Genomic DNA, 57,010 nt, shown 5'->3' with positions numbered 1-57,010 from the left:
TTCCTGCGAACCCGCGAACGCCCATCCCCGTTTCCCCGTCGACACAAGCGTCATGACCTCCGCCGCCCCATTTGCCTGCGCCCCGCTGCTCAAGATCATCGCCCGAGGCGCCAAAGGCGCCCGTCCGCTCAGCGCGGACGAGACCCGCACGCTGTTCGACGCCATTCTCGCCGACCGTGTGTCGCCCGCCGAGCTGGGCGGCGTGCTGATCGCGTACCGCATCAAGGGTGAAACGCCCGTCGAGCTGGGGGCGATGCTCGATGCCGCGCACGCTACCTTCGCACCGCTCTCGGCCCCGGCCGACGCGCCGCCGCCGGTCCTGCTGCCGAGCTACAACGGCGCACGCAAGCAACCGAATCTCACGCCGTTGCTGGCCTTGCTGCTCGCCCGGGAGGGCATTCCGGCGCTGGTGCACGGACAGCATCACAGCGGGGCGAACCGCGTCGGCACGCAAGCCATCTTCAAGGCACTGGGGCATGACGCGTGCAGCTCGGCCGCGCAGGCCGAAGCGGCGCTGCGCACCCGGCGCGTCGCCTATCTGCCCATCGCGGCGCTTTCGCCGGCATTGGAGCGTCTGCTGGAGATGCGCTCACCGCTGGGTGTGCGCAATTCGGGGCATACCGTCGTCAAGCTGTTGCAGCCGTTCGCCGGGCCGGCGCTGCGCTTGGTGAACTACACCCATCCGGAGTACCGGGAGACGTTGAGCGAGATGTTTACCGACGCCGCCAACAGCGCCGCCCCGGGCGTACTGCTCGCTCGTGGAACGGAAGGCGAACCGGTTGCGGATGCGCGTCGTCAGACGGCTATCGAGGGCTTCGCGGACGGGGCATACCGCTTGTGGCAGGCGGCAGAGGAAGGCGCCTCCGGCACGCCGCCGGCGCTCCCTGCCGCCGATGCCGTGGCGACGGCGCAATGGACCGAAGCCGTGCTCGCGGGCGAGATACCCCTGCCCGAGCCGATTGCGCGTCAGGTGGAGGTGATTCGTCAGGCGCTCGAAATGTCAGGTGCGACGGGTTCGGGTGCCCGGTAGGGACGATACCGTCAGGGAGATGGGCGGCGAGGTCTCCGGCGGGGCAATAGAGGATGGAGGAGGATGGTGGAGGTCGATGGGGGTCCACGACGCGCCCACAACACGCCCGCAATACGCCCATAACGTCCCGCTACTCGCTCGATTCTCGGCCTAAATACGACCAAAACCAGGGAATCCCAATTTTCCGGAACATTTCATCCCGAAAGCGATCCAAACTTTCGTTTTGGAGAGGACGCCCGATCAGTCTCGAGCGGACGCCAGGTCGGCATCGCCAACAAAGGTATGCCCCGCACACGCACGGAACAACGCCAGCGGATTCAGTCCGTGGGCGCCGCCCGGGTCGCCTGCCAGGAAATCAGATGCCAGACCCCGGCTTCCAGCACATGCACGGCGGTGTAGACCATCTGAGAATTCAGCGAGCCGGTGGCGGTCTCGAGTTCGACGTCGAGCCTGCCGGTCACGACCACGGTATCGCCGAACTCGCGAAGTTCCTGAGCAGTCACATCGATAGCGGCGTATTTTCGGCGGCCCGAACTGAGGGCATTGAGAAACTCGCCTTTCGACTCGCGTTTGCCGTTCGAATGGACATAGGACAGACCGTCCGCGAGATGCTTTTCGAGCTCGTCGATATTGCCGTCGATCATCGCTTCGAAGCGCGCCGATTCGCGTCGCCGCACCTCGTCAATGTGCTTACCAGCCATGCTGATCCTCCCGTCTTCTCCATCACCAACCGCTCGCGGCTTGGGTTGCAATTTACACCATCCGAGTCACGTTTGCGCCAGTGACTTCTCCCGTTTGACGGAGGGTGCTGGAAAACCCCGAGAAGCCGGAAACTTCCCGCCCGGCAAGGGTTCTAACGTCTTTAGCACTCATTGAAAGAGAGTGCTAAAATGCTTTCCCAGAGGCTAACCAGGAGTCCACCACTTGAGTACTGCCGCCAACAAGCATCCGACGACGCCGGCCACCGGCACGGCGCCGAATTCGCGTGCCCTCGCTCTCGCCCCGTCGGCATTGATGCTGCCGGGCAGTCTGGGCAATATCGACAGCTACATTCAGGCTGTCCATCGCATTCCCATGCTTTCCGCCGAGGAAGAGCAGTCGCTCGCCAAGCGTCTGCGCGAAAACGACGACCTCGAAGCCGCCCGTCAACTGGTGCTCTCGCACCTGCGTCTGGTGGTCTCGATCGCGCGTAACTACCTCGGTTACGGTCTGCCGCACGCGGACCTGATTCAGGAAGGCAATATCGGCCTGATGAAGGCCGTCAAGCGCTTCGACCCGACCCAGGGTGTGCGGCTCGTGTCGTACGCCATGCACTGGATCAAGGCCGAGATTCACGAATACGTGCTGAAGAACTGGCGCACGGTCAAGGTCGCCACGACCAAGGCTCAGCGCAAGCTGTTCTTCAACCTGCGCAGTCAGAAGCAGGGGCTTCAGGCGTTCACGCCGGAAGAAATCGATCAGGTCGCGCGCGATCTGAACGTCAAGCGTGAAGACGTCATCGAGATGGAAACCCGGATGTCGGGCGGCGATATCGCCCTCGAAGGTCACAGCGACGACAGCGACAGCGCAAGCTTCGCCCCCATCGCCTATCTGGCCGACTCCCATCAGGAGCCGACCGCCGTGATCGCCGCACGCGAGCGCGACCATCTGCAAAGCGACGGTTTGCAAACGGCGCTCGGCCGTCTCGACCCGCGCAGCCGCCGCATCATCGAAGCGCGCTGGTTGTCGGTGGCCGACGACGGTAGCGGCGGCGCCACCCTGCACGAGCTGGCAGACGAGTTCGGTGTGTCGGCCGAGCGTATTCGCCAGATCGAAGTCGCGGCAATGAAAAAGATGAAAGGTGCGCTGCAAGCGTACGCCTGATGCAGACGTCACCCCGGATCGGAGCGTGACGACAACGCGGCGCAAGCATTAAGCGCTTGCCGGGCACTCGTCGAACGCTTGCCGACCAATGGCGGGCGAGCGCGACAAATTGCCACACGACACCCCCGATCGACGCCGGTGACATTCACCGGCAGCCAAGCCCCGTGAGACTCACGGGGCTTTTTTATTGCGCATCGAAAGTTCACACATCATCTGCGCCGGACTTGATGCATCGCAAGGTCGTCCGGAAGACCGCTCGATAGAATCGGCTCGTACGTGGCCATGCTACGTGCGAAGGACGGCCCGGGGGCCGTTCGCCGCGCCGGACCCTTGTCTCGAACCCGCTTCTCATCGGCCGTGCTCCACAGCGGCAGATCCGCATCGAACCAGCGTCATCTGCGTGTCATACGCCCCCGTGCGCTGCGGTTTGACATTTTCAAGCGATAAGGCAAAATGCGCCGAAAGTCGACGCGGTTTCCGACACACGACTTTCGACGCCAGGAGCCGTCACGGATGGACACCCACTCTCCTAGCAGTCCGAAGCCTCTCGCCACGACCGCAGCTGCTGCCGCGTCGTCGGGCAACGCGCCGGCCGGCGCGTCGGGCGCCACATCTGCCGCAAAACCCGGATCCGGCGCCCTGGCCTGGGTGCGCAGGCGCTGGCGCACCCGCCCGTCGCGCTTTGCCCTCGAAATCCTGATCGTTCTCGCGATCAAGGTAGTACTCCTGTTCATTCTGAAGCACGCGTTCTTCGACGCCCCGATGGCCAAGCACATGCAGTTGCCACCGGACGTCGTGGCCCGCGCCCTCCTCGGGCCGCAGGCCGTCGAAGCGCAGTCCCCCACCAAAAATCAAGGTGTCCGCCATGATCAGTAGCGAAGTCGTCGACCTCTCGCGCTTGCAGTTCGCCATAACGGCGCTGTATCACTTCCTGTTCGTTCCCCTCACATTGGGCTTGTCGTGGCTGCTCGTCATCATGGAGTCGGTCTATGTGATGACCGGCAAGCAGATCTACAAAGACATGACCCAGTTCTGGGGCAAGCTCTTCCTGATCAACTTCGCGATGGGCGTGACCACCGGTCTTACGCTCGAATTCCAGTTCGGCACGAACTGGGCGTACTACTCGCACTATGTCGGCGACATCTTCGGTGTGCCGCTCGCCATCGAGGGGCTGATGGCGTTCTTCCTCGAAGCGACGTTCGTCGGCCTGTTCTTCTTCGGATGGAACAAGCTCTCTCGCATCGGCCACCTGGCGACGACCTTCGCCGTGGCGCTGGGCTCGAACCTCTCGGCCCTGTGGATTCTCGTAGCGAACGGCTGGATGAACCATCCGATCGGCGCTCACTTCAACTACGAGACCATGCGCATGGAACTCACGAGCATCTGGGAGGTGATCTTCAACCCGGTGGCGCAAGTGAAGTTCGTGCACACGCTGTCGGCCGGTTACGTGACCGCCGCGATGTTCGTGCTCGGCGTCTCCGCGTGGTACCTGCTCAAGCGTCGCGACGTGCCGTTCGCGCTGCGCTCCTTTGCCGTCGCCGCAGGTTTCGGTCTGGCCTCGACCCTCTCCGTCATCGTACTGGGCGACGAATCGGGCTACACCACCGGTGAAGTGCAGAAGGTGAAGCTCGCCGCCATCGAAGCGGAATGGGAGACCGCCAAGCCGCCGGCATCGTTCACGCTGTTCGGCTTCCCGAACCAGAAGGAAGAGCGCACCGACTATGCGGTGAAGATTCCCTGGGCGATGGGTCTGATCGCCACGCGCTCGGTCGACACCCCGGTGGTCGGTCTCACGCAACTGCGCGACGAGCACAAGGACAACATCAAGCGCGGCATGCTGGCATTCGCCGCACTTGAAAAGCTGCGTGGCGGCGATACCTCGCCGGCCGTGCGCGCCGAATTCGACAAGTACAAGGACGATCTCGGCTACGGTCTGCTGCTCAAGAAGTACACGCCGAACGTCGTCGACGCCACGCCTGAACAGATCCACCTGGCGGCCAACGACACGATTCCGCCGGTCGCGCCCGTGTTCTGGTCGTTCCGCATCATGGTCGGCCTCGGCTTCCTGTTCCTGTTCACCTTCCTGTGGGCCTTCTGGCTGTGCGCACGACGTCGCCTGCTCAAACCGCGCTCGGCATGGTTCCTGCGCTGGTGCGTCTGGGCGATTCCGCTGCCGTGGCTCGCTGCGGAGTTCGGCTGGATCGTCGCCGAAGTGGGACGCCAGCCGTGGACCATCGCCGGTATTTTGCCGACGCATCTCTCGACGTCGTCGCTTTCGGCGAGCGACCTGTACATGAGCCTCGCGGGTTTCATCATCTTCTACACCGCGCTGCTCATCATCGAAATGTTCCTGATGGTGAAGTACGTCAAGCTCGGCCCGTCGTCGCTGCACACCGGCCGCTATCACTTCGAGACGGAAGGGTCCGGCGGGTCCGCTATCGTAAGCGACCGCCCGGCGACTTCGGTCTGATCGTCAGGGAGAAACCACATCATGATGATCGATTACACCGTACTCAAGCTGATCTGGTGGGTGCTTATCGGCGTGCTGCTGATCGGCTTCGCCTTCTTCGACGGTTTCGACATGGGCACCGGCACGCTGCTGCCCTTCCTCGGCAAGACGGACGCGGAGCGACGCGTCATCATCAACACCGTCGCCCCGACCTGGGAGGGCAATCAGGTCTGGTTCGTCACCGCCGGCGGCGCCATGTTCGCCGCATGGCCGCTCGTCTATGCGGCCGCGTTCTCCGGCCTGTACTGGGCGCTCCTGCTCGTACTGTTCGCGTTGTTCCTCCGACCGGTCGGTTTCGACTATCGCAACAAGTTGCCCAGCGCACGCTGGCGCACGTCATGGGACTGGGCACTGTTCGTTGGCAGCACGGTGCCGTCGCTGGTGTTCGGCGTCGCCTTCGGCAACTTGCTGCTCGGCCTGCCGTTCTCGTTCGACAACACGCTGCGCTCGACATACACCGGATCGTTCTGGGCGTTGCTCAATCCGTTCGCGCTGCTGTGCGGGCTGGTGAGTCTGCTGATGCTGCTCACGCACGGTGCGGCGCATCTGCGAATGAAAGCCGACCCGATCGTCGCCGCGCGGGCTGGACGCATCATGCGGTTCACCGCGCTCGGCACGCTGCTGCTGTTCCTCCTGGCAGGCGCACTGGTCGCCACCCATGTCGACGGCTTTGCCATCACGCGGATGGGCGCGACCGATTCGCCGGCCAACCCTCTGCTCAAGCAGGTCACGACGGGGCCGGGGCTGTGGCTCACGAACTATGAAACCTATCCCTGGATGATCGCGGCGCCGATCGTGGCCGGCGTGTGCGCGCTGCTCGCGGCGTGGCTCGCCACGAGCCGCGCCTATGTGTGGACGTTCGTCGTCACCGGCCTGATGATGGCCGGCATCATCCTGACCGCCGGCTTCTCGATGTTTCCCTTCGTCATGCCCTCGGCCACTGCGCCGGGCAGCAGTCTGACCGTGTGGGATGCCACGTCGAGCCAGCTTACGCTGCAAATCATGCTGATCGCGGTGATCGTCTTCCTGCCTATCGTCCTGCTCTACACCGGTTGGGTGTATCGCGTGATCCGTGGCCGCGTGACGATCGAGACGGTCAACGACAACCCGCACACGATGTACTGATCAAGGAGTCGCGACATGTGGTACTTCTCTTGGATTCTCGGCCTTGGCCTCGCGCTCGCGTTCGGCATCATCAATGTGATGTGGTTCGAGGCGCACGACGACCTCGAACGTCGCAGTCAGGAAGGCAACTGAGGCGACTGAAGCGACTGAACCGGCGCAGGGGATTCGGGTAGCCCGCAGGACTGCCCGACACCGCACCGGCGCAGACGCCAACGTGCCGCAGCAACGAAAATCGCGCCTCATGGGCGCGATTTTTTATGTCAACGGACAGTCGCTCGACGTCATCTAGACGCCATCCCGACGCCCTCCACGCTACCGGTCAAGCCCGGGCTGCGGCAGCCGGCCGATCAGACCGATCCGATCGAGGCGCTATCCCCCCGCCACTGCGGCAGGACGACGACAGTCTCAGCTCAACAACGTCTTCAGATCCTTCGCCATCGCATCGACCGGTTCGTCCGGACGCATGAACAAACGCAGCTGACCGTTCGGATCGAAGACGTAGATGCCGGCGGTGTGATCGATCGTGTAGTTGTTCGGCGTGGCGCCTTCGACCTTGTTCACGACCACGCGGAACGACTTGGCGACTGCCTTGAGCGCGTCATCGTCCGCCGGACGCAGCCCGACGAAAGCCGGGTTGAACGCCGGCACGTACTGCCCCATCAGCTCCGGCGTGTCGCGTTGCGGATCGACCGTCACGAACAGCACCTGCACGCGTTGTGCGTCATCCGCACCGAGCTTCTGCATGACCTGATTGAGTTCGGCCATCGTGGTCGGGCAAACGTCGGGGCAGTGCGTATAACCGAAGAACATCACAACGGCCTTGCCCTTGTAGTCGGCGAGCGTGCGCGTCTTGCCCTGCGGGTCCTGCAGCGAGAAATCCTGCGCAAACTCCTTGTTGCCGGTGATATCGAGACTCGTGAACGTCGGGCCGTCCTTGCCGCAAGCGGCGAGAAGCACAGCGAGCCCCATGAGCAACATCGCGCGGCGCAACCAGATGACAGCAAGATTCATGAACGAATGACCCCAGAACGTATGGAAAAGACGCCTTCCGAAAAACCAACAGGCGCGCCGGTCAGAAATCCCGTCACGCGCCTGTCGTCGTGATGCAGCCCGCGCGGCTCGCCAGCCGGAGCCCCTGCCGCCGCAAATGCTCAACCGAGCAGATAAATCTGCACGTAATGATCGACCAGCAGCGCGGCGAACAGCAGCGAGAGATAGACGATCGAGTAGCGGAACATGGAACGCGAGAGTTCGTCGGAATATCGACGCCACAGCTTGATCGCGTAGCCGAGGAAAATGCCCGAGAGCACGACCGCAGAGACGAGATACAGATAGCCGCTCATGCGATGCGCGAACGGCAGCAGCGATACGGCGAACAGGACCACGCTGTACAGCAGGATCTGCAACCGCGTGTATTTCTCGCCGTGCGTGATCGGCAACATCGGCAGCCCCGAATTCACGTAGTCCTGACGGCGATACAGTGCGAGCGCCCAGAAATGCGGCGGCGTCCAGACGAAGATGATGAGCACCAGAATCCACGCGTCGGCCGGCACGGCGCCGGTCACTGCGGCCCAGCCCAGCGCCGGCGGCATCGCGCCCGCAGCGCCGCCGATCACGATGTTCTGCGGCGTGGAAGGCTTGAGAATGATGGTGTAGATGAGCGCGTAGCCGACGAACGTGCCCAGGGTAAGCCACATCGTCAACGCATTGGTGAACGTGTAGAGCACCACCATGCCGGCAGCGCCCAAAATCGTCGAGAAGACGATGATCTGCCACGGGGCGATCTCGCCGCGCGCCGAGGGACGCCACGCCGTGCGGCGCATGAGCGCGTCCACGCGTTGCTCGATCAGGCAATTCACGGCAAAGGCGGAACCGGCGAGCAGCCAGATACCGATGGTGCCGCCGATCAGCACCTGCCACGGCACCATGCCGCGCGTGGACAGGAACATGCCGATCACGGCACAGAAGACGGCGAGCTGCGTCACGCGGGGCTTGGTGAGCGCCCAATACTGCGCGATACGGCTAGCCGGCGGATGGGGAAGGGTCGTGCTTTTCATACACTCTGAAGGCAATGCGCTACGCCGGGCCAGACGGCGCAGAAGGAGCGCCGAGCGGTGCGGCGGCCGGCTCCGCGCAGTGAGGCTTCTGGCGGGCCGGAAGGTCTGCCTGATTCATCAGGCCGGACGCAATAGGCGCCGCTTCGATATGGCGGGCGGCGCGAATGCGGTAGTTTAACATGACGAGCAACAGCAGCAGGACCGCCGCCCCGCCGTTATGCGCGATGGCGTTAAGCAACGGCCATTGGAAAACGATGTTCGACAGTCCCGTGGCGAATTGCACGAGCACCAGTATCAATACCAGAATCGAGAGCTTTCTGAGCGCGGCATGACGTCGCAGCACACTCGCCAGCCACGCCAGATACAGCACCACGACCACGGCAAACGTGCGGTGCGCCCAGTGAATCGCCACGAGCGCGTCCATCGGAATCACCTCGCCGCCCGCCGTCTTGCCCAGCTCCCGCCAAAGCTTAAAGCCGTTATGGAAGTCCATCGACGGTATCCACTGACCCTGACACGTTGGGAAGTCGGTACAGGCCAATACAGCGTAGTTGGTGCTCACCCATCCGCCAAGGGCAATCTGGAAGAAGAGCAACGCCAGGCCGATGAGCGCCGCCCACCGCCAGCGCAACGCGCCGGCGTCGGCTGCCACACTCGCCAGCGGCATCTGACGCGACGCCAGCCATGCCAGCGAACCCAGCAAAGTGAGCGCCAACATCAGGTGAATGGAGACGATGACCGGTTGCAGCTTCATCGTCACGGTCCACGCTCCGAACGCGCCTTGCACACACACCAGCACCAGCAGCCACGTCGCGAGCCAGGGCGACTGCTTCAGTTCGCGCCGCTTGACCCAGGCCATCACCATCAACGTGATGATGAGCACGCCGACGGCCATCGCGAAATAGCGATGGATCATCTCGATCCACGCCTTGACGAAGGTCACCGGGCCGGTGGGCAACAGCGTCTGCGCCGCATGGATGTCCGCATGCGCCGCGAACGGCGACGACGTGCCGTAGCACCCGGGCCAGTCGGGACATCCCAGCCCCGAATCCGTCAGGCGCGTGAAGCCGCCGAACATGATCAGGTCGAGTGTGAGAAAGGTCGTCACCCAGGCCAGTTTGCGGTACTTGTTGGCATCGCGGCGCAGCAGCACCCAGCCCAGCGGCAGCACCGCGATACACAGGCCGATGAAGCCCAGTTCCAGAAGGTAAAGCATCGGTATTACGTCAGTTCCGCATCAATTCGTCGTCGTATCCGGCGCGGCCCCGCGCGCGGACTGTCTTATGTCATGGCTCGCATCATCGCCACGATGGCAAGCGCTCACACCTGCCCATCAACCTGTCCCGGACCACTTCAGCAGTCGGGACAGATCGCTTTTGATCCTGCCCGGATCCGCGTGCTTCGGAAACGCCATCATCAGGTTGCCCAGCGGGTCGACCAGGTAGATGTGATCGCGCAGGCCGGTGCCTTCCTGCGTCGGCAGCCACGCAGCGAGGGCGACCGGATCGGCGCGCAGGCGTCGCGTGTCTTCATAGGCGTCGTCGATCTGCTTCGACACGGTTGCGCCGTCCGTTACGAGCCACAGCGTCTCCACCCGCGTACGCTCATTGCCCTGCAACACGCGGATCTGCCGCATGTAAAACAGTTTGCTCACGCAATTCTCGTCACAAGTGGCCGTATCAGCGCTGATCATGAGCCACTTGCCGCGCAGAGACGACAACGGAAGGTCTTCGCCCGTCTCGTCGTCATGCACGACCAGCGCAGGCAGCGGCCGCTGCGGTTCGATCAACTTGCCGTAGGCGGAAGTGCCCCCCTGCGGCTTGAAGACGTAATACATCAGATACGCCGCCACCGCCGGCGCCGCGCATACGGCGAACAGCAACACGAGCATGCGTCGCGCCCGGCGTCGCTGCACCGGGTCGACGGCGGGGGTGCCGGCGCGTCCGGCGCTTGCGTCAGTGCTCATGTCGGTACTCATGTCGGTCCTCGCGTCTGCACTCATCGTTGCCCTGTCTCCCCAAGCCGTCATGCCCGCTTGAAATCGTCGCCGCCACCGGCCAGCCGACGGCCACGCCGATACGCCAGACGCAGCCCCAGCAGCGCCAGCACAAGCGATATGCCGAACCACTGCGCCATATAACCATAGTTGCGATCCGCGCCGTTCGCCGGCGCGGGCCAGTCGCGCAACAGATGATCGCCGGTGTCGTTCGTCTGCATGACGACGAACGGTTGGAGCGGCAGCGACGTCTCGCGAGCGTAGTCCGCCACGTCGAGATTCTGACGAATCGACAGCCCTGCCGCCGATCCGCCATGTCCCAATTCGAAAGCGCGCGACGGATCGGGCGCGGCGATGCCTTCGATGGTGACGTCGCCGGCCGGCGTCGCGTAAGGCATGATCGCCGTGCGGTCGCGCAAATCGCGCGGCAACCAGCCACGATTGACGAGCACGACGTGTTCCGGCGAGACCTGCAGCGCCATCACCACGTAGAAACCGGGCAACTCGTTGCGCGGACGGTTATCCAGATACACCACACGGTTGCGCAAAAAACGCCCTGTCACACGCACGCGACGATGCGACACGTCTGCCAGCCCATACGTCTGCGCACCGAGCGCCACCACCGGCGCGCGCTCGGCATGCTCGATCTGGGCCTGTCGCGCGAGACGCATCTGCGCGCGCTGGTACTGCCACACGCCGAGCGCGGCGGTGAGCATCACGCCGAGCAATATCAGCAGCGCCGGTAGCGGCCGCATGCCGCGCAAGAGGGTTTTCAACACGTATGTTCCTTGTCCGGCTGTCGTTCGATGGCGTACCGCGCTCGCCCGCCACACTGCATTGCAGCGTGCCAGCGCGGGGGCGTTGTCCGATAATGTCGAATTACCGCCATCGGACAGATCATGCGCATCATCGTCGCCATCGCCTTCGTCCTGATTCTCGGCAGTCTGGCGTCCGCATTGTTTTTCATGATGCGGGACAAGGGCCGCTCGAACCGCACCGTGCAATCGCTCGCGGTACGCGTCGGCCTGTCGGTGACGCTGTTCCTGCTCATCCTGTTCGCCAACTGGATGGGCTGGATTCACAGCACGGGCATACGATACTGAGTCCCGCGCCGCGCTCCTGCGGCAAATCGCCGCACCCTGTCCCGGCCATCGTACTTCGCGTCGTCGCGCGTCGGTCGATGCGCCCGGCCGTCACACCATGCCGTAGCGCCCGGATCGTCGCGCGCCGTGCGACATAAGGCCGCATTGCATGGCGACCGCACCGATATCGCAACCCATCCCCTGACCGGCCTCTCCGGCAGACGCTGCCCGCCCATCCTGATCGCCACGCGCCGCAGCAGCCCGTCGTCGTGCAAATGGAAACGCCGCCGGAAACCGGCGGCGTCCCAGAGATCGGTCGGTATCGATCGACGTCAGAGCCAGTAGACCACGACGTACAGCCCGAGCCAGACCACGTCCACGAAGTGCCAGTACCAAGCGGCGCCTTCGAAACCGAAGTGATGGTCCGGCGTGAAATGGCCCTTCATCAGACGAATCAGCATCACGCAGAGCATGATCGCGCCCAACATCACGTGGAACCCGTGGAAGCCCGTGAGCAGGAAGAACGTCGAGCCGTACACACCCGAGGTCAGCTTCAGGTTCAGTTCGGAGTAGGCGTGGTGGTACTCGTACGCCTGGAAGCCGAGGAAGACGAAGCCGAGCACGACGGTCGCGAACAGCCAGAAGATCGCACTGCCGCGATGGTTGGCGCGCAGTGCGTGGTGCGAGATCGTGAGCGTGACGCCCGAGGTCAGCAGCAGCGCCGTGTTGAGCGTGGGGATCGGCCAGGGGCCCATCGTCTCGAACGCATCCACGACGCCTGCCGGGCCGGTATTCGGCCACACCGCGGTGAAGTCGGGCCACAGCAGCTTGTTATCGAGATCGCCGAGCCACGGCATGGCCAGCGTGCGTGCGTAAAACAACGCCCCGAAGAAGGCCGCGAAGAACATCACCTCGGAGAAGATGAACCAGCTCATGCCCCAACGGTAGGAGACGTCGATGCGTCGGCCGTACAGGCCGCTCTCCGACTCCGCGATGGAATCGCCGAACCAGGCGCGCAGCACCCACAGCACCCACAGCAGGCCGGCCAGCGACGTCCACGGCGCCCACGATTGTCCGTTGACCCACGCGGCGGCCGAACCGAGCACCACCAGCAGACCGACGCTGCAACTCACCGGATGGCGCGATGGCGCCGGCACGAAGTAGTAAGGCGCCGTTTGGTGTTGACCACTCATTCTTATCTCTCCAGGCTTGGTTCTCTTTGTCTATGCCACTCACGTCGCGAGCCGAATGGCGAGCTTCGCCAAAAACACCAGCGCCACGACAAACAGGATGCCTCCGATCAGTCCCGCGACGATCAGATGCACCGGGTTGAGCCGTGCCATGTCGCGATCGTGATCGCGCCCCTTGCGCACGCCGAAAAACGACCAGAACACCGCACCGATGGTCTGGACGAACGACAGCTTGCGCTGGGTCGCCTCCTTCAGGTCATCCATTGCCGCCCTTGCCTCCTCCTGCCGCTCCTGCGCTCACCTCGCCAACCTGCGAACCCGTCGGGGCGTCCGCGCGCTGATTGGCGTCGTTCTTGCCGAGATCGAAAAAAGTATAGGACAGCGTGATCGTATTCACATCCTTGGGCAGCTTCGTGTCCACCACGAATACCACCGGAAACGCCTTGGCCTCGCCGGCCCTGAGCGTTTGCTGCGTGAAGCAAAAACACTCGATCTTCTTGAAGTAGCTCGCCGCCTGGGCCGGGGCGTAGCTCGGAATCGCCTGCGCACGCACTTCATGCGGCTGTTGATTCGCCACTTCGTACTCGATGGTCGCGATCTGCCCGGGGTGCACTGTCAGACTGCTCTTCGCCGGCTTGAAGCGCAGCGGTCCCTGCGCGTTGGCGTCGAACTCGACCGTGATCGTGCGGCTCTCGTCGACCTGCGAATTGCGCGCGCTGATTTCGGTCGTGCGATCGCCCAGCTGGTTGATGCCCACCAGATCGCAGAACGCGCGGTAAAACGGCACCATCGCGTAGCCGAAGCCGAACATCACCGCGACCAGCAGCAGCAACTTGCTGAAGGTGCGCGCGTTGATGCGTCGCAGGCCGCCCATTCAGATACCGCCCAGAAGCTTGGTCTTGATCATCACACCGACGAAGAACACCAGCACCACCGAGCCGAGAATCAGCCCGGTGCGCAGGTTCCTCGCACGCTGTTCAGGACTGAGTGCCATGATCAATGCACCTTCGGCGGCGTCTCGAACGTGTGGAACGGCGCCGGGCTCGGCACGGTCCACTCAAGCCCTTCCGCCCCGTCCCATGGCTTGGCTTGCGCCGCCGTGCCGCCGCGCCACGCCGGCAGCGCCACCCAGAACAGGAAGTACACCTGCATCAGACCGAAACCGAACGCGCCGATGGTCGCCAACTGGTTGAAATCGGTGAACTGCGCCGGGTAGTCCGCATAGCGACGCGGCATGCCGGCCAGCCCCAGGAAGTGCATCGGGAAGAACGTCACGTTGAACGTGATGAGCGAGCCCCAGAAGTGGAATTTGCCGCGCCACTCGTTGTACATGTGGCCTGTCCACTTCGGTACCCAGTAATAGAACCCGGAGAACAACGCGAAGAGTGACCCGGCCACCAGCACGTAATGGAAGTGCGCTACCACGTAGTACGTGCCGTGCATCTGAATGTCGAGCGGCGCAAGCGAGAGCATCAGGCCCGTGAAGCCGCCCATCGTGAACACGAAGAGGAAGCCGACGGCGAAGAGCATCGGCGTCTCGAACGTGAGCGCCCCCTTCCACATCGTGGCGACCCAGTTGAAGACCTTCACGCCCGTGGGCACGGAGATCAGCATCGTCGCGTACATGAAGAACAGCTGGCCCGTAACCGGCATCCCAGTCACGAACATATGGTGCGCCCACACCATGAACGACAGAATCGCGATCGACGCCGTGGCGTACACCATCGAGCTATAGCCGAACAGCGGTTTGCGCGAGAACGCCGGGATCACCTGCGACACAATCCCGAACGCCGGCAGAATCATGATGTACACCTCCGGGTGTCCGAAGAACCAGAAGATGTGCTGGTACATGACCGGGTCGCCGCCGCCTGCGGCGTTGAAGAACGACGTACCGAAGTGACGATCGGTCAGCAGCATCGTGATCGCACCGGCGAGCACCGGCATCACGGCGATGAGCAGGTAGGCCGTGATCAGCCACGTCCACACGAACATCGGCATCTTCATGAGCGTCATGCCCGGCGCGCGCATGTTCAGAATCGTCACGATGATGTTGATCGCGCCCATGATCGACGATGCGCCGAGAATGTGCGCGCCGAAGATTGCCAGATCCTGGCCCGGGCCCATCTGCACCGAGAGCGGCGCGTACATCGTCCAGCCGGCTGCCGTGGCGCCGCCCGGCACGAGGAACGACGAGATCAGCAGCAGACCGCCGACCGGCAGCAGCCAGAAGCTTAAGTTGTTCATGCGCGCGAACGCCATGTCCGACGCGCCGATCTGCAACGGGATCATCCAGTTCGCGAAGCCCACGAACGCCGGCATGATCGCGCCGAAAATCATCACCAGCCCGTGCATCGTGGTGAGCTGATTGAAGAACTCCGGACGAATGAACTGCAAGCCCGGTTCGAACAATTCCGCACGGATCATCAGCGCCATCACACCGCCCGAGAGCAGCATGACGAACGAGAAGATCATGTACATCGTGCCGATGTCCTTGTGATTCGTCGCGAACAGCCAGCGACGCCATCCGTGCGGATGGTCGTGCGCGTGATCGTCGTGACCCGCCACGTGATCGTGAGCGATGGAACTCATACCCAATCTCCTTGCTTCGAACTGGTCGAACGACTTAACTGTTCTTCGCGGCGTCCGCCGCGGCGCCGGCCGCATTGGCCGATTTGTTGCCGCGCGCGTCACGCACCTGCGCCGGCTGCACCACGTCGCCGGTCTTGTTGCTCCACGAGTTGCGCTCGTAGGTGATGACGGCCGCAAGCTCCACATCGTTCAGATGCGACCAGTTCGGCATCGCATTCTTGCCGTGCAGCACGATACCGATGTGCTCTGCCACCGGGCCGGTCACGATCTTGCCGCCGTCGAGCGCCGGGAACGCGCCGCCGCCCTTGCCGTTCGGCTGATGGCATACCGCGCAATTCGAGGCATAGACCTTCTGGCCGCGCTCCATCAGTTCCTGCGCGGTGTACGTCTTGTTCGGATCGTCGGCCGACGCCGCCATGGCTTTCTTCTGCGTATCGACCCACTTGTTGTAGTCGTCTTCCGAAACCACCTTCACGACGACCGGCATGAACGCGTGTTCCTTGCCGCACAGCTCGGTACAGAAGCCGCGATATTCGCCGACCTTCTCGGCCTTGAACCATGTGTCGCGCACGAAGCCCGGAATGGCGTCCTGCTTGATACCGAACGCCGGCACGTAGAACGAGTGGATGACGTCGTTGGCCGTGGTGATCAGACGCACCTTCTTGTTGATCGGCACGACCATCGGGTTGTCGACTTCCTGAAGATACGTGTTGCTCTTCGGTTCCTTGCCGTCGATCTGGCTGCGCGGCGTGGTAAGCGTGGAGAGGAACTTGATCCCTTCGCCTTCACCCTTCAGATAGTCGTAGCCCCACTTCCACTGATAGCCGGTCACCTTGATGGTGATATCGGCGTTGGTCGTGTCTTTCATCGCGACGACGGTCTTTGTGGCGGGCAGCGCCATCAGAATCACGATGATGAACGGCACGACCGTCCAGATCACCTCGACCGTAGTGCTTTCGTGGAAATTCGCAGGCTGATGGCCTTTGGATTTGCGGTGCTTGATGATCGAGTAGAACATCACGCCGAACACCGCGATGAAGATCACCAGACAGATGATCAGCATCATGGTGTGAAGGCTGTGAAGCTCTTCCGCGAGTTTCGTGACCGGCGGCTGGAAGTTGAGTTCGTTGACGGCCGGTCCCCCCGGCATATCCGTGACCGCCGCCAGTGCCGGAGCGCCGGCGAGCAGTGAGGCGCCCGCAAGGAAAGCCGCCAAGGCGTGTTTCGTTTTTTTCATAGCTTCCTTACCCAAAATTACCATCCAAATCCTCCCTGGCGGTCGCCCGAGATCGTCTCCATCTCTCAGGCCTGTTGGGCAAGACAACGGCGCAGCTCGCGCGCAAACGTTTCGCGGCGATGCGGCGCAAGATAGGCACCGACGGTGACCGAGCGGCTACCCGAGCGCAAGACGATGCGCGTACGCGGCGGCTTCTCGATGTCGATGCGCACCCAGCGGGGATTGAACTCGAACTGCGTCAACCTCTGTGCTGAACGTTGCTCGACCACAAGGCTCACGGGCGACAACCGAATGACCTCGTAATCTGTGGCATGCCGGGCATGAATGACGAACGCAACGCCCACCACGAGCAAGTCCAGGCCTGTGAACGGCAAGACCAACCACCCACCGCGCCACGCCGCAATCAAGGCAACACCCAATGAAACGGCGGCCAACGACAGGTAGAACAGGACAAACTGGCGCGGCGATATCGCGCAGTTGCGCTTGTGCGTCCATTCCTTCGTCACCGATTCGGCATCGGAAGAAGAGGCTGCGAGCATCGCCGTCACCCGTGGGGCATTTTGGGTCTTTCATGTCCGACGGCCGGGAACTTGCTGCGTCCGGGCCGCGACAAACTGCCGCATTATAGAACGCGCATTCTCCAAGCGACAACATTGATACCGAGTATTTGGCGCGCCATAGCATCCTCCTGAACCCATTGATGCAAAAGGGAAATCCGGTAATTCCCCTAGCGAAAAATCCTAGCGGCCGGGCGACTACGGGATACTCCCTATGCGTCGCCGGTTTGACACATTGCAACACGACGGGACTCGTTGCGGTGTCCTGAATACCCTGATCGACAAGACGCGCGATCGATGCTTCGCATCGTTTCACGACACCGGATGCATGACACTTTGCACTGACTGCTTGCGATTCGCTTCGCTGCAATGCGGGATTCGTCCGATATCCATCAACAGTAGTCGGTGCAGCGAAATTCGCATGCGACGTTATGTCGCGCCCTGCCTCACGGCGTCACGACTACGCCGTGGTCACGCTGTCGTCGTTCTCAGACGACGCAAGACGATGCCTGACGCACCGCCACAGCAACAGGCGATGCGCGCAGCCATGAGACGCATGCTACAAGCGAAACATGTTCCCTACATCGTCATGCCATGCGAGCTACGCGTCGTTTTCCTCTCCGCTCGTTTGCCGACGGCCTGAGCGCATTGTCTTGCGCCACCGAATTCGACACGCTGCGCGCGCTGCTGTTGTCGCTGTGCGGCGCGCTGCGGCAGCGCTACTTCTGCTACCGCGGGCAATTCCCGTTGCCCGACGGCACGGTGGCGACGCCCCGTCTCGACAATCTGCCGCAGGCGTGGCAAGCGCGCTACGACGCGCAGGGATTCGAGGCAATCGATCCGACACTCGCGCTCGCCGCACGCCAACTCACGCCGGTGGAATGGAAAGCCGGCTTGTACACATCGCCCGACACCCGGCGGCTACTGGAAGAACAACGCAGGGCGGGACTGCGCTTCGGCGTGACATACCCGGTCTACACGCCCTCCGGCGCATCGGGCACGTTGAGCCTGTCGTCGCCCTGGCGACCGCCATCGCCGTGCCTTTCCCGAACACGTCATCCGCACGACACGGCGCATGCGTGTGCACATACATGGATGCAGCATGCGGGGGGCGTGCTGGCGACGCACGTGCACGAGGCCGTGTGGCGCATCGTGCAACGCGACGCGGCGCGTCGCCGTGCCCCGGTGCTCACGCCGCGCGAGCGCGAGTGCCTGAGGTGGGTGGCCCGGGGAAAAACCTCATGGGAGATCGGACGCATTCTCACCATCTCCGAACACGGCGTCGTCTTTCATCTGCGCAGCGTCATGCGCAAATTCGACGTATCGAGCCGGCATCGCGCGGCGAAACTGGCCAGCGACTACGGATTGCTCGACGACGTCACGTTGCTGGCACCCTCCCCGTCTACTTGCGTGCCGCCAGATCGGCAAGCGTCTTATAGCGTGTCAACGTGAACGTGTCACTCGCAGCGTTCACGAACATACCGCCGCCGAGGCGCCCGACCGGACTGAGCGCATGCAGGTCGACGTGACAGCTAACCGGGTCGAGCAAGGTGTCGTCGACATGCGCGGCGAGGACTGTGCCGAGGACGACCCATCCGCCGCCCGGCGCCGCACTGATCTCGATAATGTCGCGCACCCGGCATTCGTACGCGACGGCCGCCTCCTTCACGCGCGGCGGCCGCACACGCGACGAGGGCACCGGTGTCACACCGGTGAGGTCGAACTCCGATTCGCCCGCGGGCAATGGTGCGGCGGACAAGTTGACGGCGTCGATACACCCGCTGCCGGCCACGTTCACCACAAACTCCGGTACGGCTTCGATGTTATGCAGCGTATCCTTCTTGCGCTTCGGTGGTGGGGGCACGACAGGGCAGAAAAGCACCGTCATCGGTACGCAGCACACGCCCATGAAGTAGGCATACGGCGCGAGATTCGACCGCCCTTGCGCGTCCACGGTGCTCACCCATGCAATCGGACGCGGCAGGATCGTGCTCATCATGAAGTTGTAGATGCTTGCTTCGTCGAGCGTCGACGGATCCAGTTCCATCGGGTCTCCTTTTACGGTTGCGCGGCATCGCTGTCGATCGATCGTCGTGGGGCCCCGGCAGATGTGAGACCCGCCAGACGCACAATGTCGTTCGCACAGCCCCAGGACAGGGTGAAACCTCCCCCACCGTGGCCATAGTTGTGAAACAGTCGCGGGTGTTCGCTGTCGCGCGCCACACGAGGCGCACGACGCATGGGACGAAATCCGACACGCGCGTCGATCACCCGCAATGCCGCGACGCCTTCGCACAGTCGCGCGCAGCGACGCACGATATCGTCGATCTGATGCGCACCGATCACCGTCGAGGTCAGCGCCGGATCGGCCGTCCCCCCCAGCACGATGTCGTCGTCCCGCTCCACGATGTATGTGGGCGCGTGAGGGTCGGAGTCGTCGATGAAGCAGCCACGCACGGCATCGTCGCGGGCGGCGCGCAGCACGATGGCACGCGACAGCGACAAATGGTCGTCGCCGAATTGCCGGCTGCCGTAGCCGCAACAATTCACCACGATATCCGCCTTGTCGAGTAACGACGTCATCGAATCGACGCGACGCTGGACGTATTGCCCGCCGAGTTCGAGAAACATGTTCATCAAATATCGCAGGTAAGCCCCCGTGTCGGCGACAGGCACGTCCATCCGATAAGCGCAGGCAAAACGGGCCGGCACCTCGGTTTCCGGCAGACGCTTGAGACGACTCGCGCATTCGGCCCACCATGGCGCACCGGCATCGCGTCGAAAGTACTCGGTCAGCGACCGCATCAGCACACCAGATGTGGCATCGGTGGACAACCGACACATCGTTGCGTAGGTTTGCCGCGCCCGCGCCAGATAAACGAAGTCGGGCGCTTGATAAAACGGATGCCAGATCGCTGCCGCCAGCGCCGACGTCGTTTGCGAAGGTCCTTCGGCCGCGTGAATCGTGACGCGGCAACCGGCGAGGGACAATGCGACGGCCGTGGTCAAACCGCTGACGCCGGCGCCCACGACGATGACGTGCTCCCCCTGCGTCACGGGCATCGCGTGCCTCTTATGACGCATTGGACTCATTGGACTCATTTGACTCATGTGCGCCTCCCCACGTCGTTCGCTTTGCGAGCGTCGGGAGTTCGACGAGACGCGACCGTCGCGCCCCTGTCTACCGGTCGCGCGGCGACACCGACACCGTCGAAGCACTGCGGTGATTTCAGCCCACTGCCCGTGCCAAGCAGCACGACACGAGCCCCGGCCTCGATGCGGCCGGTCGCCTGGCACGCTTGCAACGCCGCATATCCTGCTGCCGTCGATGGCTCGAACCATAGGCCGAAGCGCTGCGCGAGCGTGCACGATGCCTCGACGATCTGCGCGTCGTCCAGCGCAACGCACACGCCTCTCGTTACCCGTAATGCGTGCAGCGCTGCGAAGTGGTCTCGCGGACGGCTGACCGAAAGGCTGTCCGCCAAGGTGTTCGGCGTGACGGCCGTCGGCGACTCCGGAAATGCGTGCGTCTCATCGTTCTCCCGCCAATCGCGCGAGATGCTGTTCGAACCCGTGGCTTGCGCGGCCAGCAATCGCGGAACCGCCGAGGTGATCCCCAACGCGAAAAGATCGATAAAACCCGCCGCAATGCCCGACAGGATATTGCCGTCCCCCGTCGGCACGACCACCCAATCCGGCACACGCCAGTCGAACGCTTCCGCAATCTCGAACGCGCACGTTTTCTTTCCCTCTCGCGTAAACGGATTGAATCCGGTGTTTCGGCAGCAGATGTGCGCGTCGTCCGCCATTCGCTCCGCAATGTCGAAGGCGTCATCGTAGGTCCCGTCGACCTCAACAAGCCTGGCGCCATAAGCGCGAATCTGCGCCAGTTTGACGTGCGGTGTCTCGACCGGCACGACCACCGTAGCGGGCATGCCCTGTGACGCTGCAACGCACGCGAGCGACGCCCCGGCATTGCCGGTGGACGCGGTCACCGCATGCGTACACCCGGCGCGCTTCGCCACCGCGAGCACCAGTTCGGTGGCGCGGTCCTTGAGCGATCCGCTCGGGTTGCGCGAGTCGTCCTTGACCCAGAGCCTCACGCCGCCGGCGCGACCCACCTCGCCGACATCACCGATCCTGCCGCAATCGATCATCGGGGTTCCGCCAACGTGCAGCGGGCTGGCCCACTTCGCCTCGACCGGCAAGAGGGGCGCGTATCGCCACATCCCGTGTATGCCGCTCCCCCGAAACGCATCGACGATGGCTGCGGCGGAAGGCGAGTCCGCATCCGCTTTGCGTTGGACACGCAAGTTCTGCCCACAGACTTCGCAGCGATAGCGAATCGTCCCCCAAGCCTGCGGCGTGGCGCACCGCACACAGGCATACCGGTAGGAAAATGTGGGCATCACGCCAGACACCCCGGATTGAGCAAGTGCGCCATCACGGCGTTTTGTGCATGGAGACGATTCGCGGCTTGCGCAAAGACCCACGACGACGGCCCCTCCACCACCGCATCGGAAACCTCCTGCCCGCGATCGACGGGCAAGCAATGGAGATACCCGGCATTCGGTACGGCAAGACGCATCAGGTCGGCATCGATACACCAGTCCCGATGCCGTTCGAACGCATCGCGCATTGCCGTTTCGTCGACCGTCTCCCCACGATGCCGGGGCAGATGATCGAGACTGCACCACGACTTGGCATAGACGGCGTGCGCATCGGCAACGCCGTCGCGCAAATCGTGCGTCACCCGAAGGCTCGCGCCTGTCTGTTCGGCAAACTGCGCCGCCGCCGACATCACCTGAGGGTCGAGTGCGAATGACGACGGGTGCGCGAGCGTCACATCCATCCCGGTTTTGACTGCGGCTAACAACAAGCTCTGCGGCACCGCCACCGGTTTATGCCAGCTTCCCGAATAGGCCCAACTGATGCATAGCCGCCGCCCTGTCAGCACGCCGAGTTGTTCGCGCAACGTCATCACGTCGGCCAGCGCCTGACATGGATGAAAGCGGTCGCACTCCATGTTGATGACCGGCACGCGACTCGATTCGGCGAAGGCTTCGAGATGCCGATGCGCCGCGCCGTATACCCATCCGGCCGGCTCGCCATACATGCGAATCGCCAGCGCATCGCCGTATGACGAGAGCACGCGCGCCACGTCGGCCACCCGTTCCGTCGTGTAGGGAATTTCCGCATCGGGCAGTGCCGGGGTGTAAATACCGGCATGCGGATCGAGCACGATGGCATTTCCGCCCAATCGGGCCAACCCCGTCTGGAAACTGCTGCGCGTGCGCAGCGACGCATTGTAAAAAATGAAGTAGATCGTCTTGTCCCGAAGCGCGCCTTCGGTGTGCAACGGATATCGACGCTTGAACGACAATGCGGCACCGAGTAACGCCCGATAGTCCGGCGCGCTCATCGTCAAATCGGGGGCCAGCCAGTGACTGATCACACATCCCTCCTGATCACGTTCATCGATAAGCGTGCGATGACGGCGAGTCTGCCGCATGGCGTCGCTTTCTGCGGTGCGTTATCGGTAGCGACTTCGAGCACTTCATTGGTCGCTTCGTCGGTCCGGCGCTCCTGCAATGACACACGAGCGTCGCGCGGGGTCGGCGACCGACATCGCCCGCGCTCAAGGGGGTCGCCAGCGCTCAAGGGGGTCGCCAGCGGCTCACACGTCGTGCAAAGCGCTCGGCACACGACAACCCCAGCCGTTCGAAAAGACGTCGGGGCACCAGCGCCGCCTCCATCATCTGCATCCCAACCGCCAACGGATCGACACTGTCCTGAAGCACGCGATCCGCGTCGCCCGCACTCAGGCCCACTGCGCACAAATGTGCATGCCATGACGGCAGTTCCGGCGAAAGAAAGGCTTCCATCAGTTCCGGGATCAGTTCGTCGAGAAACTCACGCTCCTGGCCCGACAGCGACGGTACCCACGCGCGTGCGAATCTGACAAAGGCCGCCTGATGACGCATTTCGTCCGCCCCGTGCTCGGCAAGCAGCGTACGCACCGGCGGATAGATGTCGTCACCCGCCCCCGCCTGGCGCAGCGTGCCGGTGATCAACGTCTCGGTTATCAATGCCGCCGCCACGATCGCGACGTCTCGATGTGCCGGCGGAACGGCTTCGCACAGCGCCAGCACGCGCCTCACGCTGGGCGACGCTCGCTGCGCCAGCGCGCATCCGGTCACACGGCGCATCTGCGCCCGGAAGCGTTCCATCATCCAGGTGTGAAAACCTTCGTCGGTGTAGATCGCCAACAAGTCGTCGCGACTGACGGAGGCGGCCCCCGGCAGATCCAGCATCCGTTCTATGGCCCGATTGACGATGTGCAACTCGACACGCTCCGTCTTGTTCAGGTAGTCCTCGAGTCGCATGGCGCTCAACTGCTGGCGCACGGACTGCCCCCGCTCGCACACCCGAGGATGCATCGCATACGGCATGAGCGACACGTTGAAGAGCAGATGTCCGGGCAGCAAGGCCGGGAACGGTGTCTCGGTCGCACACCGTGTCACGGCGGCCACCTCTCTCCACGGCCGCTGTGCATCGGCCATGCCGGCGCGGTCAGCGAAGTGCGGCAGACCGAGGGCGCTCGGCGACGTATCAGCCATGGGGCAATCCCGCCGCAACAAGCGCTGGCTGACGGTTCGCGAGCGAGACGAGGCTCGCGCGTTCCGGGCCGAGCCCGAGGCCCGCCAGGGGCGCGCCGATATGACGCTCGACGAAGTCGATGAAACCGTTCATGGCGGAATCCAGCGTGCCCGCACGTCCGAGGTCGACCGAATGCTCCGTTAGCCCCGGGTAGATCAGCACGTCCGGCATGACGTCTGCGGTGAGCGCCTCGCGATGCACACGCACCGGCACCCCCTGATAGGTCGAGCGCGTGTAATGCGTCAGACAATCCACCTTGTTGAGATAGACGCAATCGACGGCATGCGTTCTGATGACGTCTCTTAACTGCGCAAGATCCAGCATGCCGATGCGACGGGGCCGCCCGGTCCCCGTACCGTACTCGCCGGTGAGCATGCGCAATGCCGTTCCCACGTCGAACGGATCGCTCGATCGCAACAGCGTGTGCGGCGAGAAGCGTGACTGCTCTTCGCGCTCGCCGAGCTTCGACTGCGACGCCTCGTGGCAGTACTGCGCGGAACGCTCGCCCCCAAGCTCGGACGGAAACGGGCCACGTCCCACGCGCGACATGATGGCCTTGGCGACACCGATGGTTCGCCGGTGGTACTTCGGTGAGAGATCCCCGCCGACATACGCATAGGCTGGCACGGTATGACTCGACGTGACATACGGCTGACTGCCGTCGACGACATCGAGCAGCACCGACTGAGCGCCTTCGAACAGCACCTTCGCGCCAGCTTTTACGCGATGGGTCAGCCATCCGCGATCCGGCTCGAGGTAAGCACGCAGCATGCGCGCAATGTCCGGCAAGCCCAGCAACAGATCCGACATTTCCGCGACCCACGGCGAGGCGCCGCCTTCCGCGTTGATCATGCGCGTGAAGACCTCCCGCATCGAGGCCACCGTCTCCGCCTCATTGCCAAGCAGATCACCGAGCATCAGATTCACACGTGTATCGTTGCGCACGCGCAAGGCGCGATCCGCATAGCACGGCCCGATGCCATTTCCCGTCGTCCCGATCGTGTCGCTGCCACGCCTGTCCATCGCGATGTGGTGGGGCTGCACCAGCGCAGCACGCGCGCTGATACGCAGCCGTCCTTCGAGCGAGATGCCCATCTGCCGCAATTGCACGATCTCATCGGCGAGCTTCCACGGGTTGATGGCGCACCCCGATCCGATGTACAGCGCGGCATGTGGATGAAAGACTCCCGAAGGCAGTTGTTTGAGTGCGATGCGTCCCTGTGGCGTGTCGATGGTGTGTCCGGCATTCGCGCCACCGTTAAAGCGCGCGATCACGTCGTACCCGGGGGCGAGGGTGTCGATGATCTTCGCTTTGCCTTCGTCGCCGTATTGCAGTCCGACGAGTACGTCGGCAAAACCTTCGGCGGCGTTCGCAGTGGAATCGGGCGTTGCAGATGAGGGGCAGAAGGAAACTGTGGTCATGCGCGTTGCAAATCAAAGAAAAAACGAGGAACAGGTGCCTGCCGGTCGGCCAGACGTTCATAGACCCAGCGCCCGACGGCGATGTCGAGAATGCCGAGTCCAAAAGGGGAGAAGACGAGGGGCCGGTCACGTGCGGGCAGTTCGCCGCCGCAAAGCAGATGCGGCAGCGATGTCGTGACGAAGCGTCGATGGCCCGTCTCGACTTCGGTGAGATGAAGCGATGTCTTCGCCCGAAGACAATGTTCGATATCGTCGACGACGTTATAGGCCTCGAGCACGATCGAGGGTGCAAGGTCACGAAGCGACAAGTGCAGTACGACCGGGCAGTGCGAGAACCAGTCGGGATTGTCCAGATAGGGCGACGATGCCGTGGTCGCGAACACGATGACGTCCGATCGCCTGACGACGGATTCCAGCGATATGTCGGTACGCGCATCGATGCCGGTGTGTGCGGCGATTCGGTTTGCAAGCGAGTCGGCGTACCCGGGGTTCAGGTCGTGAACGACGACCTCCTCGACGGGCAACGCCGCGAGCGGCAGGCACTCGGCCACGTGACGCGCGATGACGCCTGCCCCGACGAATGCCACGCGGCGATGCCGACGCCTATCGTCACGCCTATCGCCACGCCTATCGCCACACGTGAGACGCCGCAGCGCACTGACCGCGCTGGCCGCCGTGCGGGCCGCACTGATGATGCTCGCCTCCATGCAAGCCATCGGATACCCCGTAGCGGCATCGTTCAGGATGAGCACGGCAGACGCCCGCGGCACACCACGCTCGATGTTCTCCGGGAAACTGGAAATCCACTTGATGCCCGTGATCCCTTCGCCTTCATCGCCCTGAATATGCGCGGGCAATGCGATGATGCGATTGCGTTGCGCATCCGGGAACCGCAGGAACTGGCTTTCCGGATTGACCGTGCGTCCGGCGTGATGTGCGCGATAAGCCGCTTCGACCGTGTCGAGAATGGCGCGTTGTCCGCCGCGAACGGCAGCAGCCACCTGCTCGCCGGTGAACACGCGAAATTGCGGAATGGGAAGTGCGTTCATGACAGCGTGGGGGAGACGGTTTCAACGACGTGGGCGGCTGCGCCGGGCAGCGGGGATGCGTCACGCTGTCCAGCAACGTATGCCGCGGCCCACTCGGGGTCGTAGATCGTGTCGAGGTACTTGTCGCCCATGTCCGGTGCGATGGCGACGACGGTGTCGCTCGCCGCGATGTCCGCCGACGACATCTGCACCGCGCGCAGCACGCTGCCCGTCGAACCGCCGCTCAGCAAGCCGCGTAGCGCCAGGGCGCGACACATTCGTACGGTGTCGGCCTCGGGGACATGGACGATGGCGTCAGGCAACTCGGCATCGGGCGGCTCGCATAACGGCGGCCGACAGCTGGCGCCGAGCCCGGGAATACGGCGCGGCCCGGGCGGTCCGCCGAACGTGACCGAACCTTCGGCATCGACGGCGATTACCCGCGTCGGCAAGCGATGCGCGCGGACATAATGCAGACAGCCCATCAATGTGCCGGTCGTGCCAGCCCCGACGAAGAGATGATCGACATCGGGATACGCTGAAAAAATCTCCGGCGCCGTCCATCGAAAATGCGCGCGCCAGTTGCTCGGATTGGCGTACTGGTTGACCCAGAGGCAGCGAGGATCTCGCGCCACCTGCTCACGAATCCACGCAATACGCGTCGCAAGATACCCCCCCTGCGCATCACGGCGCTCGACCCGCACGACCCGTGCGCCTGCGGCCTGCATGCTGCGCACCGCCTGACGCGAGGTGTTGGGATCGGTCACACAGGTAAAGCGGTACCCGCGATTGGCGCACACCATCGCGAGCGCCACCCCGAGATTTCCCGACGACGACTCGACGATCCGGGTGTCCGGGCGAATTCGATGCGTTGCCTCAAGGTCTTCGATCAATTGAATCGCCGTCTTGAGTTTGATCGAGCCCACTGCGTTCAACCCCTCCATCTTGAGGTTGATCGTTGCGGCGCACAGACCCTCGACAGCGGCGAAAACCGGCACCGTGGGACGGAGAAATTCGCCGTCGACACGCAACTTCAGTGCGTCGGCCGATCGATCGCGTCGCGCCGATTCGACCTGATGCGGCACCGCCAACGTTTCGTGCTGATAGCCCACTGCCCACCTCCCGAGAATTCGCCGAACGGCGACGTCATGGCGAGAAACAACGCAGACCTTGCGATGAGAACGTTCCCGAACATCTCGCATCGATGGGGCACAGGCCTCATCTTGATCCCGCATTCATGCACGCCGTGAAACCACATTTAAACGAAGCGGCAGAGCGCGGAACACCTGCAAGGTCATGTAGGACGCAGGCTGCGGGTGCGTGGGTGCCAGCCTCGACCCGACGTATCGGAACGGCATGCCGCGTGGGCCACGCAAGGGAAAACGACGAGGAGAGGGAGAGGAAAAAGAAATCGGCGGGAATCCACCGATGCCGTTGACGGCAACGATGACGAGGAACAGCAAAGGCGCCCGTCGCGGGCGCCTGCCCACCTTATCGACTTGTCGACTTGTCGATTTATCGACCTGGCGAATTAACGACTTAGCGGATTACGCACTTATCGAGGCCGTCCGCCCCGCCCGATGTCCTGAATACGAACGACGGCGTTACCGGCGGCGTCCGTCTTTTCGGGAATCTTCCACGCGTGACCGTAGACGAGTTCGAACGTGAGCGAGATCGTGCCGTCGCTGCCGCGTTGACGCGCCAGCGCCGCACGCAGCGCCGCAAGTCGCGCGCGCCCCGTCAGGCCACGACGACGCTCCGGCAGAGGGTTCACGCCCAGCAGACGCACGTCGCGCAACAAGGTGTCCGGCGATTCGAATGTGAGCGTAAGGCGCTCCATGTCGGTCACTGGCGTATCGAAGCCGCTCGCCACCATCATGTCACCCAGGTCGTGCATGTCCGTGGGCTCGAGCGCATGGGGAAGGTCGTCGACCTCCGCCCATGCCGCACGCAACTCACGCAGTGTGTCAGGACCGTATGCCGAAAACATCAGGAGACCGTCGGTACTCAACACGCGGTGCCATTCGGGAATCACGCGATGCGGCTCGCGATACCAATGCAGCGCCAGGTTCGACCAGACGAGGTTGAACGAGCGGGAGGCAAACGGCAAGGCCGAGAAATCGGCTTGCACGACGCCGTACGGCGGTGCGCTACGCAACAGGCGTCGCCAGCCCGTCGTCGCACCGGCCGCCGCTGCGGCTTTGGCCATGGCGAGCGAGGCGTCCAGCCCCACGCGGTAGGCATCGGGATAACGCGCGCCGAAGTTCAGCAGATCGCCGCCCGTGCCACAACCGACGTCAAGCACGCGTGCGGGCTTGAGTTTGATGTAATCGAGCCGGCTCGCGAGTCGTGACGCCACCTCCCGCATCAGGAAATCGGCGTCCTGCCAGTGCGGGGCGCGACGATCGAATGCGGTGCGCAAAAAGCGTGCGGAGAACGCAGAAGACGGGTTTTGGGGAGCGTCGGAAGGCTTCATGGGACAGGCGAAAAGACGAGTCGGCAGTATACTCGCTGCTGTCGGAACGCATCGGACACGGCCGAACGGTCTGCCGGCACGCCTCGACGGCAGGTCGAGCGCCTCACGGCATCGACGCCATCGGTCAGAAACCGACCGTACGGATCGCACCGGTCACGTCATCGGTCATCCCGCCGGTCATCTCCATGATTCCTCTTTTTTCCTCTTTTCTCTCTCACCGCCTTGCCCATGCCCACCTTCCCCTTCTGGACGCCGAGCCGGCTCGCGGGCGGATTGCTGCGCATTGCGCTGCCGGATCACTGCGCCGTTTGCCAGCGGCGAGCGAGGCGGCAGATCTGCGAGGACTGCGCATTCGCTTTCGATGCGTCGACATCCAACGCCCCGTCGCGCTGCCACCGATGCGCGATCGCGCTACCGCCAATGGCATTACGACCGGACGGGACAGCCCGGCCAGTCGGGTCGATCCCGGAAGGTGCGACAATTTGCCGCACCCACACACCCGTTCTCTGCGGACAATGCCTGCGGCGCCCGCCAGCGTTCGACGCGACGTTGACGCTCGCAGACTACGTGCCGCCGCTCGATACATTAATGATTCGTCTGAAATACCGCGGTGCCTTGCCGTTGGCGCGCGAATTCGGTGAACGCCTGGGCGACGCCCTAGCCGTCTGCGATCACGGCGATGAGTCGCCGTTGTTGGTGCCGGTACCCCTGGCGTCCTCACGGCTCGCATCGCGCGGATTCAATCAGGCATGGGAACTCGCGCGCGTGGCATCGCGTCGTGCTCGGCTGCCCGCAAGTGCTCACGTGCTGCGCCGGGAGCGGACCACCGCTGCCCAGCGACGACTTTCGCGCGACGCGCGACAGCGCAACCTGCGTGACGTTTTCGTCGCGGATGCACGCGTCAACGCACGCCGTATCGTCCTGATCGACGACGTGATGACCACCGGCGCGACGTGCGACGCCGCAGCCGCTGCCCTCAAGCGTGCAGGCGCCACGCATGTTCTCGCGGCCGTCGTGCTGCGCACGCCGCCCACTCCCTAACTTGTCCCCACACTCATGTTCAACGTCGTTCTCGTCTCGCCCGAAATTCCGCCGAACACCGGCAACGTGATTCGCCTGTGCGCCAACACGGGTGCACGTCTGCACCTGATCGAGCCGCTCGGTTTCCCGCTCGACGACGCGCGTATGCGCCGCGCCGGCCTCGACTATCACGAATACGCAGAGATGAAAGTGCATCGGGATTGGGACGCGTTTCTGGCATCGGAGTCACCTGATCCCGCCCGCATGTTCGCGCTCACGACGCGTGGTTCCCGTCCCTTCGGCGAGTTGGCTTTCGCACCCGGCGACTGGTTCGTGTTCGGATCGGAAACGCGCGGCCTCGACCCTGCGCTGCTCGACACGTTTGCAACAACACAACGCGTGCGACTGCCGATGCGTCCCGGCAATCGCAGCCTGAATCTCTCGAATACGGTGGCCGTCGTGGTCTTCGAGGCCTGGCGTCAGCAGGATTACGCGGGCGGGTCCTGACTCGCGAGCTCGCGTTGGTAGGCCGCGCACATGGCGGCATCGAAACACACGAACTCCACGTGCTCGATGCCCGGGAAATGCGGTAACGCATCGCGAACGGTGAAGACGACCAACGGCACGGCAAGCTCGGCAGGGCAGCCGTACACGCCGCAGCTAATGGCCGGAAACGCTACGCTGCGGCATCCGTGCGCGGCGGCAAGCCGCAAGCTTTCCCGGTAGCAACTCGCCAGCAATGCCGGTTCGTCGTTAGCGCCGCCATGCCAGACGGGGCCGACGGCATGAATCACGAATTTGGCCTTGAGACGGAATCCGGGGGTGATCTTTGCCTGCCCGGTCGAACAACCCCGGAGCTTCCGGCAGGCGTCGAGGAGTTCCGGCCCTGCGGCACGGTGGATCGCACGGTCGACGCCGCCACCGCCAAGCAGCGACGCATTCGCGGCATTGACGATCGCATCGACCGTGGCTTGGGTGATATCGCCTTGCGAGGCGTGAAGACGGACAACTTGCGACATGGGCACGACTCCCTTGTTGCGAGTGTCGACGGCGGGTCGCCGTCGTCGGAGACGGGACACACAGGCCAACCGTCGTCGAACGGTTCGCCGGCGGGTCACACGACGGAACGGATCGACGCGGGGCGAACCTGCGCCGACTCAGCCCTGATGCGGATCATCCTCGCGCTCGGCGCGGGCGTCGCGTCGCAGCAGTGCTTCGACGGCCGCACGTGCAGGCAGCCCTTCGAACAGCGTCGCGCAAACGGCATCGGTAATCGGCATCTCGACACCATGGGCGCGCGCCAGATCGCGTACCGCACGGGCACATCTTACGCCCTCTGCGACATGGCCCAGCGAAGCGAGCACTTCGTCGAGCGACTTCCCCGACGCAAGTTGCAGCCCGACGGTGCGGTTACGGGAGAGATCGCCGGTCGCGGTCAGAATCAGATCGCCCAGACCGGCCAGTCCCATGAACGTTTCGGGCTTGCCGCCCAACGCCACACCGAGGCGGGTCATTTCGGCCAGACCGCGCGTCACCAGCGCCGCGCGCGCATTCAGCCCGAGGCCGAGGCCATCGCTCACGCCCGTGGCGATCGCCAGCACGTTCTTCACGGCGCCACCGACTTCGACGCCGACGAGATCGTCGCTCGAATAGATACGCAACGCGCCGAAGTGGCACGCCGCAATCGTGAGATCGCACAGGGACGGCGCGGCGCTCGCGATCGTCAACGCGGCGGGCAGGCCTTGCGCCACTTCCCGCGCGAAACTGGGGCCGGACAGCGAACCGCCCGCCACCGCCGGGAAAACCTCGGCAACGATCTGATGCGGCAACAGGCCGGTATCGGCCTCGAAACCTTTGCAAAGCCAGATCAGATTCTGCGGCGCATTGGCCGCCTGCGCCATATGGCCTGCGAGCGCGCGCAAGCCGGCGACGGGCACGGCTGCTACACACAGTGCATGCTCACCCGAGCCGTGCGTCATTGCCGTCGCGAAATCGGATTCGAATCGCAGACGGGCCGACAACGGGGAACCGGGGAGATACGCGGAATTCTCGCGGGAGGCGGTCAGCGCCGTCACGAGCGCAGCGTCGCGCGCCCACAGAACGACGTCATGGCGTGCGGCCATGTGACTCGCCATTGCGGTGCCCCAGGCACCAGCACCGAATACGGCAATCTTCATGAAGGGGGCCTCGACGCCATGGCAAGCCCGAAGCCTGCCACGGCGTCGATGAAGCGCAAGCGCTTAGTGGGTCTGTGCGGACGAGCCGTCGGGCATCACGATGCCCGGGGCCGGCGTCTCGCCGTTGGCCGCTTGTTGCTCGGCCAGTTGCGCCAGACGTTGCTCGTACAGCGCCTGGAAGTTCACTTCCGCCAGATGAATCGGCTGGAATCCGGCACGGCTGATGGTGTCCGCCACGTTCGCACGCAGGTACGGGTAGACGATCGTCGGGCAGGCAATGCCGATGAGCGGATCGAGCTGCTCGACCGGCACGTTGCGGATCTCGAAGATACCGGCTTGCTTGCCTTCGACCAGGAACGCGACCTTGTCCTTGATCTTGGCCGTCACGGTAGCGATCACAGCGACCTCGAAAATTTCTTCGGCCAGACGCTCGGCTGCCACGTCCAACTGCACTTCAACGGTCGGCATCTCCTGCTCGAGGAAGATCGCGGGCGAATTCGGCTGCTCGAGCGACAGATCTTTCAGGTAAGCGCGCTGGATGCTGAAAAACGGCTGATTCTGGTCGGACATTTCGTTTCCTTGGATTGAGACAGCCGCGCAGTCACGCGGCTGGGCGACTATTTTGCAGGCGGTATCAGGCCGCTTGCAAGAGCGGCACGAGCCCACCGGCACGATCGAGTGCCGAAAGATCGTCGTAGCCGCCAATATGACGCTCGTCGATGTAAATTTGCGGTACGGTGCGACGGCCCGTTCGCTGCATCATCTCTTCGCGGCGACCCGGCTCCTTATCGACCAGGATCTTCTCGATTTCCTGAACGCCGCGCTGGCGCAGCAGACGCTCCGCCATCTGGCAATACGGGCACACTTGCGTGCTATACATCACGATCTTCGGCATGGCTTTGCAACTCCTCGATTACTTGACGACCGGCAGCCCGGCTTCCTGCCAGGCGGCGACGCCGCCCTGGAGGCTGAACGCCTCAGCATAACCAAGATTGCGAAGCAGCGTCTGAGCACGCGCCGAGCGCTGGCCGCTCTTGCACACGATCAGGACCGGAGCGGCCTTATTCTTGATGACGCCCGCGACTTTTTGCTCCACGTCGTCCAGCGGCACATTGCGCGCGGACGGCAGGTGGCCGGAGGCAAATTCCTCTGCCGTACGGACATCGAGCACCACGGCGCCCTTGCGGTTGATGAGCTGGGTCGCTTCCATGGTCGACAGACCGCGACCGCCGCGCTTGAATACCGGCCAGGCCAGCATGCCGCCCGAAACGAGGGCGATCGCGATCAGCGCGAGGTTGGTGTAATCGGCAAAGAACTTCACAAACCACCTGAAAATAATCAAAAGAATCCGATCATTATAAAATAATCCGTGATTGCGCCGACGGGTGTCGTTGCCAATCGTTGCGCCAGACGTCGGCAGCCCGCCTTTTGCGGGCGCCAGACGGCCCCGGAATGCCGCGCCAAACCCTTACCGGGCCTGGCTGTGCCCGGCGCAACGATCCACCCCCGCCTGCCGACTGCCCCCGCTTTCCTACTCTGACTGAAGTTTGCTCATGTACAAGCTCGTTCTTATCCGCCACGGCGAATCGACGTGGAACAAAGAAAATCGCTTTACCGGCTGGGTCGACGTCGACCTGACCGAAAAGGGCGTGGCCGAAGCCGGTCAGGCGGGCAGATTGCTCGCCGATGCCGGTTTCAAATTCGATCTCGCCTACACGTCGGTGCTCAAGCGCGCGATCCGCACGCTGTGGCATGTGCAGGACGCCATGGATCAGATGTGGATCCCGGTGGTGCATAGCTGGCGTCTCAACGAGCGTCACTACGGTGCGCTCGCCGGCCTGAACAAGGCGGAGACGGCTGCAAAGTACGGCGACGAGCAGGTCCACGTGTGGCGCCGCAGCTACGACACGCCGCCGCCGCCGCTGGCCGAGGACGACGAGCGCAGCTCGTTCAACGACCCGCGTTACGCCAAGCTCAAGCGCGAAGAAATCCCGCTCACCGAGTGCCTGAAGGACACCGTCGCCCGTGTGCTGCCGCTGTGGAACGAGTCGATCGCACCGGCGGTGCGTGCCGGCAAGCAAGTGCTGGTGGCCGCTCATGGCAACTCGCTGCGCGCCCTCATCAAGCATCTCGACAACATTTCGGACGACGACATCGCCGGCCTGAACATCCCGAACGGCACGCCGCTCGTGTATGAGCTGGATGCCGAACTGAAGCCGATTCGCCACTACTACCTCGGCGATCAGGAGAAGATCGCCGGCGCGCTCGCCGCCGTCGCCGCGCAGGGCAAATCGAAGTAATCGTGGCGTGACGTGCACGACGACACGGCGCATGGCGCGTCGTCATCGTCGTCATCGAATGGTCGGGCGTGCGGGATATCGCCGTACGCCCCCCGCCCGAACAGGCGCCACCGCCCCGCCCACTGCCCCGCGCCGCCTCCGGTACCGTCCGCATATCCGAAGCGTGTCCGAGGTGTCCCAGGCATCTCCGAGGCGTGTCCGTTGTTGGTCCGAGACGGATTCGCCGTACCGGAGCGCGACGTCATTTTCCCGCCATGCGCGCCCATCGCCTCGGGGAATCCCTAGGCGATGGCGCATCCGCCACGTGTGGCGTAATACGCCGTAACACGACGCCCGTCCGTCCTGTGGCTGTTGTGTGACCCTTTCCGGCATATCGCGAAGCGCGTCACGACGGCAAAAGCGGCGCACTATGGGGCGACGTTCGCCGAAATTCGCGTCACAACGTCGCATTGAATGGAACTTTTCGTAGAACCACTCCGGAAAACTCCCTGTCGAATGGGCAATGTCCCGCCTGCGGGCAAACGGTTATACTTCGCCAAAGTGCGCGCGCCCATTGGCGTGCGCCTCAAAATTCCGGGAAATTCCACGCCTATATGCGCCAAACCCTCAAACACATCGGCCTGATCGTGCTGGGCCTCGCGACCGGTGCGGCTGCCACCCTCGCGTTCTCTCAGGCATCCGCACAAAGCGCTACCACGCCGTTGCCGCTCGAACAGCTTCGTCTGCTGGCCGAAGTGTTCGGTCAGATCAAGCGCGAGTACGTGCAACCGGTCGACGACAAGAAGCTGCTGACCGCAGCCATCAAGGGCATGGTGTCGAGCCTGGATCCGCATTCCTCGTACCTCGACAAGGAAGAGTACAAGGAACTGCAAGAGCAGACGCGCGGCCGTTTCGCAGGTCTTGGCATCGAGATCTCGCAGGAAGACGGCCTCGTGAAGGTGATCTCGCCGATCGAGGACAGCCCGGCATTCAAGGCTGGCCTGAAGCCCGGCGACCTGATCACCCGCATCGACGACAAGCCCGTGCGCGGCATGACGCTCGATCAGGCGGTCAAGCGCATGCGCGGCTCCCCGGGTAGCAAGGTCACGCTGACGATCTTCCGCAAGGCGGAAGAACGCACGTTCCCGGTCTCCATCGTGCGAGCCGAGATTCGTGTGCAGAGCGTCAAGGGCAAGATGCTCGAGCCGGGCATCGGCTACGTGCGCATTACCAGCTTCCAGGAACGCACCGTGCCGGATCTCGCCAAGAAGCTTCAGGAACTGGCGAAGGACCAGCCGCTCAAGGGCCTGATCCTCGACCTGCGTAACAACGGCGGCGGCATTCTCCAGTCGGCTGTCGGTGTGTCGGCGGCCTTCCTGAAGGAAGGCGCCGTGGTCGTGTCGACCAACGGTCAGATCGAAGACGCCAAGCAAACGTACAAGGCCACCTTCGACAACTACCGTCTGTCGGCGAGCCCGGAAGATCCGCTCAAGGGTGAAGCCCCGTTCTGGAAGACGGTGCCGATGGTGGTGCTGGTGAACGCCTACTCGGCGTCGGCCTCGGAAATCGTGGCCGGTGCGCTGCAAGATTCGAAGCGCGCGACGATCATGGGCAAGACGACGTTCGGCAAGGGCTCGGTCCAGACCGTGCGCCAGCTGTCGCCGGATACCGCCCTGCGCCTGACCACGGCTTACTACTACACGCCGAGCGGCCGCTCGATCCAGTCCATCGGTATCAAGCCGGACGTGCCGGTCGACCAGAATCCGAAGGGCGATCCGGACGACGTGCTGGTTACGCGCGAAATCGATTACCAGAACCACCTGCACAACACGCAAACGCCTGACGAGCAGAAGGAAATCGACGCCCGCGAAGCCCGCCGTCTGGAAGAGCTGCGCCGCCTCGAAGAAGAGAACGCGAAGAAGACGCCGGAAGAGCGCAAGAAGGAACGTGAAGAACGCCTGCCGGATCTGGGCAGCGCCGACGACTTCATGCTCCAGCAGGCTGTCCATCAGATCAAGGGCGAGCCGGTCCAGCGCACGAAGTCGCGTCTGGAAGCCAATGCCGGCCCGCTGCCGAAGGACGCCGCCAAGGCCGCCGCGCCGGCGGCCGGCGCCAAGACGGATCCGAAGACGGACACCGTCGTGCCGGCCAAGCCGACGGACAAGAAGTAAGCATCGGCTTTACACTACAAACCGTGCCCGCGAAAGCCGGCACGGTTTTTTTATCCCTTTGCGCTTTGCGATGAACGACGACCAGTTGCTGCGTTACTCCCGCCATATCCTGCTCGACGAACTCGGTATCGAGGGACAGGAGCGCCTGCTCGCCGCCCACGCGGTCATCGTAGGCGCCGGCGGCCTGGGCTCGCCGGCCGCCCTTTATCTGGCGGCGTCCGGCGTCGGACGCATTACGCTGATCGATGACGACGTCGTCGATCTGACCAACCTGCAACGCCAGATCCTGCACGACACCCAAAGCGTGGGACAGCCCAAGGTGGAATCCGGCCGGGCGCGCATCGCGCAAATCAACCCCGGCGTGGTCGTCGACGTCATCGACGAGCGCGTGGACGAAGCCCGGCTCACGGTACTAGCGCGCGAAGCCACCGTCGTGCTCGACGGTTCGGACAACTTCGCCACGCGTCACGCCGTCAATCGGGCCTGCGTCGCGGCGGGCGTGCCGCTCGTGTCCGGCGCAGCGTTGCGCTTCGACGGACAGATCAGCGTCTTCGATGTACGCAACGACGCCTCGCCCTGCTACGAGTGCATCTTCCCCGCCGACGAGCCGTTCCCCGAGCAGGCCTGCGCCACGATGGGCGTACTGGCGCCGCTCGTCGGTATCATCGGCAGCATGCAGGCGGCCGAAGCGATCAAGCTGATCACGGGGGTCGGCACGCCGCTGGTGGGACGTCTTCAGATGCTCGACGGACGCAAGATGAGTTGGCACACCATGCACTGCGCCCGCAATCCGGAGTGTAAAGTCTGCGGACAGCGCCACTGACAACATGGGAGATGGCCGACGATAAGCTCGGCAACCTCCCAAATTTCGATGATAAAAAAGCGGACGGTCCCGTCACGGGACCGTCCGCTTCTCTTTTCGCCTGAACCTGATGACGGTTATCAGGCGACGGCCAGACGCGCCAGAGCCGCCTGCATCTCCTCGGGTTCGGTCGCCGCGAGCAACTCCTGCACCGGCCGCTCGAGATCGGGCAAGTGCGCGCGCAGGATCTCCTGCTTGACCTGAAGTAACTGGCTCGGGTGCATCGAAAACTCGCGCAGCCCCATGCCCAGCAGCAGGCGTGTTGCCGACGGATCGCCCGCCATCTCGCCGCAAACCGCCACCGGTACGCCGAACGCGTGCGCCTCGCGAATCGTCATGGCGATCAACCGCAGGACGGCCGGGTGCAGCGGGTCGTAAAGATGCGCGACGGCATTGTCCGCACGGTCGATGGCCAGCGTGTACTGAATCAGGTCGTTCGTGCCGATAGACAGAAAGTCGAGCCGTTTCAGGAACATGGGGACCGTGAGTGCGGCGGCCGGCACTTCGATCATCGCGCCGAGCTTGACGTTCGGGTCGTACAGCAGACCGGCCGCATCGAGCTGGGCCTTCGCTTCGCGCACGAGTTCGAGCGTCTGATCGATTTCCTGAGCGTGCGCGAGCATCGGGAACAGGATCTGGATCTTGCCGAACGCGGACGCCCGCAAGATCGCCCGCAACTGCGTGAGGAACATACGCGGCTCGGACAGGCTCCAGCGGATCGCGCGCAGCCCCAGCGCCGGATTCGGCGCGGTCTCGTACGTCTCGTGACTGTCGAGCGGCTTGTCGGCGCCCACGTCGATGGTGCGGATCGTGAGCGGCAAGCCCTGCATCGCTTCGACCGCGCGTTTGTACGCCTCGAACTGAGCTTCTTCCTCGGGCGCCTCCTCCTCGTTCATGAAGAGGAATTCCGTGCGGAACAGGCCCACGCCGACCGCACCGGCGGCAACGGCGGTCTTCGCGTCGTCCGGCAGTTCGATGTTGGCGAGCAACTCGATGTGCGTGCCGTCGATCGTCTGCGCGGGCGAATGCTTCAACCGCTGCAAACGGCGTTCTTCCAGCGCACGCTCGCTCTGCCGGTAGCTGTACTCTTCGAGCACGATCGGGGCCGGGTCGACGATCACGATGCCGTGGTCGCCGTCGATGATGATGACGTCGTCCTGCTTGATGAGCAGGCTGGCCTGTGCCACGCCGACGGCCGCCGGAATCCCGAGACTGCGGGCGACGATGGCCGTGTGCGACGTCTTGCCGCCGAGGTCCGTAACGAAGCCCTTGAACGTCTGCGACTTGAATTGCAGCATGTCGGCCGGCGCAATGTCACGGGCCACGACGATCATGTCGTCGCGTGGCGTCTCGGCCACCACGTGGCGAATACCGGGGGCGCCGGCGAGCGCCTTGAGCACACGCTCGGTCACTTGTTCGATGTCGGCGCGCCGCTCGCGCAGATACTCGTCTTCGATGTCTTCGAAGCGCGCGACGAGCACTTCGAGTTGCGTCGTGAGCGCCCATTCGGCGTTATAGCGCCGCTCGCGAATGAGTTTGACGACGGCGTCGACCAGCAGCGTGTCGTTGAGGATCAGGGAGTGAACGTCGAGAAACGCGCCCATCTCTCCCGGGGCGTCGTCCGGCAACTCTTGCTTGAGCGTGTCGAGTTCATGCTGGACAGTCGCCTGAGCGCTTTCGAAGCGCGCGATCTCATCGTCGACCTGGCTGGGATCGAGCAGATAGTGCGGAACATCGAGCGTGGCGGGCGCCAGCAGATAAGCGCGTCCGATCGCGATGCCGCGGGAAACGGGAATGCCGTGCAGGGTGAAAGACAAGGAAGTCTCCCCAGTTCAGAGGCGAATGGTACGCCCGAAATCTGTGTGTGCTGTCATCGAAGACAGTGTGCGGCGGTGCGGCGAAAACTCGGCCGGCGTCATCGAAAGGTATGCGTGGATGCCATACGTCAACGCATTGCCTCTGATCGTGACGCGGCGCGCCTGCCGACGCCGCGTCGCCACCGCCGGGCATGACGCCCCCTTTACTCCCCTTCGCCGAACTTGTTCGCGATGAGGTCGAGAAGCTCTTGCATGGCCTGCGCTTCGTCAGGGCCTTCGGTTTCGACTTCGACTTTCGAGCCGATCCCCGCCGCCAGCATCATGACGCCCATGATGCTCTTCGCATTGATACGCCGACCGTTCCGGGTCAGCCAGACCTCACTCTGAAATTTCGCCGCCAGTTGCGTCAGCTTTGCGGATGCCCGGGCGTGCAAGCCCAATTTATTTACGATCGTCGTTTCTTGTCGAAGCATGTTTCAGTGTGACGTAGTGTGTGTGGCCGGCGCACCCGCGCCGACTTCGAGAATACCTTTAGATCCGCCCGAAAGCACCTTCTCCGCCAGCGTGTCGAGCGGCACCGAGCGGTAACACACCGCCTTGATGAGCATCGACAGGTTTACCCCGGCGAGCACACGCACTTTCGGTCCCACCAACTGTGCCGCCACGTTCGACGGCGTCGCCCCGAACAGATCGGTGAGCACCAGCACGCCGTTCTCTTCGCGCAGTTGCGCAAGGCGTTCTTTTGCGACGTCTACGAGCGCCGCCGTGTCCTGGTCGGGGACGACGTCGATCGCACTGATGCGCGAAGGACAACCGCCGTAGATGTGCGAAACGCACTCGCGAAGCGCCGAAGCCAGCGGTGCGTGGGCAATGATCAGAATTCCAGCCATGATGCTAGGCACGCCGGGCGCCGCGGGTGTTCGGGATACAAACACAACGACGAACGCGCACCTGTCGATTTTGGGATTCTTATTTTAGCAGGCGCGCCAAAATCCCGAATTAATCCTGAAATTTCATCAGCTTAGGAGCCGCCGCAAGCGGGATTGCCGGCATGGCGATCACGCGGCCCCCAAGCGTCCGACGTCCGTCAGACGGCCAGCTCCAGCGCGTCGATGAACATCTTCGGCACGTCGAAACCGGTCTGGTCCGTGATTTCCTGGAAGCACGTCGGACTCGTGACGTTCACTTCCGTGAGGTAATCGCCGATGACGTCGAGCCCCACCAGCAGCAGACCGCGTTGCCAGAGCACCGGCGCCAGCGATTCCGCGATCTGACGATCGCGCGCCGACAGATCGCGCGCCTCGCCAAGACCGCCCGCCGCGAGGTTGCCGCGCACTTCGTTGCCCTGCGGGATGCGCGCCAGCGAATGGGGCACCACTTTGCCGCCGATCACGAGCACGCGCTTGTCACCCAGCGCGATGTCGGGAATGAAGCGTTGGGCCATCACCGAGCGGGCGCCGTTCTCGCCCAGCATCTCGATGACCGAGCCGAGGTTGCGACCATCCGGGCCGATGCGAAACACCCCCGTCCCGCCCATGCCGTCGAGCGGCTTGTAGATCACGTCGCCGTGTTCGGCGTGAAAAGCGCGCAAACGCCCCGCGTCGCGCGTGACCAGCGTCGGCGCCACGAACTGGCGGAATTCGGCGATCGCCAGCTTTTCGGAATGGTCACGGATCGCGCTCGGCTTATTGAACACGCGCGCGCCGGCACGCTCCGCGATCTCCAGCAGCCAGGTCGCGTTGATGTACTCCATGTCGAACGGCGGATCCTTGCGCATGAGCACGGCATCGAACTCCGTCAGCGCGGCGACACGCGTTCCGATGACTTCGTACCAAACGTCGGCATCCCCCGTCAGACGAATTTCCTTCACACGCGCATCGACCGTCGCGCCTTGCCACGCCATCTCGTGGGGCTCGCACGCGAAGATGCGATGTCCGCGACGCGCGCCCTCGCGCATCATCGAGAACGTGGTGTCCTTGTAGATTTTGAATTGGTCGAGCGGGTCGGCGATAAAGAGAATCTGCATCGATCGGCGGGAGTCTTGGGGGTTCGGATGCACACACCGCGAGCTGCGGCGACAGGCATCTATTCTAGCCGAGCCGTCGTTTTGTCGCTGCGCAGTGCGTTGGCACGGAAATCACGTCCGGCCTGCGGTTTCGGCCATCCCCGTTCCGCCAGACCCTGCCCCGTAGCCGCCGCCCCCACCCAGCCAACCCTGCCCTCCCAGCCCGAGCAGCAACGACGCGTCGCGCACCGGGTCCAGCCGGGCGCGCATGAGCGACAGATGCGTTTTTAGCGTCTGCACGCCGATCGCGCACGCCTCACGCGTCTGCGTGCGCGACTGCCCGGCCAGCAGTCGCATCGCAATCTCGCGCTGCACCGGCGTAAGCGCGGTGTCCCAGAGACGTTGCAGCAAACGGAGCGCCGGCGGCACGGCGAGGTGCAGCGCAATGCGCACCCGTTCGGTCGCGCCGCCGCCCATCGCGCAAAAATGCGTGGCGTGCAGATGCAGCGTACCCCCCGGCACCGGGACCGATGCGCACACCTGCGCACCCGCCGCCGCGTCGCCGGGGAGAAGCCTGAGTTCGTCCGCCAGACGCTGACAGGCCTGCACCACGACGCAGGCGTCGTGCCACGTGCGGCCCGGTGCGAGGCGCCAGACCCGACGCATGAGCGCCAGCGCGGCGGGATCGGCCCATTCCGGCTCGCGCCGATGCCAGACGAGGGTGCCGGACACATCGCAGGTCACGGCGCCGGCCCCTTCGGAACTGAGGCCCGGCACGGCCGAGGGCCCCTCGGCAAGCGGTGGAAAGTGAGGGCGCTCCGGCGTCGAGGCGAACGCTGCGGCGGCCGTCTCGAATGCCGCGACCTCGCGCGACGTGAATCGCGCCCGCTCGCCGTCTCGCGACACCAACAGCCGTAATGCGCCGATCGGGGGGACGTCGCGACACGACGGCGATGCATCGGCCATTTGCTTCGCCGGCAATAGACATACGTCGAGCAAATCGCCATCGGGCAGGCAATCGCCAAGCGCTGCCGGATGGCGCAACGCCGACGGCCCCGCCGCCCGCGCCCGGCCGCGACGAACGTGGCCGCACAGCACCTCGCCCTGCCGGAGCGCCTGTTGCAGCTCGGTGATGGACGGCATCGTCCACGCGCATGCCGCCAGGCGCTCGCACGCGCTCAGCGGCGCCTGCGGCGCGTACCAGCACGTGGCGTCGGCGAGTCCGAGCGCATCGATGGGGGCTCTGGTGTCATGTCGCGCATGACACCAGAGCGCCGCCACGCCGTCGGCGTCGAGCCCCGAACGCAGCGTTTCCAGCCAGAGCGGCAGATAGCCGAGAACCGGCATTGGCAATTGATGGATCTGACGAAGGCATGCGCGTAAGTCCCCTTGCATTCGCAAGTCGCTCCCGGCCAAAGGCAATTTCGAGGAAAATTCTTATTCCACCCGAACACAGACGGACATCCCCCATTCGGGGGATGCTGGTTGCGTCAAACGGTCGCATCATCGCTTCATTGCTGACGCGAACCGGACGACGGACCGGCACAGTACACCGATCCGAAGGGTGAAGGGGATGCGAAGGGAGCCAGTTTGCGGGGGGGACCGCCCAGGAAAGCCCCGATTTCCGACCGTTGCATGAGGCGGCCGGTAAATGTGACGCCCGGCTAGTCGGGGGGCCAGCCGGGCGTCTTTTTCTTTTCGCGTCTCAAGCGGAAATGCGCACAAGACCGCCGCCACACAGACGCGATCCCACATCAGATTCAGAATCTTCTCAACGAGACGCCGAAACCGAAAGCGCGCGGCATGCTGTCACTCGCCACGGCCGGGCGCATGCGCCGTCAATACCCCCGTCAACACCACCGTCAATACCGCCGTCAATACGTTTCCGGATCCGGATCGGTCCGTTCGAGTTCGACCGATGCTGCGAGCAGCGCCAGACGCGCCACCACGCCATACATATAGAAGCGATTGGGCGGTGCGGCGCCCGGCTTGGCATGGACGTCGGGCAGCGCCGTGTGTTCGAACGCGAGCGGCACGAAGTGCATGCCGGGGGCGTTGAGGTTTTCGTCCGTGCCGCGTCCGGTGTGAACCCGATAGAAGCCGCCGACCACGTACCGATCGATCATGTAGACGACCGGCTCGGCCACGGCTTCGTTGATGCGCTCGAACGTGTACACGCCCTCCTGCACGATGACATCGTGCACCTCGAGACCTTCCTTCACCACGCTCATCTTGGTGCGCTCGCGGCGATTCAGGTTTTTGATCTCGGCGGCGTCGTGCACCATCATCACACCCATGCCGTAGGTGCCGGCATCGGCCTTGATCACGACGAACGGCTTCTCCGTGATGCCGTACTCGCGATACTTCTTGTTGATCTTCTTGAGCACCGCATCGACCGTGTCGGCGAGTTTCTCCTCACCGACGCGCTCGTCGAAATCGATGCCCTCGCACTTCGCGAAGTACGGATTGAGCATCCACTGGTCGACGTCGATCATCTTCGCGAACTTCTTGACGATATCGTCGTAGGCCGAGAAGTGCTGGCTCTTGCGGCGCATCGCCCAGCCGGCGTGCAGCGGCGGGAGCAGGTATTGCTCGTGCAGCCCTTCGAGAATCGGCGGAATGCCGGCCGACAGGTCGTTATTGAGCAGAATCGAGCACGGATCGAAGTTCTTGAGGCCCAGACGGCGCGGCGTGCGCTCCAGCGGCTCGATGACGACATGCTGACCGTCCGGCAACTCGATGGTCGTCGGCTCGGCAATGTCGTCCGACAGACTGCCCAGCCGCACATTCAGACCGGCGTGACGCATGATCGTCGACAGACGCGCGATGTTCTGCAAATAGAACGAGTTGCGCGTATGACGTTCGGGAATCAGCAACAGGTTCTTGGCGTCGGGGCAAATCTTCTCGATCGCCGCCATCGCGGCCTGCACGGCGAGCGGCAGCACCTCCGGCGCGAGGTTGTTGAAACCACCTGGGAAGAGATTGGTGTCGACGGGGGCGAGCTTGAAGCCGGCATTTCGCAGATCGACCGAACAGTAAAACGGCGGCGTATGTTCCTGCCACTCGAGCCGGAACCAGCGCTCGATGGCGGGTGTCGCATCGAGAATCTTCTTTTCCAGGTCGAGCAAAGGGCCTTTCAGGGCCGTGACGAGATGCGGAACCATGCTTCTCTCATATCCAGATGGAATATCGATTGTAGAGCATCTGCCGCACGCTTCCGCCGTTCGCCATGCCCCGGGAAGGGGCACCGGCGGGGAAGGTACGGTGTGATGCTGCGGTGAGAGGAGGTGGGGGCGAAACGGCGAATCGCAAGCGCGGGCATCGCCTGCCCCCGAATCGGCCACCATGTCGCGCACGCGACATCGCGAGATATCCCGGACAAGGCACCGCGCACGAAAGCCGCAGACAAAAAAACGGGCACCCGTTCGGGTGCCCGCGCAATGCCGGCGCCGGCTGTCCGACCGGCCACCAGCGACTCCTCTGGATGACCCCGGCCTGAGCCGGGGCAAAACCTTGCGATCGGACGGGGGAGACCGTCGATCCGTTGTGATCGGCGCCCGTGATCGGCGCCTGCGATCAGTTGTGGTAGGCCGACTCGCCGTGCGAAGTGATGTCCAGACCTTCGCGTTCTTCGTCTTCCGGCACACGCAGGCCCAGCACGATGTCGGCGATCTTGAAGGCGATGAACGCCACCACACCCGACCACACGAGCGTGGTCAACACACCCTGGAACTGAATCCAGACCTGACCGGCAATCGAATAATCCGGCGCCACGGCATTGGCCACGTAATCGTAGATGCCCGTTCCGCCGAGCGACGGGGCAGCGAACACGCCCGTCAGAATCGCGCCGAGCATACCGCCCACACCGTGCACGCCGAACACGTCGAGCGCATCGTCGGCCTTGAGCAGGCGCTTCAGACCGTTCACGCCCCACAGGCAGATCACACCGGCGAGCAGGCCGAGCACGATGGAACCCATCGGACCCACGAAACCGGCGGCCGGGGTCACGGCCACCAGACCGGCCACCGCACCCGATGCGCCACCGAGCATCGACGGCTTGCCCTTGCCGATCCACTCACCGGCCGTCCAAGACAGCGTGGCAGCGGCGGTCGCGAGCAGCGTGTTGACGAAGGCGAGTGCTGCACCGCCGTTGGCTTCCAGACCCGAGCCGGCGTTGAAACCGAACCAGCCGAACCAGAGCAGCGAGGCGCCGATCATCGTCATGGTGAGCGAGTGCGGCTTGAACGCTTCCTTGCCGAAGCCCACACGCTTGCCGACCATGTACGAACCCACGAGACCTGCGATGGCGGCGTTGATATGAACCACCGTGCCGCCGGCGTAGTCGAGCGCGCCCTTCTGGAACAGCCAGCCGGCATGTGCGGTGGCGGCATCGGCAGCGGCGGCATCGGTGTAGGCATCCGGGCCCGCCCAGAACCAGACCATGTGCGCCATCGGCAGGTACGAGAACGTGAACCAGATGACGGTGAAGAGCAGCACGGCCGAGAATCTGGCGCGTTCGGCGAAGGCGCCGACGATCAGCGCGCAGGTGATCGCGGCGAACGCTGCCTGGAAGGCCATGTAGGCGTACTCCGGCACGTTCACGCCCTTGCTGAAGGTCGCGGCCACCGAGTCCGGCGTCATGCCCTTCAGGAACAGGCGATCGAAGCCACCGAAGAATGCCCCGCCTTCCGTGAACGCGATGCTATAGCCGTAGATCGCCCAGAGCACGACCACCAGCGAGAAGATGATGAAACACTGCATCAGCACGGAGAGCATGTTCTTCGAGCGCACGAGACCGCCGTAGAACAGGCCCAGGCCGGGCAGCGTCATGAGAATCACAAGTGCGGTACAGGTCAGCAGCCACGCCGTATCGCCCTTGTTGGCGGGCACGGGGGTGGCGGCTGCCGGGGCGGCCGGTGCAGCGGCCTGAGCGGCGGATGCCGGTGCGGCAGCGGGTGCGGCCGTCGCAGCGGCAGGGGCAGACGCTTCCGAAGCGGCGGCAGGCGCCGAGGCGTCCTGCGCGAGCGCAGCGGTCGAGCCGAGGCCCACGGTGCCCACAACACCAGCAAAAGCGGCGGCGAGCAAGAGTTTGGCAAGCAGTTTTTTCATGATTGTTGTCTCTTATTAGGACCTTTACAGCGCGTCTTCGCCGGTCTCTCCAGTACGGATACGGACCACGTGCTCGACGTTGGACACGAAAATCTTGCCGTCGCCGATCTTGCCGGTACGGGCCGCCTGCTCGATGGCGTCGATCGCCTGATCGAGCATGGCGTCGCCGATTACCGCCTCGATCTTCACCTTCGGCAGAAAGTCGACGACATATTCTGCGCCCCGATACAACTCGGTATGGCCTTTCTGGCGGCCGAAGCCTTTGACTTCGGTCACCGTAATACCTGCCACGCCGATGTTCGAGAGGGCTTCACGCACCTCGTCGAGCTTGAAGGGTTTCACAATTGCGGTAATCAGCTTCATGATGAGTCGCTCCTTAGAATGTCTTCGACAGCCCTACGACGACGGTAGCTTTGGAGAGCACTTTGCCGGAGTTCGCGGCGGTGTAGTACTTCTCGTCGGCATTCGTATCGACGTAGGAGACCGACACGGAGAAGTTCTTGCCCAGGTCTTTCGACAGGCCGATCTTCCAGTCGGTATAGCTTGCTGCGCTGAAGTTGTGCACCCACTGATGCCCCACGTGGCCCACGGCCGAGAGGCCCCAGAAGCCGAGGTCGTAGGTGCCCGTCAGGTCCAGATAGCCACTGTTGGTCGTATCCTTGCCGTCCGGACTCACGAGACCGAACAGACGGGTCAGTGCGTGCGAATACTTCAGCGTTACGGTCTTCCAGCCCACGGCGGCATACAGCTCGAACGTATGCGGGCGCGGGAAAAACTGACCGGACGGATAAGTGCCCGGGTAGTAGTACTGCAAACCACCGACATCGATGGTCCAGTCAGGGATGATTTCCTTCTTCCAACCCCCGTAAAAATCCATCTCGATGGGCGCGCTCACTGCGGAATTCCCATCCGAGATCCAACTGATGTTCGACGCCCACACACCGGCGTACAAACCGGATTCATGTGCGATATCGAAACCGCCCTGTACCGCCGGACGCTTGGCCGTTTGCGAAATACCGCGGAAGCGATAGTCCGAGAACAAGCCAACGTTGGCAGTCACCGTCAGCGGTTCAGCCGCTGCGGCCGCTGCGTCGGCGGGCGCTGCTGCCGGTGCGGCACCGTCGCCTGCTGCCTGCGCATACGCGCCGACAGAGGCCGCCATCGCACCCATGAACACAAAGCCAGCCATCGCAGTTGACACTTTTTTCATCACTTTCCCCTTAAGTTGACATTCAACGTCTTGGTACAGCGTGCGGCAGGTCCTGGGCTAGGTAGAGCAACTCCCGTGCCAGCTCCTTCGACCGCTTGAGCTGCGACGCGCAAGATACGGATTTCGGGATAAAAAATTGGCAAATTTCCGGGAAAGTGAGGTGGGCGAGCAACGTCACACAACGGCAACGAAGCACGACAAACTGTGTCGAAGCCTGAACCGGTACGGGTGAGCGCCGACGGTCTCTGGCTGGTCGCGAGAAACGGTGATAGAGTTGCGCCAATTATTGAGGGACGCACCCGATGCACCACCATGCACCGGTCGTACCGGCACGGCGAAGCACACTGACGGTGCAAGCACCAAATCGGTGCAAAGAAACGACGAGAGGAAGGCTATGAAACCGAACGAGATCCTGCAAGACATGCAAGCCAAGGTGAGCGAGATGCTCAAGCAATCGCCCGCCAAGGATATCGAACGCAACGTTAAGAGCCTGCTCAACCAGGGCTTCACCAAGCTCGATCTGGTCACGCGCGAGGAATTCGACGTGCAGGCGCAAGTGCTCGCCCGCACGCGCGAGAAGCTCGAAGCGCTGGAGAAACGGGTGGCCGAACTCGAAGGCCTGCGCAGCGAAGCGCAAGACTGACGACTCATAGGGGCGCAACAGCGCCCCTTGTTACGTCCGGGCTCGCGCGCCTGCGCGACGTCGCTCTGTGCAGCCCTCTGTGCCACCTCGTTCCCCCTCGTTCCCCCTCGTTCCCCCTCGCTCCCCCTCGCTCCCCCTCGCTCCCCCTCACTCCTCCCTCAACTCCCCCCAGTTCTCCATTCCTCCCTCGACGGAGCCCTCGCTCTGCGGCCTTACGCCTGCCGGGGTCCCATCCGCGCGTCTGACGCGCCACGCTCGACGGTTGCCGGATTTCCGAACGCGATATCGGAATCCTCCGGTTCGCGCGATGGACGTGTCCGATCACGTAACGCCGGACATCCGAAAACACGCCTCCTGCCCTGTCGTTGGGCCGATAAGGCGTTGTGCCGTGCGGCGCGATTGCGCGACTATCGACCTCAACGGGGCAGTACATCTCCTTTGTCGCTTCACCGCAAACGCATCGTCAACACCTCATCAATGCCTCATCAAGGCGGGGAGAAACGGGAGCGCGCCGGGGTGCCAAGGGAATGAAAACGGAGGGAAGTCATGTCATTGGCAGTTGTCAGCAGCCGGGCGATCACAGGAATGGCGGCGCGTCCGGTCACGGTCGAGGTGCATCTGGCGAACGGACTGCCGGGTCTGTCGCTGGTGGGCCTGCCGGACACCGAGGTCAAGGAAAGCCGGGAGCGTGTGCGCAGCGCCTTGCAGAACAGCCGTTTCGAGTTTCCGGCAAGACGCATCACGATCAATCTGGCGCCGGCGGATTTGCCGAAAGCATCCGGCTGCTTCGACTTGCCTATCGCGCTGGGCATTCTGGCCGCGAGCGGCCAACTCCCCGAGGCGGGTCTGCGCACACACGAGTTTGCGGGGGAGTTGTCGCTGACCGGGGAGTTGCGCCCGGTGCGAGGCGGGCTGGCGATGGCAAGTGCGATGGCTGCGCAGCCGTCCGGGCGCGCGCTGGTCTTGCCTGTGAGCAGTGCACAGGAGGCGGCACTCGTCGAAGCGGCGACGGTCTACGGCGCACGAACGCTGCTCGACGTCTGCGCCCACCTCGCAGCGCCGGAGGTCGCCACGCCGCTACCGCGCGCGGTGGCGCCGCAAACGTCGGGGGGCGATGCGGCGTCGCCGGCGGCAACCGCAGGCGAGATAGCCGCCGGGATAGGCGCCGGGATGGCCGATATGGTGGACATCAAAGGACAGGCGCACGCCAAGCGGGCGCTGGAGGTGGCTGCGGCGGGCGGCCATCACATCCTGTTCTACGGCCCCCCGGGGACCGGCAAGTCGATGCTGGCGACGCGTCTTGCGGGACTGCTACCGCCCTTGACCAAGGCACAGGCCGTGGAGGCCGCCACACTCGCGAGCCTGAGTGCGCAGGGGTTCGACACGCGGCATTGGGGGCGTCGCCCCTTTCGCGCGCCGCATCACACGGCATCCTCTGCGGCACTGGTCGGCGGCGGGAGCGTGCCACGGCCCGGCGAAATCAGTCTTGCTCATCGCGGCGTGCTGTTTCTCGACGAGTTCGATTTTTCGCTTTCGTAACCGAGTTGCTCATAGAAAATTCCCCTTATATTCAAGGAGTTCGGCAGATTTTGAACAACTCCCGGTCGAACAACACAGACTTTGCGTGTACCCTCGCTATCACTTATTTTTCTGGGACACCCAAGGCCTTCCCAAGCATTGCATTCCCAGGTGCTGACTCGCGCCTGAAGCCTTCGGCTCGAGATAAATCGTCTACGAACCGCTTCAACTCGCGTTCCACCTTGTAGGCATACTCCATCGCCGTTAGGGCATCACGTTCCGCTTCCAGTTCTGCGATGGCCGCTCGCCCCTCCCTCGCGAGTCGCCCAATATCGACAGCGGGCGCCGGCTCTTGGTCCAAGAGTGGACCCAAAGCAAATGCCCAATCAACATAATGATTCAAGGTCTCGACGGATTTAATACCTGTCTGCTCCATAACATCGACCTTAAATTGCTCGAGCCTCATAAATAATTCAATGAAATGCTGAGCATCCCGAACGTGGTGGGCACGGATAAGGCGATAAATCTTTACAGTAAAAAATCGATGCCTAAAGAGATGTGGGTGAGCCTTACCCTTTATACCAGCAGCCCTCCTTAATATATATAACTCCAATGTTACAGTATTAGCAACAATTGGCTTGCCAGTTCTGTGGTTGATAAACACAATATCGTGCTCAGCGCCACCTAGAAGTCGCTCTATTGTCGGCGCACGGTAGTTTTCGATATATTCGAGAATGTAATCAAGCTCGGCGTGAGAAATTGGCACAAATCGAATTTCAGGTTTGCCCCTTCGCTTGACGGTCATCATCTTTAGGAATGGACGCTCCATTCCCTTTGCAGCACGGACGTCGGAGACCTTGAGATTAGCAACCTCGATTCGTCTTGCCCCCGTAGCCTCCAGCAAACGCAAAATGCACAATCGTCGCATTCTTCGGGCGGAGGAGCCACTACTTGTCACCGCCGCTTTACGCAAGAGATTAATATTGTTCTCTGTTATTGGATACCTGTGATTGACCTCACTCATTGCAGGAAAACATGAGTGATGCCAATATTCGATTCGCACAGCCCTATTTCCAGACAGTCCTCTTACAAATGTCCGGCGAACTGCGCGAATGTGTAGACCATCCGGCGCCAAGTAATCTTCAATCCTTCTTCTTAGGCCCACAAAATGCAAGAAGGCAAGGCTGCGCCGTCCGATTCTGACAATTGTCCTATTATTCCGAACCTGCTCACCATCAGATTTCTTTTCCGCCGCCAAATTCCGCATAAACATCACGAAATGTGCATCTGTCAAATGGTGGAGATTCACCTTGTTCGCAAAGCAATAGCGAATGAGAGGGGTCAACTCGGAAATGTAGGTTCCCAATGTTCCGCCACGGTCAAGCATAGACCGCCCCAGCGTCTTCAGCTTGTCCAGGTAAGCGGCCAGTTCAATGCACCACCGTCCGTCGGGCCATGTTGGCAGCGGGATTCCGCTGATGTCATTCGTGCGCACCCGGCCTTGTTCGTACACGCGGTATGCTTTTGTCTCCGCCGGTGCGCGGACGAACAGCTGGCACCGCCCCTTCCTGGAAGTCACAGTTGCCTCAGTCGTTGAAGCCAGGCTTCGGTATCGCTGCCGACCTCCACAACGGGCCGCTCAGCGAGGTCAAACATCGCGAGCAGTCGCTCCTCCTCCTTTTCCCATCGCTCGACCACGCCAGGGTTACGAGAAAGATTCGCCACTTGCCTTCCAGCGGTCAAGGCCTCATGAAACGCCTTTGTCACATGCCAAAGGTCAACCATGGATTGAATGCGTTCGGATTTTGCTTGTTCCAGGTCTTCAGCAAAGCGCTTTTTTGTTCGGCGTTTCGCTTTAAAGCTTCTGAGTCCCTCGTCCTCAACTTCACCCAGGGCAGTTATTCGTAGATTATCGAAATAGGAAAATCCGCCATCAAGCAGCTTCTCAGCTAGCCTTTCGACAGTGGACCTTGATGTCGCGGAGATACCATTCTTTGGATTTGAATATTCCGCCAAGCGACTCTGCCGCTTGAGGGCCGAAACAAGTTGGTGGTCCCCGACGTAATCTTTAGGATTTGCTATGACCTTACCTAATAGCACAGACAGCGCTACGACCGATTTTTCATTCGTTGTCTGAGGCGCGGGCTTTGCAATCATCGTGACCTGCCGATTCGAGCGACAATTTTGTACTGACGGCCTGCCGCACCTGGAAGGAACACCGGTTCCACGACGAGTCCTTTCTTCATTTGAAGATTGAGGTAATCTTCAAGCGCATCTCCATCAACAAACGAAAACTCACTTGCTCCGAACCGCGACTCAGCAAAATCGCGTAATCGTTGGCGCACCTGCTCGTGCAGTTCCACCACACGTTGCTCTTCAGGAAGGCGCAACTCGTCCATTAGAAAATACGCCGCAGCCTCCCTGCGCATATCTCCTGACACAGCGTTGGTCAGGTAATGCCATAAATGTGCAGCGTCAACATGACCGACAAACCATCGCAGTGTATTGAGATTGCCCTGGCGAGCACCGAAAAAGAAAGTAATAATCAAGAATCGGCGGAACTGGTGCTCTCTCAGATAGTATCGATGCCCGTTTGCATTCAATGGCGTATCAAAATAATCGCAGAACACGTCCAAGGAAGCATTGAACGAACTGGATGAGGCAACGCGCATTCCGTAGCTCCCCGGCATGCTCAACAAGGAGCCGAATTCGTTGAGGCTGCCCCCCTTTACAAGCCTGGACTGAAACGACTCCAGAAGCGACACCATCTGCTCGACTATGGGTGGAATTGGCCTGACCTCTTCTTGACGCAATCCGAGAGCACCTGACTTAGCGTTCCTGAACACCATGTACTTTCTTGACGCATCCAGGCAACCGATGACCGGTAACCGCACTAGCTCCATTTGCCTCCTCGCAGTGATGGGACCAATGACATGGATAATGGCTCCATAGAGCACGTGTAGGTTTTGCAATAGACCGCGTCCATTTCGAAGGTCTTCAAAGAATCTTCTGCGGTCCCATTTCTCTGACCATCCGCCGAAGGATGGCCAACCCGTCGCGGCTCCTCTTAGGCAGAACGCAGTGACCCCCAAGTCAAGCGCTCCCTTAGTCAAGAACTGCTGAACATCATTCGAGCCGATTAGGGCCAGTGGAGAGACCTTCTCTGCTTTAGCAGCTTCCATGATGTTCACGTAGCTATCGAGCAGCGCTTCGCCGTGGTCCAGCGCAAATTCGACCCCATTCTTTATGCCGTCCAAAACCTGCCAAAACGGAGGATTTCGATAACGTCCAGAAGGGTTGCCTTCGTGGCGGTCAGCGGAATTTTCTCGCAACGCATTCAAGGCATCCGTGGGCACATCAAAACCCACTGACTCCAACGTGGACATACTGAGAATGGTCGAGCGCCAAGCTCGCACATACCGCCACGAAGGCTTGCTCCTCTCGATGGTTCGGACGTCGACGGCTGGATATTCGCGCTGATACCTTTCTGAGGGATAGAGACACAATTCCTCGTGGATAGATTTTCGCCCTTGCCCAAAAATCGTATTTCCGTATATTTTCTCCGCCAGCTTGGTAGTAAATGGAATAAACCGGTAGTTGGTTAGGCTCCGAACCCGATACATTCCCTTTAGCCACAGGGCAGCTCTCCAGGACGCGAGACGGTCTGGGTCCTTTGTCAGAGTCCATTCCTCCGCTGGAATCGTGATGTCACTAAACACCTTATGCCGGTTCAGCAATAAAATGATTTCATCGTAGGACTCGTTTACACGCTCATCGAGCCATTCTGCAAGGCGCTCAGTCCAACGGTAAATTACCTCCTCGTCGGTTGGTCCAACGCCGCAACGCAGAAGAAGCCGGTCGAAGTCGTTCTCGGTAACCAAATCAAAGCCATATTTTGCTAGCTTTAGCTCTTCCTGTTGAAGCAGAAAAAAATCTACAAGCCGAAACGCACGATAGACTCGCTGCTGTGTTGTTGGCACATCGCAAATTCGGCCCCTCATCGCAGCTGGATGCGTTTGAGACGTGACCATTGACTTGAAGGTGTCCAGCATTTTCCAGTGAGTTAGGTCCGTAAGGCATCCATTGCCAAAGGGAACAGCCCACTCAATGGATTGCACATGCTCGCCAAATCGAATGACCCATGTGTTGGCAGAAAATGGACTATCCAACCACCAGGCCGCTTGAAAATCCGTTGCACGTGGATTTGCCATGGACTCAAGCCGCTCCAAAATCCCATCCGGCATTCCTTTAAGCATAAATTGCCTCCGGATAAATCAAGCCAATGCAATCTCGCTCTTTTGCAGCCGCAAGCATGGCTCGAAAATCATCACGAGGCGGAATACTATCCTGGATATATGCAAACAGCCTTTCCGCATAATCGACCCACATCTCTGCAAGTTTCGACACTGGCCGGTCAGCATTCTCTACTGCAGCTCGAATGCTGACAAGCAACATCAACGTTTCCACACTTATTGAAAACACTACTGAGTCAAAAAGATGGCCGGTCTTCGCTTCTACCGCAGCGCCTTTTCGGTCCACCCACTTTAGCGCGTGATTTGAAATGAACTCGTTGAGTTCGTGGAGAGTTTTGAAGCCTGCAGCTGGCAGCAGATATTTACTTTCTTTGAGAGCCTCCACCAATATTCCACACTGAAACAGCCTTACCCAACGTTCTTCAAAATACCTAAGCAATGGGGCGGGCAAGTAGCGCTCCAATAGCCTGATGTCGAGTTTTTTGTGCCCAAGAATTTCGGATAGTTTCTGAATATCGGGACGACGGATGTAAGCAACAACAGCTGCAGTTGCACGTACTGTGGCGAGAGAAAATCGTGCGGCCAAAATGCCGGCGGCCTCCTCGGTCATTCCGCCGGAGGCAAGAAGCTTCTTCTCGAGGATGCCGCTCCGACGATGGTAGTTTATGTCGTGGGAGATTGTCAGTCGGCTAGGGTAAGAGAAACCTTTTCCGCAACCTAAGAACAAGTATCGCCAATTAGGGTCATTCTTGTTCCTGAGATAGTCACGCAACGGCCGTGTAATCTCTATGACCTGGGCAACAATTTCCGCACCCCGGTCGGAGAGATGAATCTGCTGTTCCGCGTTTCCCGGGCCGCGCCGCAACTTGTCACCGTCCAGGACCCATCCGTTGTCTGTCTCCGCAATGCCAGAAAGCTGACCGGCCCCGTCATACAGCCGCAGCTTTTCGAAAAAGCTCGCGGTTAACTTCGGATGTTCGATGACCAACAATGTCATATGGGGAACCAGCGCGCCGGTAGTAGGCAGCGCCAAGACCTCGGATGCCATGTTTCCGAGTTTCTCGGGGTACAGCGTCCGCTGCCTTCCTTCGACCCTCATTCGGAACCCAATTTTTTCGAACGTCGCGCAGGCGTTCGCCGCCCAATCCGGATTCGTCCGGTCAATCAGCGCCCCCCTTCCCGTGGCCGTACGAGAGGATAAAACTTCCTTTACGGTTCCCTTTTTCGCCAGTTGGCGCCGTCGTTCTAGGCGAGCCCAGAGGACATTAACTTCAGACTCGGCCCAGCTCTTGACCAAGTCCAGATTTTTTTGAATTTTAAAGTAGATGAGGTCCGTCGCCTCTTCGTCACTTAACTGCAACGGAACGTCCGCCAGCAGTTTCGCAATATATGTTTCACCATCTCCGTTCTGCCGAAGATGAGTGCTACTGCGGCAGATTTCTTTCGAGGACAGCGATGGCAATTCTTCCGCTGTCAGTCGCGCGAAAAACTTCCCGGCACATAGGTAGGTTGTGACAAATGCCACAAATCTGTTCCAGTACGCAACGAGGGTAGAATATTGATTCTCCTCCTTTCCGAATACCTTGCATTGAAATATAAGAAAATTTATTAACACCGAGGTCAACTTCGAAGATGAAGCGAAGTCTTCCTTAAGCCAAGAGGCCGGGAGCCTTGCGAGAAAATCAGCGAAAGCGGTCTCAATTACGATTCCGTTAACCCGGCGCCCTGCAGCATACCCTGCTAAAGCAACTGCATACGCCTCAGTGAAATCCTTCCCGTATCTTGAGTATATGTTTCGAAGGTTTGCCCACGTGATTTGCCCGTTGGTCTTCGGGATAGGCCAACCACGCCACAAATCGACCTGCACACGGTCCAATGGGAGCCGCTCAAACTCGGCGGTTGCAGTTTCGAACCAATCCGTAGGCGCGTTTTTGGAGAGGCGGGGAATTCGCGAAGATGCCTCTGGGCAAGCATATGCCAACGCCGTCTTCCAACCATATGCCCACTTGTACCGTACATCTAACTTAGCATGCAGAAACCTCTCGGAGTATAGTGCGCCGGCAAAACCAACCAGAACATCTTCTGAGCGAAAGTGATTGTTGGAAAAATCAACTTTCTGCTTGGTCACCGCCAAATAAGCCTCAAAAATCCTAATGAGCAATCGGCACATTTTTTCGCCTTGGCTTCCCATTCCAAGGCGAATCGATTCTTCCAATTTCAAGCGTGCGTCCGTGCTTATATGGTCAGTAGGATAGTCGCTCTGCCAGCGAATATTTCGTAAAATCGACTCACTCAAAAGTATTTCGCGCCTGCGCTCTGGCAAAGAGCTCGCTAGCACGAACTGACGCATGACATCCATCTGCTTGTCCCCGTGGATATGGCGCTATTTATCAACCCCAAAAAACTGGCAGACGCAAAGTTCTTGAGCGGTGCGTTCAAATTTTCTTTGGTTCTCTCGAAGACATCCTAAAATGTCGGACGGGCTTTGCAAGAGCACTTGTCTTCGGCCGCCCTGGCGGGTGTCCGTAAATTGACTTTTGAAATTTTTTTTTGTAACTATTTGTAACAGACCAAATATCTGCTGAACTGCCTCGGGACTCGAGAAGGCTCTGACTCTTGAAAAAACGGAGCTATGAGCAAGGCAAACAAGTTCTCACCCGAAGTGGTAGATACGCCTCCTGGAGGTAGGCCGGCGAGTGCTGATTGCCTCTCGCCCAGGCGATGGGCCTAGTCAACTGTGTTAAGCAGGGAACACCCGTATGGGGTTCGCTCGAACAAAGATGATGCAAACAGCACAGGTGGGGCGCATGCCCTTGCGAATTCGGGGGAACGGCCATTTGGCAACAGCCTCGGCCCGAGCCGGTAGCCGGGAGGAGACGCTAAGGCTGGTGAAGCCGCGCGGTGTCGCAGCAGTCGAGCAGGACTATGAGTCTGGCTTGCAAGACGCTGTTGAACTTGGCCGGCTCGGCCGAGCGGTCGGCATCGGGGCAAAGTTCCGCGGCCACGAGAGCATCGCCGTCAAATCACCGGCGGCTCTTGTTGCGGGGCTGACATGCCCCCTGCAAACAGGGCCAGCCGGATTCTAGTAAAGTTCGTTTTCGGAGAAGAAGACGAACATGAAGAAG

At 62.1% G+C, this 57,010-nt stretch carries 53 protein-coding genes and 2 pseudogenes; 15 read left to right on the top strand and 40 right to left on the bottom strand.

What is annotated here, in order from left to right; genetic code table 11:
• Positions 1-52 precede the first annotated feature (52 nt).
• Positions 53-1,030 carry a DNA-binding protein YbiB gene (ybiB, locus tag PAN31108_RS19520; RefSeq protein ID WP_150670437.1) on the top strand — a complete coding sequence of 326 codons (978 nt, stop codon included), beginning with the start codon at positions 53-55 and terminating at the stop codon, positions 1,028-1,030.
• A 317-nt stretch (positions 1,031-1,347) separates the two neighbouring features.
• Here the strand turns inward: ybiB and PAN31108_RS19515 are convergent, their stop codons facing one another.
• Entirely contained in the window at positions 1,348-1,731 is a 384-nt protein-coding gene (locus PAN31108_RS19515; RefSeq protein ID WP_150670436.1) for a nuclear transport factor 2 family protein, read from the bottom strand.
• Between the two features lie 313 nt (positions 1,732-2,044).
• Here PAN31108_RS19515 and rpoH point away from each other — a divergent pair, with 313 nt between their 5' ends.
• The 5 genes from rpoH (at position 2,045) to cydX (ending at position 6,659) form a co-directional block, all read left to right on the top strand.
• Positions 2,045-2,893: an RNA polymerase sigma factor RpoH gene (rpoH, locus tag PAN31108_RS19510; protein ID WP_246184050.1), complete on the top strand. Its 849-nt coding sequence runs from the start codon at positions 2,045-2,047 to the stop codon at positions 2,891-2,893.
• 513 nt (positions 2,894-3,406) lie between these two features.
• Complete coding sequence (cydP, locus tag PAN31108_RS19505; RefSeq protein WP_150670434.1) at positions 3,407-3,769, top strand: cytochrome oxidase putative small subunit CydP; 363 nt, start codon at positions 3,407-3,409, stop codon at positions 3,767-3,769.
• Positions 3,759-5,363 carry a cytochrome ubiquinol oxidase subunit I gene (locus PAN31108_RS19500; RefSeq protein ID WP_150670433.1) on the top strand — a complete coding sequence of 535 codons (1,605 nt, stop codon included), beginning with the start codon at positions 3,759-3,761 and terminating at the stop codon, positions 5,361-5,363. Before cydP ends, PAN31108_RS19500 begins: the two co-directional genes overlap by 11 nt.
• Positions 5,364-5,390: 27 nt before the next feature.
• A complete protein-coding gene (gene cydB, locus PAN31108_RS19495) occupies positions 5,391-6,527 on the top strand; it encodes a cytochrome d ubiquinol oxidase subunit II (protein WP_150670505.1) in 1,137 nt (378 codons plus the stop codon).
• Positions 6,528-6,542: 15 nt separating this feature from the next.
• Positions 6,543-6,659 (top strand): cytochrome bd-I oxidase subunit CydX, encoded by a 117-nt coding sequence (gene cydX, locus PAN31108_RS19490; RefSeq protein WP_023597792.1) that lies wholly within the window; start codon positions 6,543-6,545, stop codon positions 6,657-6,659.
• A gap of 273 nt (positions 6,660-6,932) precedes the next feature.
• On the opposite strand, the gene PAN31108_RS19485 is transcribed toward cydX, so the two are convergent.
• From PAN31108_RS19485 to PAN31108_RS19465, 5 genes are all read right to left on the bottom strand, one after another.
• Positions 6,933-7,538 (bottom strand): SCO family protein, encoded by a 606-nt coding sequence (locus PAN31108_RS19485; RefSeq protein WP_150670432.1) that lies wholly within the window; start codon positions 7,536-7,538, stop codon positions 6,933-6,935.
• Positions 7,539-7,678: 140 nt separating this feature from the next.
• Positions 7,679-8,584, bottom strand: a complete 906-nt coding sequence (gene cyoE / locus PAN31108_RS19480; RefSeq protein ID WP_150670431.1) for a heme o synthase — start codon at positions 8,582-8,584, stop codon at positions 7,679-7,681.
• Positions 8,585-8,603: 19 nt separating this feature from the next.
• Entirely contained in the window at positions 8,604-9,800 is a 1,197-nt protein-coding gene (locus PAN31108_RS19475; protein ID WP_150670430.1) for a COX15/CtaA family protein, read from the bottom strand.
• A 117-nt stretch (positions 9,801-9,917) separates the two neighbouring features.
• Positions 9,918-10,562 (bottom strand): SCO family protein, encoded by a 645-nt coding sequence (locus PAN31108_RS19470; protein WP_370819697.1) that lies wholly within the window; start codon positions 10,560-10,562, stop codon positions 9,918-9,920.
• Between the two features lie 47 nt (positions 10,563-10,609).
• Positions 10,610-11,335, bottom strand: coding sequence for an SURF1 family protein (locus PAN31108_RS19465; protein WP_150670504.1), 726 nt, complete (start codon positions 11,333-11,335; stop codon positions 10,610-10,612).
• A 144-nt stretch (positions 11,336-11,479) separates the two neighbouring features.
• Here PAN31108_RS19465 and PAN31108_RS19460 point away from each other — a divergent pair, with 144 nt between their 5' ends.
• On the top strand, positions 11,480-11,683 hold the full coding sequence (locus PAN31108_RS19460; protein WP_044453748.1) for a twin transmembrane helix small protein: 204 nt from the start codon (positions 11,480-11,482) through the stop codon (positions 11,681-11,683).
• Between the two features lie 311 nt (positions 11,684-11,994).
• Here PAN31108_RS19460 and PAN31108_RS19455 read toward each other — a convergent pair whose 3' ends face one another.
• From PAN31108_RS19455 to PAN31108_RS19430, 7 genes and pseudogenes are all read right to left on the bottom strand, one after another.
• On the bottom strand, positions 11,995-12,855 hold the full coding sequence (locus PAN31108_RS19455; RefSeq protein ID WP_150670428.1) for a cytochrome c oxidase subunit 3: 861 nt from the start codon (positions 12,853-12,855) through the stop codon (positions 11,995-11,997).
• Positions 12,856-12,894: 39 nt separating this feature from the next.
• Entirely contained in the window at positions 12,895-13,116 is a 222-nt protein-coding gene (locus tag PAN31108_RS19450) for a DUF2970 domain-containing protein (RefSeq protein ID WP_150670427.1), read from the bottom strand.
• Positions 13,109-13,726, bottom strand: a complete 618-nt coding sequence (locus PAN31108_RS19445) for a cytochrome c oxidase assembly protein (protein ID WP_150670426.1) — start codon at positions 13,724-13,726, stop codon at positions 13,109-13,111. The genes PAN31108_RS19450 and PAN31108_RS19445 overlap by 8 nt, the downstream gene beginning before the upstream one ends.
• Positions 13,727-13,846, bottom strand: a complete 120-nt coding sequence (locus tag PAN31108_RS26625) for a cytochrome oxidase small assembly protein (protein WP_217426338.1) — start codon at positions 13,844-13,846, stop codon at positions 13,727-13,729.
• Positions 13,847-13,848: 2 nt separating this feature from the next.
• Positions 13,849-15,441 (bottom strand): cytochrome c oxidase subunit I, encoded by a 1,593-nt coding sequence (gene ctaD / locus PAN31108_RS19440; protein WP_150670425.1) that lies wholly within the window; start codon positions 15,439-15,441, stop codon positions 13,849-13,851.
• Positions 15,442-15,478: 37 nt separating this feature from the next.
• Positions 15,479-16,702: pseudogene (gene coxB / locus PAN31108_RS19435) on the bottom strand (cytochrome c oxidase subunit II); the annotation flags it as partial.
• A gap of 41 nt (positions 16,703-16,743) precedes the next feature.
• Positions 16,744-17,217, bottom strand: coding sequence for a DUF2244 domain-containing protein (locus PAN31108_RS19430; protein ID WP_150670502.1), 474 nt, complete (start codon positions 17,215-17,217; stop codon positions 16,744-16,746).
• A 612-nt stretch (positions 17,218-17,829) separates the two neighbouring features.
• Here PAN31108_RS19430 and PAN31108_RS19425 point away from each other — a divergent pair.
• The gene (locus PAN31108_RS19425) at positions 17,830-18,687 is read left to right on the top strand and encodes a helix-turn-helix transcriptional regulator (protein WP_150670424.1); all 858 of its coding nucleotides are present in this window, start codon (positions 17,830-17,832) and stop codon (positions 18,685-18,687) included.
• Here the strand turns inward: PAN31108_RS19425 and PAN31108_RS19420 are convergent.
• From PAN31108_RS19420 to PAN31108_RS19380, 9 genes are all read right to left on the bottom strand, one after another.
• Positions 18,638-19,282: a flavin reductase family protein gene (locus PAN31108_RS19420; protein WP_150670423.1), complete on the bottom strand. Its 645-nt coding sequence runs from the start codon at positions 19,280-19,282 to the stop codon at positions 18,638-18,640. The two genes, PAN31108_RS19425 and PAN31108_RS19420, sit on opposite strands and share 50 nt — an antisense overlap.
• 11 nt (positions 19,283-19,293) lie before the next feature.
• Positions 19,294-20,298 carry an FAD-dependent oxidoreductase gene (locus tag PAN31108_RS19415; protein WP_174995059.1) on the bottom strand — a complete coding sequence of 335 codons (1,005 nt, stop codon included), beginning with the start codon at positions 20,296-20,298 and terminating at the stop codon, positions 19,294-19,296.
• A 44-nt stretch (positions 20,299-20,342) separates the two neighbouring features.
• Positions 20,343-21,644, bottom strand: a complete 1,302-nt coding sequence (locus PAN31108_RS19410) for a threonine synthase (protein WP_150670421.1) — start codon at positions 21,642-21,644, stop codon at positions 20,343-20,345.
• Complete coding sequence (locus tag PAN31108_RS19405) at positions 21,644-22,690, bottom strand: ornithine carbamoyltransferase (protein ID WP_174995058.1); 1,047 nt, start codon at positions 22,688-22,690, stop codon at positions 21,644-21,646. Before PAN31108_RS19405 ends, PAN31108_RS19410 begins: the two co-directional genes overlap by 1 nt.
• A gap of 202 nt (positions 22,691-22,892) precedes the next feature.
• Complete coding sequence (locus PAN31108_RS19400; RefSeq protein WP_150670419.1) at positions 22,893-23,855, bottom strand: diiron oxygenase; 963 nt, start codon at positions 23,853-23,855, stop codon at positions 22,893-22,895.
• Positions 23,848-25,317 (bottom strand): adenylosuccinate synthetase, encoded by a 1,470-nt coding sequence (locus PAN31108_RS19395; RefSeq protein WP_150670418.1) that lies wholly within the window; start codon positions 25,315-25,317, stop codon positions 23,848-23,850. The genes PAN31108_RS19400 and PAN31108_RS19395 overlap by 8 nt, the downstream gene beginning before the upstream one ends.
• Entirely contained in the window at positions 25,314-26,366 is a 1,053-nt protein-coding gene (sbnB, locus tag PAN31108_RS19390; RefSeq protein ID WP_150670417.1) for a 2,3-diaminopropionate biosynthesis protein SbnB, read from the bottom strand. Before sbnB ends, PAN31108_RS19395 begins: the two co-directional genes overlap by 4 nt.
• Positions 26,363-27,457 (bottom strand): 2,3-diaminopropionate biosynthesis protein SbnA, encoded by a 1,095-nt coding sequence (sbnA, locus tag PAN31108_RS19385; protein WP_246184048.1) that lies wholly within the window; start codon positions 27,455-27,457, stop codon positions 26,363-26,365. The genes sbnB and sbnA overlap by 4 nt, the downstream gene beginning before the upstream one ends.
• A 443-nt stretch (positions 27,458-27,900) precedes the next feature.
• Complete coding sequence (locus PAN31108_RS19380; RefSeq protein WP_150670416.1) at positions 27,901-28,821, bottom strand: methyltransferase domain-containing protein; 921 nt, start codon at positions 28,819-28,821, stop codon at positions 27,901-27,903.
• A 588-nt stretch (positions 28,822-29,409) separates the two neighbouring features.
• On the opposite strand from PAN31108_RS19380, the gene PAN31108_RS26455 reads away from it, so the two are divergent.
• Positions 29,410-29,862 (top strand): ComF family protein, encoded by a 453-nt coding sequence (locus tag PAN31108_RS26455; protein ID WP_174995057.1) that lies wholly within the window; start codon positions 29,410-29,412, stop codon positions 29,860-29,862.
• Positions 29,863-29,877: 15 nt separating this feature from the next.
• Positions 29,878-30,348, top strand: a complete 471-nt coding sequence (gene trmL, locus PAN31108_RS19370) for a tRNA (uridine(34)/cytosine(34)/5-carboxymethylaminomethyluridine(34)-2'-O)-methyltransferase TrmL (RefSeq protein WP_150670414.1) — start codon at positions 29,878-29,880, stop codon at positions 30,346-30,348.
• Here the strand turns inward: trmL and PAN31108_RS19365 are convergent.
• From PAN31108_RS19365 to PAN31108_RS19345, 5 genes are all read right to left on the bottom strand, one after another.
• Positions 30,330-30,860 (bottom strand): O-acetyl-ADP-ribose deacetylase, encoded by a 531-nt coding sequence (locus PAN31108_RS19365; RefSeq protein ID WP_150670413.1) that lies wholly within the window; start codon positions 30,858-30,860, stop codon positions 30,330-30,332. The two genes, trmL and PAN31108_RS19365, sit on opposite strands and share 19 nt — an antisense overlap.
• Before the next feature lie 138 nt (positions 30,861-30,998).
• Positions 30,999-32,018, bottom strand: coding sequence for an NAD(P)H-dependent glycerol-3-phosphate dehydrogenase (locus tag PAN31108_RS19360; RefSeq protein ID WP_150670412.1), 1,020 nt, complete (start codon positions 32,016-32,018; stop codon positions 30,999-31,001).
• 63 nt (positions 32,019-32,081) lie between these two features.
• Positions 32,082-32,588, bottom strand: coding sequence for a protein-export chaperone SecB (gene secB, locus PAN31108_RS19355; RefSeq protein WP_039395381.1), 507 nt, complete (start codon positions 32,586-32,588; stop codon positions 32,082-32,084).
• Positions 32,589-32,652: 64 nt separating this feature from the next.
• The gene (gene grxC, locus PAN31108_RS19350; RefSeq protein ID WP_150670411.1) at positions 32,653-32,913 is read right to left on the bottom strand and encodes a glutaredoxin 3; all 261 of its coding nucleotides are present in this window, start codon (positions 32,911-32,913) and stop codon (positions 32,653-32,655) included.
• Positions 32,914-32,931: 18 nt separating this feature from the next.
• Complete coding sequence (locus tag PAN31108_RS19345) at positions 32,932-33,339, bottom strand: rhodanese-like domain-containing protein (protein ID WP_150670410.1); 408 nt, start codon at positions 33,337-33,339, stop codon at positions 32,932-32,934.
• A gap of 232 nt (positions 33,340-33,571) precedes the next feature.
• Between PAN31108_RS19345 and gpmA the strand changes: the two genes are divergently transcribed.
• The 3 genes from gpmA (at position 33,572) to PAN31108_RS19330 (ending at position 37,291) form a co-directional block, all read left to right on the top strand.
• On the top strand, positions 33,572-34,318 hold the full coding sequence (gene gpmA / locus PAN31108_RS19340) for a 2,3-diphosphoglycerate-dependent phosphoglycerate mutase (RefSeq protein WP_150670409.1): 747 nt from the start codon (positions 33,572-33,574) through the stop codon (positions 34,316-34,318).
• Between the two features lie 593 nt (positions 34,319-34,911).
• Entirely contained in the window at positions 34,912-36,468 is a 1,557-nt protein-coding gene (locus PAN31108_RS19335) for a S41 family peptidase (protein ID WP_150670408.1), read from the top strand.
• A 70-nt stretch (positions 36,469-36,538) separates the two neighbouring features.
• Positions 36,539-37,291 (top strand): HesA/MoeB/ThiF family protein, encoded by a 753-nt coding sequence (locus PAN31108_RS19330; protein WP_150670407.1) that lies wholly within the window; start codon positions 36,539-36,541, stop codon positions 37,289-37,291.
• A 119-nt stretch (positions 37,292-37,410) separates the two neighbouring features.
• Here the strand turns inward: PAN31108_RS19330 and ptsP are convergent, their stop codons facing one another.
• The 9 genes from ptsP to PAN31108_RS19285 form a co-directional block, all read right to left on the bottom strand.
• Positions 37,411-39,147, bottom strand: a complete 1,737-nt coding sequence (gene ptsP / locus PAN31108_RS19325) for a phosphoenolpyruvate--protein phosphotransferase (RefSeq protein ID WP_150670406.1) — start codon at positions 39,145-39,147, stop codon at positions 37,411-37,413.
• Positions 39,148-39,350: 203 nt separating this feature from the next.
• Positions 39,351-39,620 carry an HPr family phosphocarrier protein gene (locus PAN31108_RS19320; RefSeq protein ID WP_150670405.1) on the bottom strand — a complete coding sequence of 90 codons (270 nt, stop codon included), beginning with the start codon at positions 39,618-39,620 and terminating at the stop codon, positions 39,351-39,353.
• 3 nt (positions 39,621-39,623) lie between these two features.
• A complete protein-coding gene (locus tag PAN31108_RS19315; RefSeq protein WP_069340374.1) occupies positions 39,624-40,037 on the bottom strand; it encodes a PTS sugar transporter subunit IIA in 414 nt (137 codons plus the stop codon).
• A gap of 197 nt (positions 40,038-40,234) precedes the next feature.
• On the bottom strand, positions 40,235-41,173 hold the full coding sequence (gene gshB, locus PAN31108_RS19310) for a glutathione synthase (protein ID WP_150670404.1): 939 nt from the start codon (positions 41,171-41,173) through the stop codon (positions 40,235-40,237).
• A gap of 111 nt (positions 41,174-41,284) precedes the next feature.
• Complete coding sequence (locus tag PAN31108_RS19305) at positions 41,285-42,499, bottom strand: helix-turn-helix transcriptional regulator (protein ID WP_150670403.1); 1,215 nt, start codon at positions 42,497-42,499, stop codon at positions 41,285-41,287.
• A gap of 527 nt (positions 42,500-43,026) precedes the next feature.
• Positions 43,027-44,316: a glutamate--cysteine ligase gene (gene gshA, locus PAN31108_RS19300; RefSeq protein WP_150670402.1), complete on the bottom strand. Its 1,290-nt coding sequence runs from the start codon at positions 44,314-44,316 to the stop codon at positions 43,027-43,029.
• A gap of 412 nt (positions 44,317-44,728) precedes the next feature.
• Positions 44,729-46,261, bottom strand: coding sequence for an ammonium transporter (amt, locus tag PAN31108_RS19295; protein WP_150670401.1), 1,533 nt, complete (start codon positions 46,259-46,261; stop codon positions 44,729-44,731).
• Positions 46,262-46,285: 24 nt separating this feature from the next.
• On the bottom strand, positions 46,286-46,624 hold the full coding sequence (locus tag PAN31108_RS19290; RefSeq protein WP_047906773.1) for a P-II family nitrogen regulator: 339 nt from the start codon (positions 46,622-46,624) through the stop codon (positions 46,286-46,288).
• A gap of 13 nt (positions 46,625-46,637) precedes the next feature.
• The gene (locus PAN31108_RS19285; RefSeq protein WP_150670400.1) at positions 46,638-47,471 is read right to left on the bottom strand and encodes a TorF family putative porin; all 834 of its coding nucleotides are present in this window, start codon (positions 47,469-47,471) and stop codon (positions 46,638-46,640) included.
• A gap of 394 nt (positions 47,472-47,865) precedes the next feature.
• On the opposite strand from PAN31108_RS19285, the gene PAN31108_RS19280 reads away from it, so the two are divergent.
• Together PAN31108_RS19280 and PAN31108_RS19275 are read left to right on the top strand one after the other, a co-directional pair.
• The gene (locus PAN31108_RS19280; RefSeq protein WP_069340380.1) at positions 47,866-48,114 is read left to right on the top strand and encodes an accessory factor UbiK family protein; all 249 of its coding nucleotides are present in this window, start codon (positions 47,866-47,868) and stop codon (positions 48,112-48,114) included.
• A 546-nt stretch (positions 48,115-48,660) separates the two neighbouring features.
• A pseudogene (locus PAN31108_RS19275) lies at positions 48,661-49,632 on the top strand (YifB family Mg chelatase-like AAA ATPase); the annotation flags it as partial.
• Positions 49,633-49,756: 124 nt separating this feature from the next.
• On the opposite strand, the gene PAN31108_RS19270 reads toward PAN31108_RS19275, so the two are convergent.
• The 4 genes from PAN31108_RS19270 to PAN31108_RS19255 all read right to left on the bottom strand — a co-directional run bounded on the left by PAN31108_RS19270 (position 49,757) and on the right by PAN31108_RS19255 (position 56,244).
• Entirely contained in the window at positions 49,757-51,145 is a 1,389-nt protein-coding gene (locus tag PAN31108_RS19270) for a tyrosine-type recombinase/integrase (RefSeq protein WP_150670398.1), read from the bottom strand.
• A gap of 62 nt (positions 51,146-51,207) precedes the next feature.
• A complete protein-coding gene (locus tag PAN31108_RS19265) occupies positions 51,208-51,789 on the bottom strand; it encodes a hypothetical protein (RefSeq protein WP_150670397.1) in 582 nt (193 codons plus the stop codon).
• A complete protein-coding gene (locus PAN31108_RS19260) occupies positions 51,786-53,888 on the bottom strand; it encodes a hypothetical protein (protein ID WP_150670396.1) in 2,103 nt (700 codons plus the stop codon). The genes PAN31108_RS19265 and PAN31108_RS19260 overlap by 4 nt, the downstream gene beginning before the upstream one ends.
• Complete coding sequence (locus tag PAN31108_RS19255) at positions 53,881-56,244, bottom strand: hypothetical protein (protein ID WP_150670395.1); 2,364 nt, start codon at positions 56,242-56,244, stop codon at positions 53,881-53,883. Before PAN31108_RS19255 ends, PAN31108_RS19260 begins: the two co-directional genes overlap by 8 nt.
• Between the last annotated feature and the right edge of the window lie 766 nt (positions 56,245-57,010).

Origin of the sequence: Pandoraea anhela (assembly GCF_902459655.1) — a bacterium.
GTDB classification, from domain to species: domain Bacteria; phylum Pseudomonadota; class Gammaproteobacteria; order Burkholderiales; family Burkholderiaceae; genus Pandoraea; species Pandoraea anhela.
Note: the sequence above shows the minus strand (reverse complement) of the source record. Positions and strands in the feature narration are given on the sequence as shown.

Excerpts from the sequence above, each read along its gene's own strand:
- ybiB (WP_150670437.1), top strand. The coding sequence starts at position 53 with ATGACCTCCGCCGCCCCATTTGCCTGCGCCCCGCTGCTCAAGATCATC.
- PAN31108_RS19515 (WP_150670436.1), bottom strand. The coding sequence starts at position 1,731 with ATGGCTGGTAAGCACATTGACGAGGTGCGGCGACGCGAATCGGCGCGC.
- rpoH (WP_246184050.1), top strand. The coding sequence starts at position 2,045 with ATGCTGCCGGGCAGTCTGGGCAATATCGACAGCTACATTCAGGCTGTC.
- cydP (WP_150670434.1), top strand. The coding sequence starts at position 3,407 with ATGGACACCCACTCTCCTAGCAGTCCGAAGCCTCTCGCCACGACCGCA.
- PAN31108_RS19500 (WP_150670433.1), top strand. The coding sequence starts at position 3,759 with ATGATCAGTAGCGAAGTCGTCGACCTCTCGCGCTTGCAGTTCGCCATA.
- cydX (WP_023597792.1), top strand. The coding sequence starts at position 6,543 with ATGTGGTACTTCTCTTGGATTCTCGGCCTTGGCCTCGCGCTCGCGTTC.
- PAN31108_RS19485 (WP_150670432.1), bottom strand. The coding sequence starts at position 7,538 with ATGAATCTTGCTGTCATCTGGTTGCGCCGCGCGATGTTGCTCATGGGG.
- cyoE (WP_150670431.1), bottom strand. The coding sequence starts at position 8,584 with ATGAAAAGCACGACCCTTCCCCATCCGCCGGCTAGCCGTATCGCGCAG.
- PAN31108_RS19475 (WP_150670430.1), bottom strand. The coding sequence starts at position 9,800 with ATGCTTTACCTTCTGGAACTGGGCTTCATCGGCCTGTGTATCGCGGTG.
- PAN31108_RS19470 (WP_370819697.1), bottom strand. The coding sequence starts at position 10,562 with ATGAGTACCGACATGAGCACTGACGCAAGCGCCGGACGCGCCGGCACC.
- PAN31108_RS19465 (WP_150670504.1), bottom strand. The coding sequence starts at position 11,335 with ATGCGGCCGCTACCGGCGCTGCTGATATTGCTCGGCGTGATGCTCACC.
- PAN31108_RS19460 (WP_044453748.1), top strand. The coding sequence starts at position 11,480 with ATGCGCATCATCGTCGCCATCGCCTTCGTCCTGATTCTCGGCAGTCTG.
- PAN31108_RS19455 (WP_150670428.1), bottom strand. The coding sequence starts at position 12,855 with ATGAGTGGTCAACACCAAACGGCGCCTTACTACTTCGTGCCGGCGCCA.
- PAN31108_RS19450 (WP_150670427.1), bottom strand. The coding sequence starts at position 13,116 with ATGGATGACCTGAAGGAGGCGACCCAGCGCAAGCTGTCGTTCGTCCAG.
- PAN31108_RS19445 (WP_150670426.1), bottom strand. The coding sequence starts at position 13,726 with ATGGGCGGCCTGCGACGCATCAACGCGCGCACCTTCAGCAAGTTGCTG.
- PAN31108_RS26625 (WP_217426338.1), bottom strand. The coding sequence starts at position 13,846 with ATGGCACTCAGTCCTGAACAGCGTGCGAGGAACCTGCGCACCGGGCTG.
- ctaD (WP_150670425.1), bottom strand. The coding sequence starts at position 15,441 with ATGAGTTCCATCGCTCACGATCACGTGGCGGGTCACGACGATCACGCG.
- PAN31108_RS19430 (WP_150670502.1), bottom strand. The coding sequence starts at position 17,217 with ATGCTCGCAGCCTCTTCTTCCGATGCCGAATCGGTGACGAAGGAATGG.
- PAN31108_RS19425 (WP_150670424.1), top strand. The coding sequence starts at position 17,830 with ATGCGAGCTACGCGTCGTTTTCCTCTCCGCTCGTTTGCCGACGGCCTG.
- PAN31108_RS19420 (WP_150670423.1), bottom strand. The coding sequence starts at position 19,282 with ATGGAACTGGATCCGTCGACGCTCGACGAAGCAAGCATCTACAACTTC.
- PAN31108_RS19415 (WP_174995059.1), bottom strand. The coding sequence starts at position 20,298 with ATGCCCGTGACGCAGGGGGAGCACGTCATCGTCGTGGGCGCCGGCGTC.
- PAN31108_RS19410 (WP_150670421.1), bottom strand. The coding sequence starts at position 21,644 with ATGCCCACATTTTCCTACCGGTATGCCTGTGTGCGGTGCGCCACGCCG.
- PAN31108_RS19400 (WP_150670419.1), bottom strand. The coding sequence starts at position 23,855 with ATGGCTGATACGTCGCCGAGCGCCCTCGGTCTGCCGCACTTCGCTGAC.
- PAN31108_RS19395 (WP_150670418.1), bottom strand. The coding sequence starts at position 25,317 with ATGACCACAGTTTCCTTCTGCCCCTCATCTGCAACGCCCGATTCCACT.
- sbnB (WP_150670417.1), bottom strand. The coding sequence starts at position 26,366 with ATGAACGCACTTCCCATTCCGCAATTTCGCGTGTTCACCGGCGAGCAG.
- PAN31108_RS19380 (WP_150670416.1), bottom strand. The coding sequence starts at position 28,821 with ATGAAGCCTTCCGACGCTCCCCAAAACCCGTCTTCTGCGTTCTCCGCA.
- PAN31108_RS26455 (WP_174995057.1), top strand. The coding sequence starts at position 29,410 with ATGATTCGTCTGAAATACCGCGGTGCCTTGCCGTTGGCGCGCGAATTC.
- trmL (WP_150670414.1), top strand. The coding sequence starts at position 29,878 with ATGTTCAACGTCGTTCTCGTCTCGCCCGAAATTCCGCCGAACACCGGC.
- PAN31108_RS19365 (WP_150670413.1), bottom strand. The coding sequence starts at position 30,860 with ATGTCGCAAGTTGTCCGTCTTCACGCCTCGCAAGGCGATATCACCCAA.
- PAN31108_RS19360 (WP_150670412.1), bottom strand. The coding sequence starts at position 32,018 with ATGAAGATTGCCGTATTCGGTGCTGGTGCCTGGGGCACCGCAATGGCG.
- secB (WP_039395381.1), bottom strand. The coding sequence starts at position 32,588 with ATGTCCGACCAGAATCAGCCGTTTTTCAGCATCCAGCGCGCTTACCTG.
- grxC (WP_150670411.1), bottom strand. The coding sequence starts at position 32,913 with ATGCCGAAGATCGTGATGTATAGCACGCAAGTGTGCCCGTATTGCCAG.
- gpmA (WP_150670409.1), top strand. The coding sequence starts at position 33,572 with ATGTACAAGCTCGTTCTTATCCGCCACGGCGAATCGACGTGGAACAAA.
- PAN31108_RS19335 (WP_150670408.1), top strand. The coding sequence starts at position 34,912 with ATGCGCCAAACCCTCAAACACATCGGCCTGATCGTGCTGGGCCTCGCG.
- PAN31108_RS19330 (WP_150670407.1), top strand. The coding sequence starts at position 36,539 with ATGAACGACGACCAGTTGCTGCGTTACTCCCGCCATATCCTGCTCGAC.
- PAN31108_RS19320 (WP_150670405.1), bottom strand. The coding sequence starts at position 39,620 with ATGCTTCGACAAGAAACGACGATCGTAAATAAATTGGGCTTGCACGCC.
- PAN31108_RS19315 (WP_069340374.1), bottom strand. The coding sequence starts at position 40,037 with ATGGCTGGAATTCTGATCATTGCCCACGCACCGCTGGCTTCGGCGCTT.
- gshB (WP_150670404.1), bottom strand. The coding sequence starts at position 41,173 with ATGCAGATTCTCTTTATCGCCGACCCGCTCGACCAATTCAAAATCTAC.
- PAN31108_RS19305 (WP_150670403.1), bottom strand. The coding sequence starts at position 42,499 with ATGCCGGTTCTCGGCTATCTGCCGCTCTGGCTGGAAACGCTGCGTTCG.
- gshA (WP_150670402.1), bottom strand. The coding sequence starts at position 44,316 with ATGGTTCCGCATCTCGTCACGGCCCTGAAAGGCCCTTTGCTCGACCTG.
- amt (WP_150670401.1), bottom strand. The coding sequence starts at position 46,261 with ATGAAAAAACTGCTTGCCAAACTCTTGCTCGCCGCCGCTTTTGCTGGT.
- PAN31108_RS19290 (WP_047906773.1), bottom strand. The coding sequence starts at position 46,624 with ATGAAGCTGATTACCGCAATTGTGAAACCCTTCAAGCTCGACGAGGTG.
- PAN31108_RS19285 (WP_150670400.1), bottom strand. The coding sequence starts at position 47,471 with ATGAAAAAAGTGTCAACTGCGATGGCTGGCTTTGTGTTCATGGGTGCG.
- PAN31108_RS19280 (WP_069340380.1), top strand. The coding sequence starts at position 47,866 with ATGAAACCGAACGAGATCCTGCAAGACATGCAAGCCAAGGTGAGCGAG.
- PAN31108_RS19265 (WP_150670397.1), bottom strand. The coding sequence starts at position 51,789 with ATGATTGCAAAGCCCGCGCCTCAGACAACGAATGAAAAATCGGTCGTA.
- PAN31108_RS19260 (WP_150670396.1), bottom strand. The coding sequence starts at position 53,888 with ATGCTTAAAGGAATGCCGGATGGGATTTTGGAGCGGCTTGAGTCCATG.
- PAN31108_RS19255 (WP_150670395.1), bottom strand. The coding sequence starts at position 56,244 with ATGGATGTCATGCGTCAGTTCGTGCTAGCGAGCTCTTTGCCAGAGCGC.